Origin of the sequence: Pigmentiphaga humi (assembly GCF_900606115.1) — a bacterium.
GTDB lineage: Bacteria > Pseudomonadota > Gammaproteobacteria > Burkholderiales > Burkholderiaceae_B > Pigmentiphaga > Pigmentiphaga humi.
The window spans coordinates 1-57671 of sequence record NZ_UWPJ01000012.1; the positions used below are offsets into that span (position 1 = coordinate 1).

Here is a 57671-nt window from a genome sequence, read left to right on the forward strand (position 1 = left end):
GGTCAGCGAAGCCGGTCCCGGCGTTGCCGGGACTTCCCGCCGGAGCGGGGCCGGCCGGGGCGGGCGCAGAACTCGCGCGGGGACAGTCCCCCGGACTGTGTCGAATGCCGCGCTCGAACAGCTGCGCCCTTGCTTCCCCGGCCAACCCCGATCCGGCGGCGGCTCCGAATGCGCCCCCCGGCGGCCCGCCCGGCCACGGCCTGCAGTTGCTTATTGCGGATATTGAGCGAAGGCCCGTGGTGACAGCGTGGGCACGTGCGCCGCATGTGAAAAAGCATGCAGGTAAGGAACCTCGCGGTCTCAGCGCACGAGTTCCTGGTTCAAGCGGCTGCCGCTGGCGACGCCGGCCAGGAGGAATTCCATCTGGTCGGCCAGGATGCGGCGGTTGCGCAGGATCATGCCTTCCCAGCGATTGGGGCGGTACGGGAGATAGAGCAGCGGCATGCCGGCCTGTTCGGGGGTTCGGTTGCCTTTGCGCTGGTTGCAGGGGCGGCAGGCGGTGACGACGTTTTCCCAGGTGTTGGCGCCGCCGCGGGATTCGGGGCGGACGTGCTCGATGGTCAGTTCGGCGGCGGAGAAGCAGCCGCCGCAGTAGCCGCAGATGTGTTTGTCGCGCGCGAAGAGGCGTTCGCGGCTGATGCTGATGGAGGCGGAGCGGTCGCCGCGGAATTCGCGGCCGCGCACGGCGATGATGCTGGCGGTGCTGACCGAGGAGACCAGGCCGGTGATCCGGTTCACGCCGCCGCGGTAGGTGACCGTGGTTTCGCCCAGTTCCCATGCCACCCGGCCCGCCACGTGCAGGCAGATGGCTTTTTCTATGTCCACCCAGTGCACCGGCGTGCCGGCGACATCGAGCGCGAGAACCAGATGAGCCACGACTTTCTCCTGGAGGATGACCTGCTGCCGAGATTTTTCACTGTTTTTTTATACAGCTTACGCATGACCAAATCAAGGCAAACCAAGGGGCCCGGCTACTTGCTTGCGCGGATCATCCACTTGCCGTCGCGCCAGATGCGGGATTCGCCGTGGCGCATGACGAAGAACTCCCGTTCGTCCATGCCGGCCTGGCGGCGAGCCAGGGCGAGGTCGCGCGGGGGCTGGTCGAGGGCTTCGTCGGTGAGTTCGAAAGTGCCCCAGTGAATGCCGATGGAGGCGCCGGCGCGGACGTCGCGGTGCGCCTGGATGGCCTCGGCGGGGTTCATGTGGTGGCCGCGCATGAACCAGCGCGGCTCGTAGGCGCCTATGGGCAGGGCTGCCAGGTCGAAGGGGCCCATGCGCTCGCCGATGGCGGCGAGGTCGCTCGAGTAGCCGAAGTCGCCGCCGAACAGGAATTTGAAGGCGGGGTCCCGGGTTTCGACGGCCCAGGCGCCCCACAGCGATGCGCTCCGGTCGAAAGGCGTACGGGCGCTCCAGTGCTGGACGGGCAGCAGCGTCAGCAAGGCGCCGCCCACGGTGGTCCGGCCCCACCAGTCCAGCGGACGCAAATCGGTCGCTCCGGGAACATGCTCGCGGAACCAGGCGTCCACGCCCAGCGGCACCATGAATGCCGGCGGCCCGCCGGGCTGGGCGGCCAGCGCGCGGACCGAGGCGAGGTCGAGATGATCGTAGTGGTTGTGGGAGATGACCACCGCGTCGATGTGCGGCAGGTCGGCCAGGCCGATGCCTGGCGCCTGATGGCGCCTGGGACCGGCGAACGAGACCGGCGAGGCGCGCTCGGAGAACATCGGGTCGGTCAGCAGGTTGAAGCCGCCGATCTGCACCAGCAGCGTAGCGTGGCCGACCCAGCTCACCCTGACCTCGGACGAGGGCTGCCTGATCCAGTCCGTGTCCGCGGCGACGGGCGCCAGGGACTCGGTGGGGGGCGGCGGCAGCCCCTCGCTCCAACGCTCGAATTGCCAGCGCCAGAAATCCAGCGACCCCGATCCGGGCGTCGCGTACAGGTTGCGGAAACCGTGGGGCGTGTGGTGCGGCTGGGCGGGGTCGTAGTAGGGGTTGACCGGACTGCATCCGGCCATGGCCACGGCCAACAGCCCCGCCAGCCACCGCCGCATGGCTAGAGCACCGGCGACAGTACGGGCTGCTTGGGCTTCGCGTCCAGCAGCCGGCCCTTGCGCGCGCGCTTGCCCAGGTAGGCAGCCAGCGATGCGCCCGCAAAGATTTCTTCGTGCGGCTTGTTGCGGTAGATGCCCGCCACCCGCAGGCCGCCGGCGCCGACGGGCACGACTTGCGAGAGCGTGTCTTTGGCGTCGAGGTCCATCAGGGTGGTGCCGCGCCCGCCAGACGACAGCACTTTGGCCTCGTCGAGCACGAACACCAGGAAGCGCCCCTTGGCCGAGAGCAGCGCAAGGGACTGCGCGCCTTCGAACACGGGCACCGGGCGCAGCGGCGCGTCGCCGTCGTCCAGGGTCATGAACTGCTTGCCGCCGCGCTGGCGCGTGCTCATGTCGCCCAGGCGGGTGACGAAGCCCATGCCCTGCCGGGTCGCGAGCAGCCAGCGGCTTTCGGGCGCAGCGGCGATCATGTGCAGGATCTGCGTGCCGGCCTCGAGGTCGATCAGCGTGGTGACCGGCACGCCGTCGCCGCGCGCCGAGGGCAGCGCGCTGACGGCGACCGAGTAGACGCGGCCGTTGCTGCCCAGCGCGACCAGGGTGTCGGTGGTGCGGCATTCGAAGGCGCCGTACAGGGCGTCCCCGGCCTTGAAGGTGAACAGGCCGGCGTCGTGGCCGTGGCCCTGGCGGGCGCGCAGCCAGCCTTTTTCGGACACGATGACGGTGACGGGCTCGTCCAGCACCTTGGCCTCGATGGTGGCGCGCTCGGCGGCTTCGATCAGGGTGCGGCGGTCGTCGCCGTACTGCTTGGCGTCGGCTTCGATTTCCTTGACCATCAGGCGCTTGAGCGAGGACGGGTTGTCCAGCAGGTCCTGCAGCTTGACCTGCTCGTCCCGCAGGTTCTTGAGCTCTTGCTCGATCTTGAAGCCTTCCAGCCGCGCGAGCTGGCGCAGGCGCATTTCGAGGATGTCCTCGGCCTGGCGCTCGGTCAGCTTGAAGGCCTGCATCAGCGCGGGCCGGGGTTCGTCGGACTCGCGGATGACCTTGATGACGGCGTCCACGTTGAGGTAGACCACCATGCGCCCTTCGAGCACGTGGATGCGGTCCAGCACCTTGTCCAGGCGATGACGCGAACGCCGCGTCACGGTCTGGGTGCGGAACGCCAGCCACTCCTGCAGGATCTCGCGCATGGCCTTCTGGCGCGGCCGGCCGTCGTTGCCCACCGCCACCAGGTTGATCGGCGCGCTGCTTTCCATCGAGGTGTGGGCCAGCAGCGTGTTGACGAATTCGTCGCGGTCCACGCGCGAGGTCTTGGGCTCGAACACCAGGCGCACGGCGGCGTCCTTGCCGGATTCGTCGCGCACGGCATCGAGCAGGCCCAGCATGGCCGCCTTGGTCTGCTGCTGTTCGGGCGTCAGGCTCTTCTTGCCGGTCTTGACCTTGGGATTGGTCAGTTCCTCGATCTCTTCCAGCACCTTCTGGCCCGAGGTGGACGGCGGCAGTTCGGTCACGACCAGCTGCCACTGGCCGCGCGCCATTTCCTCGAAACGCCAGCGCGCGCGCACCTTGATGGAGCCGCGGCCGCTGCTCAGTATCTGCGCGATCTCGGCCTGCGGCGTGATGATCTGCCCGCCGCCGGGATAGTCCGGTCCGGGCACCAGGCCGTACAGTTCGTCGTCGGCGATCTTCGGGTTCTTCAGCAGCGCCACGGCGGCCTGCGCGACTTCGCGCAGATTGTGCGGCGGGATCTCGGTGGCCATGCCGACCGCGATGCCCGAGGCGCCGTTGAGCAGCGCCACCGGCAGGCGCGCCGGCAACTGCCTGGGCTCCTGGTAGGAACCGTCGTAGTTGGGAATGAAGTCGACCGTGCCTTCTTCCAGTTCGTCCAGCAGCAGCCGGGCGATGGGGGTGAGGCGGGCCTCGGTGTAGCGCATGGCCGCCGCGCCGTCGCCGTCGCGCGAGCCGAAGTTGCCCTGGCCGTCGATCAGCGGATAGCGCAGCGAGAACGATTGCGCCATGCGCACCAGCGCGTCGTAGGCGGCCTGGTCGCCGTGCGGATGGTACTTGCCCAGCACGTCGCCGACCACGCGCGCCGACTTGACCGGCTTGGCGTTCGCGCCCAGCCCCATGGCCTGCATGGCGTACAGGATGCGCCGCTGCACGGGCTTCTGCCCGTCGCTGACGTCGGGCAGCGCGCGCCCCTTGACCACCGATACCGCGTAATCCAGGTAAGCCTGTTCGGCATAGCGCGCCAGCGTGATCGCGGCGTCGCCGCCCGGCGTCTCGAACAGGCCGGGTTGAAGTTCGTCCGTCATCAGATATCCACCTCGGCGAGGTCGCCTTTCTCTTCCAGCCACGAGCGGCGCTGCGCCGCCTCGCCCTTGCCCATCAGCATGTCGAACATGCGCGTGGTCTCGTCCGCGCCCAGCTCGCCGTAGGCGACCGGCAGCAGGCGGCGGGTGTCGGGGTTCATCGTGGTTTCCCACAGCTGCTCGGGGCTCATTTCGCCCAGGCCCTTGAAGCGGCTGATGCTCCACGACCCTTCGCGCACGCCCTCCTTGCGCAGCTTGTCTTCCACGGCAACGAGTTCACCCTGGTCCAGGCAGTACAGCTTGCGCGGCGGACGCTTGCCCTGCGCCGGCACGTCCACGCGGAACAGCGGCGGCCGCGCCACGTAGACGTGGCCGGCCTCGACCAGCCTGGGGAAGTGGCGGTAGAACAGCGTCAGCAGCAGCACCTGGATGTGCGAGCCGTCCACGTCGGCGTCCGACAGGATGCAGATGCGGCCATAGCGCAGGCCCGAGAGGTCGGGTTCGTCGCGCGGGCCGTGCGGATCGACGCCGATGGCCACGGCGATGTCGTGGATCTCGTTGTTGGCGAACAGGCGGTCGCGCTCGACCTCCCAGGCATTGAGCACCTTGCCGCGCAGCGGCAGGATGGCCTGGAATTCCTTGTCGCGGCCCATCTTGGCCGAGCCGCCGGCCGAGTCGCCCTCGACCAGGAAGACCTCGGTGCGGGCGGTATCGCTGCTCTCGCAATCGGTCAGCTTGCCGGGCAGCACGGCCACGCCCGAGCTCTTGCGTTTCTCGACCTTTTGCGTCGCCTTCACGCGCGATTGGGCCTGGCGGATGACCAGTTCGGCGAGCTTCTTGCCGTACTCCACATGGGAGTTGAGCCACAGCTCCAGCGCCGACTTGGAGAAACCGCCTACCAGCCGTACCGCGTCGCGGCTGTTGAGCCGTTCCTTGATCTGGCCCTGGAACTGCGGGTCCAGCACCTTGGCCGACAGCACGAAGCTGGCGCGCGCGAATACGTCTTCGGGCAGCAGCTTGACGCCCTTGGGGCTCAGGCCGTGCAGTTCGACGAAGCTCTTGACCGCGTTGAACAGGCCGTCGCGCAGGCCGGCCTCGTGGGTGCCGCCGGCCGAGGTCGGGATCAGGTTGACGTAGGACTCGCGCACGACGTTGCCGTCCTCGCTCCAGGCCACGACCCACTGCGCCCCTTCGCCGTCGGCGAAGCTTTCGTTGTCCGCGGCGGCGTACTGCTCGCCCTCGAACAGCGGGATCAGCAGTTCGGCGCCGGCCAGGGCTTCGGTCAGGTAGCCGCGCAGGCCCTGCTCGTACAGCCAGCTTTGGGTTTCGCCGGTTTTCTCGACCTTGAGCGTGACGCGCACGCCGGGCAGCAGCACGGCCTTGCTGCGCAGCAGGCGCGCCAGTTCGCCCAGCGGGATCGCGCCGCTGTCGAAATACTTGGCGTCGGGCCAGCAGCGCACGCGCGTGCCGCTTTTCTTGCGGCCGTCGCTGGTCCTGGCGAGCGGTTCGACCACGTCGCCGTGCGCGAACACCAGGCGGTGCGCGGCGCCGTCGCGCCAGACCGTAACCTCCAGCCTGGACGACAGCGCATTGGTGACCGACACGCCGACGCCGTGCAGGCCGCCGGAAAAGGAATAGGCGCCGCCGCCCTGCTTGTCGAACTTGCCGCCCGCGTGCAGGCGGGTGAACACCAGTTCGACCACCGGGGCGTTTTCCTCGGGATGCAGGCCGACGGGGATGCCGCGGCCGTCGTCCTCGACGGTGACGCTGCCGTCGGCCTGCAGGGTTACCTGCAGGTGCTTGCCAAAGCCGGCCAGCGCCTCGTCGGCGGCGTTGTCGATGACTTCCTGCACGACGTGCAGGGGGTTTTCGGTTCGGGTGTACATGCCCGGGCGCTGTTTGACGGGCTCCAGCCCTTTGAGCACCCGGATGGATGATTCGTTATAGCGAGTGGCCAAGTTATCCCCAGCTACTGTGGAAAATGAAGGCAATTTTACGGACGGAGCCAGGATTCAAGCGGCCTGGACTGGCACGCCCAAGAAATGGGCAGGCCAGCCGGCCGGCGCGCCCGGTATCCCGGGGGTCCGTCGTCAAATGCCGCACAATGCCATGAGCGCCTCCCAGCCGACAACCAGCTGGGGACGCAAATAGCCGACGAAGGCAGCCGCAAGCACGGCGCCGAGCAATGCATAGGCCAGCAGCCGCCCGCCGATGCGCCGCCAGGGCGCGCGGCGAGGCGTGGCGCCGGACGCCGCGCGGGTGGACTGGCCGCTCATGCGGGCGCCAAGGCCCGCTCGCGCACGGGCAGGCACAGTGCCGCCGCGGCCAGGCCGAGCGCCACCGACATCCACCACACCACGTCGTAGCTGCCGGTGGCGACGTACAGCTTGCCGCCCAGCCAGACACCGACGAAGCTGCCGATCTGGTGGCCGAAGAATACGATACCGGTCAGCGTGGAGGCATAGCGCATGCCGTAGATGTGTCCCACCAGCCCGGTGGTCAGCGGCACGGTGCCCAGCCACACCAGCCCCATCAACGCGGAAAACGCATACAGCACGGCCGGCTGCAGCGGCAGGAACAGCAACAGCAGGATCGCCGCCGAGCGGGTTGCGTACAGCAGCGCCAGCAGGTGCTTCTTGCTGTGGTGGCCGCCCATTTTGCCGGCCCAGTACGAGCCGAACACGTTGAACAGGCCGATCAACGCGATCGCCATGGCCCCGTCCGAGGCCTTCAGCCCGCCATCGACCACGAAAGCCGGCAGATGCAAGGTAATGAAGGCGGTATGGAAGCCGCAGACGGCATAGCTCCAGAACAGAAAATGGTAGGTCGAATGGCCCACGGCCTGGCGCACCGCCGCGCCCAGCGACTGGGACCCGGCCACGTGCCGCGGCTTGCCGGTCAGGCGCGTGGCCAGCGGCAGGGCGAGCAGCATCAGCGCCGCCAAGACCCACAGGGCGCCGGTCCAGTCCAGGGTGTCGATCAGCCACTGCCCGGCCGGCACGACCACGAACTGCCCCATCGAGCCGCCGGCGCTGGCCACGCCCATCGCGACGCTGCGCCGCTCCACCGGCACCGCGCGCGCCACGACCGGCAGCAGCACCGCGAAGGTGGTCCCGGCCTGGCCCAGCCCGACCAGCACGCCGGCGCTCAGGTACAGCATCGCTTCCGAATCGGCATAGCGGGTGCCCAGCAGCCCCAGCACGAACAACAGCGCCGACGCGACCACCGTGCGGCCCGACCCCCATTTGTCTGCCACCGAGCCCATCAGGATCGCGGCGAGCCCCCAGACCAGATTCTGGATGGCGAAAGCCAGCGAGAACACGTCCCGTCCCCAGCCGTGCGCCAGCCCCATGGGCTGCATGAACAGGCCGAACGTGGCCCGCACGCCCATGACGCACAGCAGCACCACCGACGCGCAGGCGACGACCGTTGCAGGGCTGGCGGGAGAAATCGGGTGGGAAGCAGGCTGGGCAGACATGACGACGACGGGCGGTGGAATCCTGGGGCCGGCAAGGCGGGCTCCCCGGGCAGTCCGCAGGGATTATATGCCCCTCACGCGGCCGGGCCGTGGACCGGGCGCCTGCGCGCCTTGCTGCGCGTCCGGAAAGGCAGGCCGCCGCCGCGATCGGCGGATCGGCGGCCCCGCGGCGCTTGCTCAGGAAACGCGGGCCGCGCCGGAGGCCTGCTTGAGCAGGTCGTTCAGGCGCCGGCGGCTGCGGACGATGCCGCGGTCCACGGTCAGGAGCGCGGGAGGCGCCGCATCCGGCCCGTCCACGTCGATGTTCTTCTGCTGCGCTTCGACGATGGGCTTGTCCTCCTGGGAAAACACGCTCTCGAGCCCCCGCCGCTTGGCCGCGTCGAGCGCTTCGGACGGATTGCCCAGGCGGGTGTTGGCCCAGAAGTAATGCGTCGTCGTCAAGGTCTCCGGGGTCATGAGATGGCAGCTGTAATTGCTGCGCGTCTCCGCTTCACCGCCCATGGGCGCCACCGAGATCGTGATCTTCAGATTGGCCGGGGCCTGCCACCGCACCGACAGCAGGCGGCGCACGGGCAGGCCGACACAGCCGTATTCCCGGGACATGAACTCGGGAAGGATCTCGTTCTCGATCTCCCGCTCGACGATGATCGAATCGCCCTCCTCCCGCACCTGGGTCGGCGCCTTCCGCACCGCTTCGGTGCCCAGCGTGCCGCCATGCAGGAACTCTATGTGGCCCAGGTCGAGAATGTTGTCGGCCATGAGGGTGTAGCCGGCGCGCGTATGCATGTGGCCCCTGATGCGCCGGGCGTTCAGGGCATCGTCGTCCATGAACCCGAAGTCGGGTATCGCGCCGTCGTCGGCGAGCGCGGCGTCGCCCAGCCATATCCACACCATGCCATGGCGCTGGCGCGCGGCGAAGCTCTTCACCCTGGCCGCCGTCGGAATGGGGCCGTGGGGATTCGTGACGCACTGCCCCGCCGCGTCGAACCGCAGGCCGTGATAGGCGCATTCGAGCGTGTCGCCCTCGACCCTGCCGCAGCTCAGGGGCACCAGGCGATGGGCGCAGCGGTCCTCCAGGGCGGCATATTCGCCGTCCCCGCGGCGATAGAGCGCCACGCGCGTCCCGAGCAGCATGCGCGCCAGCGGCTTGTCCCCCACTTCATAGTCCCACGCTGCCGCATACCAGGCGTTCAGCAAGAACGGCGTATTCAAACTCATCGTCTGCTCCACAGAAAGAACAGCCCGGCCGGCGGACGGCGCGCCCACCGCCGCGCCGGGCCCGCCGAAGGCCGCAGGAAAACGCGCCGAGCGGTCAATCGAGCTTGATGTTCTCGGCGCGGATGATGGGCTCCCAGCGCGCGGCATCCTTCGCGGCGCGCTGGCGCAGTTCTTCCGGCGTGCTGGACATCGCGTTCATGCCCAGCTCCCAGATCCGTTGCTTCACATCCGGCGTGGCCAGCGCGGCGGCGATCTCGCCGTTGAGCCTGGAAACGATCGCCGGCGGAGTCGCGGCCGGGGCGTATATCGCAAACCACCCGGTCACCTCGAAATCCTTCCAGCCCTGTTCGATCATGGTCGGCACGTCGGGCAGGAAGTCGGAGCGGCTGGTCCCAGTCTGCCCCAGGGCGATCAGCTTTCCCTCCTTGATGTGGGGCGCGAAAGGCGTGATGTCGGCCACCGCCAGGTCGATGTCGCCCGCCAGCAGGGCCTGGGCGGTTGGCGCGCTGCCCTTGTAGGGAATGAAGGTCATGCGGGCGTGGGTGATCGATTTCATCAACTCGCCGGTCAACTGTCCCACGATCGCGCCGGACCCGTAATTCACCGTCCCGGGAGACGCCTTGGCCACGCGCTCGAGCTCTTGCATGGTCCGGAAGGGTTTCTTCGGATTCGTGACGAACCACATGGATTGCGTGGTGACCAGCGAGACCGGCGCGAAATCCTTGACGGGATCGTAGGGCAGCTTGCCGTAGGCGAACGGATTGACGGTAAAGACGGTATCCAGCGTGAACAGCAGCGTGTGTCCGTCCGGCGCCGCGCGGGCGACGTCGGCCGCGCCGATCACCATGTTGCCGCCCGGCTTGTTCTCCACCATCACCCGCTGGTCGAGCCGCTCCGACAGCGTGTGCGCCACCAGGCGGGCCACGGAATCCGCGCTGCCGGCAGGGGGGAACGGCACGACCAGACGGATGGGCTTGCTGGGCCACTTGGCCTGCGCCCATGCGGGTTGGGCGGCCAGCGACAAGGCCGCGGCGGCGATGGCCGGCGCGCAGGCCGCGAACGATGCGGCGGCTCGCAGGGGCCGGCGCTGCTTGGATGGGTTCTTCATTGTTGTCTCCTCTTCCATGTGCTGGATCGAATGTCCGTTTCAGGCGGGCTCGCCGTGCAGGCGCTTGGGATTGGTCACGAATACCGCCTCCATCTCGCGGGCGTCCGGCAGGCACCGGTGCATCAGCTCGACCAGTTCGGCGTCGTTCACGGGCGTCTTGGGGTACTCGGGATGAGGCCAGTCGGTGGCCCAGACGGAACGGTCGCGCGCCGCTTCGAAATAGGCCCGCGTGAAGGGAATGGCGTCGTCCCAGGGATGTTCCGTGGCCGAACTCCGGTCGCCGTGCGACAGCATCACCCACCAGTTCTCGCGCCGCAGCAGATCGAGAATGGCCCGGGCGCCCGGCTGCTGCAGCCCGTCGGCAAAGGGAAGATGTCCCATGTGGTCGATGACGAAGGTTCCCTTCGCGGCCGCGAAGACAGGCTGCAGCTCCAGCAGCTCCGGCTCGGTGACGTGGACCCGCGCGTGCCAGCCGAACTGGCTGATCCGCTCGATCGACCGGAGGAACTCGGGCACTGTCGGCGTGACGTTCAGGCGGCGCCAGAAATTGAATCGCGCCCCGCGCACGCCTGCTTCGTGAAGGCGCAGGAGCTCCTTGTCGGACACGTCGTCGTTGACGATCGCGATGCCTCGGTATGTCACGCCCTCGTACACGCCGCCGTCGCCTCTCGAGAGCGCGTCCAGCAACGCGCTGTGGTCGGCGCCGTAGACGCTGGCCTGCACGATCGAGACATAACCCATGCCCAGGGTCGACGCCATCCTGTGGACGTCTTCGAAGTAGGCCCGCGGAGGCGCGTAAGCGCTTTGCGCCCGGGGAGGAAACCGCGCGGGGTCGCCGTAGACGTGCACCTGGCAATCCCAGGAACCGGGCGGCGCCTTCGGCCGGGGCGGGCGTGTGTCGCGGACGAACGTCTCTTTCTCTGCCATGGGGATCTCCGGAAGTGGCATGGCTGCCTGTTTCGAATCGAAGCGGCGAAGGCTGTCGGCCGGCCGCCGGGCTGTTTCAGGAAATGCCTGCAACCGACAGGCCGAGGCGCTCGCGGGTCTGCCGGCAGTTGGATACGGCACCGCCCAGTTCCTCCACGATGCGCCGCGCCTTGCCGACCATTTCCGCGTTGCTCTGCGCCAGCACGCCCCGAGAGAGGTAGACCGCGTCCTCCATGCCCACGCGGACGTTGCCGCCGGCGAGATAGGCCAGGGCAACCATGGGGAATGCCTGGCGGCCGGTGGCGAATGCCGTCCAGGTCGCGCCGGCCGGCAGCAGCCCGCGCGCATAAATCAGGGTTTCGATCGAAGGCTGGAAGCCGTAGCGCACGCCCATCACGATCGAACAGAGCGGCGCGGGCTCCAGCGTTCCGTCCTCGATCAGGTCGGCTGCGAGATGCATGTCGCCGGAATCGAACAGTTCGAGTTCGGGCACGACGCCGGCCTGGCGGATCACCGCGGCCATGCGCCGGATGTTGTCCGGCGTATTGATGACGACTTCGCGGCCGAACGTCATGGTGTTGAGATCGAGGGTGGCGATGTCGGGGCGAATGATGCGGATATGCTCCACGCGCTTTTCCGGAACCAGGAAATTGGTCCTCGGCCCCGGCACGACGGGATCGTGGCTCGACGGCTGGAAGCGGCCGCCCGGACCCGTCGTCAGGTTGAGCACGAGTCCGGGCATGGACTCGCGTACCCGCCGCACCACGTCCGCGTAGAGCTCCACCTCCATCGACGGCGCGCCGGTGGCCGGATCCCGCACGTGTATGTGGACGATCGAAGCGCCCGCTTCCCCCGCTTCCAGGCAGGCGGCCGCGATCTCCCCGGGCGTGACCGGCAGCCGTTCGTTCTGCTCGCGCGTCGTGTGATTGCCGGTGATGGCGCAAGTGATGATTGTTGGTCTATCCAAGAGTCTTCTCCCACCATGTTTCGTTATCCGCCGCCGGCCTCGACCGGCGGCATCGCTTTCATGCCAGCGCGCCAGCGGAAGCGCGCAGGGGTCATTCCAGGCCGGCGACGAACCGGACCAGTTGGGCGAGATCGCGGCCGCCCCAACCCGCCTCGTCGGCGCGCGCCGCGCTCTCGGCCGCCGCCGACGAGGCGGGCAGCACCAGACCGGCCTCGGCCGCCGTGGCGCGCATCGCCGCCAAGTCCTTGCGCAGGCCCGCGAGGTCGAACTCGACGCGTTCGGCGCGCCCCATGATCGTGTCGAGTTTGGAAGAAAGCGCGCCGATGGCGGCCTTGCTGTCGGCGATCTGTCCCAGCATGGTGTCGACGTCGAGCCCGTATGCCCGCCCCATCGCCAAGGCTTCCCCCAGCGTTTGCCAGTAGGTGGCGAGCGGCAGGTTGAGCACCAGCTTCATGGCGATGCCCGAGCCGAGCGGGCCGACGTGCGTGATCTTGCGCGCCAGCTTCTCCAGGACGCGGCGGGCCCGGTCCAGATGCTCGGCGCTTCCGCCCGCCAAGACCAGCAGTTGGCCGGAACGGGCCGGCGCGACCGTGCCGGAGACGGGCGCATCCAGGAATGCGCCGCCCGCGCCGACGACGGCCTGCCCCGCCTGTTTCATCGCCGCTACCGTGGCGGTCGTCATGTCGACGATCACCCTGTCGCGCAGCGGTGCGCGCAGCAGGCCCTGGTCCGAAAAATAGACCGCCTGCATCGCCAGGTCGTCGCGCACGATGACGATTACCGTCCGGCAGCGCCTGGCCACTTCCAGTGGGGACGCGGCGACTCCGGCGCCGCGCCCGGCCAGCTCGGCGGTCTTGCCGGGCGAGCGGTTCCACACGACTACCTCACGCCCGGCGTCGAGCAGCCGGTTGGCGATCGCCTCGCCCATCCGGCCGATGCCGATGATCCCGACCGTTTCGTCCTGCCCGATGCTTTCCCGATTCATGACACGCTGCTCCCGGCCGCTACGGCGGCACTTTCCGACGGGCTGCCCTCCCCCCATCCCGCGATCGTCCGAATCACGGCGCCGGCATCGTCCGGCGCGCGGCTGCCCCGCCATGCGATGTGCTGGTCCGGCCGCACGATGGCCAATGCGCAGCCATACAGTTCGGCAGCCTGGGGAGAATCGACCTCGACCGTCGCCAGCGGCAGTCCCGCCTGCTCCGCCGCGGCCTGGAGCGCCTGTGCGCCGTGGCGGGAACCGCCGCCCAGGACCAGCAGGGTGTAGCCCTGGCCGAGGCGGTCATAGAGCGAAGAGCCGTCGTCCAGCCAGAGATGGGGCGCCAGGGCTCCCGGCCTGGCGCTGGGCACGTACACCAGGGGATCCAGGGGCTCCTGAGGCGTGCCGTCGGGCACGATCAGCGGCGAGGGCGCATAGGTGTATCCCAGCACGGTTCCGATCGCCTTGAACTCGCGCTGCTTGGCCTGCATGATTTTTTCGCCGAGCAGCGCGCGCGATTGCCGGCCTTCCTCGTCGTCGCGCTCCAGCGTCGGGTTGACCATATGATGGGTGACGTAGGCGTAGTTTTCCGTCGCCTCCTGGACGAACATCCGGTGCACCGGCTTGCGCTCCTGCTCATAGGACGCCAGCAGCGCGGGCCCGCCCCATCCCTGCAGCACCGCCGCGATTTTCCAGCCCAGGTCGACCGCGTCGCCTATCCCCTGGTTCATGCCGTAGCCGCCCATGGGCGGATGCAGGTGGCATGCGTCCCCGGCCAGGAAGATGCGTCCTTTGGAATACGTGGACGCGATCAGCCTGTGCGCCTGCCAGGTATCCGTTTCGAGGATCTCGAACTCGACGTCCTGCCCGATGGCCTCCCGGATCTTGCGCGCGCCCGTCTCCAGGTCGTAGGGGGCCTGGCCCTTGGGCAATTGGGTCGAGAAGAACCACGTGTCCCCCCGGTCCATCGGGCCGGTGACGGCCGGGCTGTCCGCATTGACCAGCCAGTACGACACGGCCTTGGCCTGCGGATGCGAATCGAGCAGGCCCGGCGCACGGTAGATGGCGAGGTAGTTGGCCATGTAGGCGTAGTCGCCCTCCAGCTGGATGCCGAGCAGCGTGCGCGTGGTGCTGCGCCCGCCATCGGCCCCGACCACGTAGGCGGCATCCACCGCGAACTCATTGCCGGCCGCGGTATCGGCGACCGTGGCCCGAACGCGATCGCCCTCTTCCCGCAACGCATTCAAGGCCGCGTTGAATCGGATTTCCACGTTGGACAGTTCGGCCAGGCGCTCCCTGATCACCGCTTCCACCGTGTACTGCGGGATCCATTGCCCCTTCTCCGGAAAGAAGGGATTGCGCTCCCGTTTTCCGAAGAAGACATTCTCGAAGTGCGCGATAGGATGCCCGAACAACCGGGTGGCGAAGACGATGTCCGCCGGATAATCCACCGGCAGCGGGCTGGCTTCGCGGATTCTCTGCGCGATGCCCCATCTGCGCATGTGCGCCATGGAGCGGATATTGGTCGTCTTCGCCCGCGGCTGTTTGCCGCCCCGGTCGTTCTGTTCGACGACCAGCACCCGCACGCCGCGCAAGCCCAACTCCAGCGCGCAGCTGAGCCCCACCGGTCCGGCGCCGGCGATCAGCACATCCACCACAATCTCATCCCGCATTTTGAGCAGCCCCGTGTCAAAAAAATATATGATTCAGCAATGAAAACGACTTCTCCGACCGACGCCGCGACGGAAACCACCGCTACGCGGGCCTATGAACTGCTGCGGCGGGACATCCTCTTCGGAACCTTCCGCCCGGGCTCCCGGCTGTCCATCGATGGATTGCGCGAGCGCTACAAGATCGGCCCCATCCCGCTGCGCGAGGCGCTCAACCGCCTGGCGGCCGAACTGCTGATCAAGCAATCCGATCAGCGGGGCTTTTTCGTGCGCGACGTGAGCGTCACCGAGATCCGGCAGTTGGGGGACACCCGCTGCTGGGTCAACGAAATCATGGTGAGAGAGTCGTTCAAGAATGAATCGCCCGAATGGGAAAAAGAGCTGATCGTGGCGGCGCACCACCTGTTCCGCACGCCCCGCACCCCCTCCGACTCGACCACCATCAATCCCGACTGGGAAGCTCGCCATCGCCATTTCCATATGGTCCTGGTGGCCGACTGTCCCTCCGAATGGCTGCAGAAGTTCAATGCCGACCTCTTCGACTACACGGACTTCTACCGAAACCAATACCTCTCCGCCAAGCCCGCCATCGCGCGCGACATCCATGCCGAGCACCAGGCCCTGTTCGAGGCCGCGCTCAGCCGGGACACGGCCGCGCTTACCGAGGCGCTGAACGCTCACGTCAGGCAGACCGTGCAGACGCTCATTTCCGTGCTCGCGGCCTCAAGCGGCTGAAAGCGCCAGGACGCGGCGGGCCTGCGACAAATGCAGCCGTTCGACCATGCGCCCGTCGATGCCGATCGCTCCCAGCGACTCGGCTCCGGGCGCCTCGAATGCCCGGATCACCGCGCGGGCGTGCGCGATCTCCTCGCGGCTCGGGGCAAATGCCGCGTTGGCGACCGCGACCTGCGCCGGATGGATCAACGACTTGCCGTCGAAGCCGAGATGGCGCGCCTGCTCGCATTCGGCTCGCAGGCCCCGCTCGTCTCCGTAGTCATTGAAAACGCCATCGACGATCGGCAGCCCATACGCCCGCGCCACCAGGACCGTGCCCGACAGCCACGGCAGCATCGGCACGCGGCCCGGCAGCTGGCTGGCGCAGGTCGCGCTCGATAAATCGTTCAGTCCCAGCACCAGGCAGGACAGGCGCATACCGCGATCCGCCGCATGCCTGGCGATGTCTTCGGCATGCAGCACGCCCAAAGGGGTTTCGAGCATTGCCCAGAGCGGGACGGCGCCGGCGGCATCGCCGAGGCCTGTCCGCACCCGCTCGAGCGCTTCGGCCGACTCCACCTTCGGCACCAGGACGGCTTCCGGCCGGCATTGCCGCACCATCTCCAGGTCGTCCCTGCCCCAAGGCGTATCCAGGCCGTTGATGCGCACGATGGCGCGCCGCCCGGCGAACCCTCCGCCTTGCAGCATGCCGGCGACACCGCGGCGGGCCTCGGTCTTGGCGGCCGGCGCGACGGCGTCCTCGAGATCCAGCACCAGCGCGTCGGCCCCTGCCTGGCTAGCTCGCGCCAGCGCTCGGGGCTTGGCTCCGGGCACATAGAGAATGCTACGAAACAGTTCCATGCGACGAATAATATATGATTAATTTGTTATAAACAAATTATCTATATTTTTTCGGACGGACGAACGAAAGCGGCGGCGCACACAGGCGCCGCCGGGCACGGCAGATTCGGGGTTCAGATCAAGACCGACTCGAGCATTTCGTCCGCCATGCGAACGTCGCAAAAATTGACGAACGCACTGGACAATCCCATTCGATGGTCTTCTTCATAACGCGCGGCGGTCGCGTCATAAATCATTGCGACACGGTAGTCCAGCATCATGGCGTCCCGAGCCGACGTTTCGCAGCAGAAATTGGTGACCACGCCGGCGATCACGACGTTCTCCACGCCCCTTGCGGCGAGAAGATCGGGAAGGTCCGATTTTCCAGGCAAGAAAGCGCTGAAACGGCTTTTGTTGGCAAGAAGGTCCACGGTAGAGACATCGAGCTCCGCATGAAGCCGATGTCCGTATGCTCCCTCCGTCAGGCCATCCCTATGCCGGGCCCCGTTTTCCGCCTGGAAGAATGAATCATGGTAGAGCGGCCACAGGCTTTGTCCTCCACGCCCCGCGGTACTCTGCACCCATGCGACCAGAGCCCCCTTGCTGCGGAAACCCGCGGCGAGCCGGTTGACCGTGGGAATGATGATTTGCGCCGACGGAACATCATCCAGGTAGTAGTACTGCATGTCGATCACGACCAGCGCGGTCTTGGCCGGCTCCATGCGCTCGAACACATGGAGCCGGCCTCGCTTTTGCATGATCCGATCTATCAGATACGGCGCAAGGCCATAAGGTGTCGCGGTTTCCATTTTGAAGCGTTCTCCGGTCATTCGAGGGATCGCACGCGTGACACCGGCATCAGTTCGCCGTCACGCCCGCCTTCTTCACTACCTCGGTCCAGCGCACCTCTTCTTCCCGCATGAAAGCGGAGAATTGCTCAGGCGTGCTGGCGACTACGTCCACTCCCTGCTCCTGCAGCTTGCTGCGCACCGACGACTGGGTCATGACTTTCCGGATATCCGCGCCGATCTGCCGCACCAACGCATCCGGCGTGCCGGCGGGGGCAAGCACGCCCACCCACAATCCGGCGGCGAACCCCGGCAGCACGGTCTCGGATACGGTGGGAATCTCCGGAAGCAATGCCGAACGCTTCGACGACGTAACGGCGAGGGCCTTGAGCTTCCCCGACTGAACGTAGGCAAGCGACTGCGCCGGACTTCCCAATGTCATATCCACGACGCCGCCGATTGCGTCCATCATGGCCGGCGCTCCCCCTTTATAAGGAATGTGCATCATCTGCACTCCGGTCTGCGAATTCAGGAGTGCTTGCGACAGATGGTGCATGGACGCCGCGCCCGGTGTGGCGTAGGTCAATGCGTTGGGCTTGCGCTTGGCAAGCGCGACGAGATCCTGAATGGTCTCGACCCCCACTTTCGGATTGACCATGACCAGCAAAGGCGCGATGCCGAGCTGCGATACCGGCGCGAAATCGGCGTTCGGCGAGCCCGCAGGCTTGGGCTGGACGGCCCGCAAAATGACGTGGTCGGGCATGATGGCGAGCAGCGTATACCCGTCCGCGGGCGAACGCGCCACGAAATCTGCGGCGATGGCCCCCGAGGCACCGGCACGGTTATCCACGATGACAGGCTGTTTCCATAGCGCAGCCAACTGTTCGGCGACCGTGCGCGACGCGATGTCCGCCAATCCCCCCGGCGGCCAGCCGACGACGATGCGAACGGGCTTGGCAGGAAAACCTGGCGCCGCCGCATAAGAAGCGCCCGGCAACGACATCGCCAAGACAGCCACTGCCACCACATGGGACAAACGAGAGCACTGAGACATGATCAGATCCTTGGATGCGAGCCTGGGGTGGCTCTAGGTGTGCGATGCGGTGCGGCGCCGCGGTTCAGGCGCGCTGCGCCCGCGCCTCGATGCGCCGCTGGCGTTCCAGCAGCTTGCGGGCGCGCTCGATGACGGGGATGTCTATCATCCTGCCGTCCAGCTGGAACGACGCGCGCCCTTCGGCCTGCGCCCGGTCCGCGGCGTCGATGACGCGGCGGGCGTAGTCCACGTCGCCCGGCCGCGGGCCGTACTCTTCGTTGACGATGGCCACCTGGCCGGGATGCACGCAGCTGGCGCCGTCGAACCCGAACTGGCGCGAGCGCCGCACCATGGCGCGAAAGCGCTCCCAGTCGGAGAAATCCGCCACCGTGCCGATAAAACCCAGCGGCATCACGCCGGCGGCGCGGGCGGCCAGGATCATGCGCTGCTTGGGCATCAGCAGCACTTCCTCGACCGGCTCGAAGCCGCCGCTGAGCGAGAAATCCTCGGCGCCGAGGTTGAGCCCGGCCACGCGCGGCGAGGCCCGCGCGATATCCGACATCTGCTCGAAAGCCTCGGGCGTCTCGATCGTCAGCACGAAACGGATGCGTCCCGCCGGCAGGCCCGCATCCTCTTCGAGTCCGGTCACCAGTTCGTCGAGCAGCCGCACGTGCGAGGGCCCGTCGACCTTGGGAACGACGAAGCCGTCGATCGGCCCCGCCATGCCCGCCTCGATGTCGCGCACGCACAGCGACAGCGGCCGGTTGACCCGCACCAGCACGTCCGCGCCGCCTTGGCGCACCTGCGCTGCGGCCTGCGGAACCTGCTCGCGCGCGGCGGCTTTCTGGTCCGCCGGCACGCTGTCCTCGAGATCGAGGATGATCGCGTCGGCGCCCCGGGTATGGGCCTTCTCGACAAAGCGCGGTACGTTGGCCGGCACGTACAGCAGCGAGCGCCACACGGGCAATTCGCGCTGCAGCGCCCGTTCAGCCAGGCTGGTCATGATGTCTGCTCCTCCTTTTTGCTATGCTGCGGCCGCGACGGGCCGGTGCTGGACCATGGCGCCGCTGCGCGCCATGGCATCGATCTCCTGCTGCGACAAGCCGACGCCGCGCAGCACGTCCTCGCTGTCCTGGCCGATGTGCGGCGCCGTCTGTTTCAGCGCCGGCTCGTACGACGAGAATTTCACCGGATTGCGCAGGTTGGTGATGGTACCTTCGGTCGGATGCTCGACCTTCTGGAACAGGCCGGTTTCGGCCAGGTGCGGATCGTCCAGCACGGAGTCCAGCGTATGCAGCGGCATGGCGGGCACGTCCGCCGCCTCCAGCAGCGCCACCCATTCCGCCGTGGTCCGCATCAGGAAAGCCTCGTTGCGCAGGCGGAACATCTCGCCGATGTGCTCGAAGCGGGCGCGCTTTTCGGCGAAGCGCGGATCGGCGCACAGCTCGGGCCGGCCCATGGCTCGGAACATCGCGAACACCTGCTCGTCGGTGTTGGCCGTCACGCAGATGAAGCCGTCGGCGGTCCGCACCGGACGCGAATTCGGGTCGAGCAGGCGGCTGTCGCCGGCCCCGCCCAGCGGCGGATCGAAGGTCCGCAGGAACATGTGCTCGGCCAGCACGAAGGCCGTCATGCTCTCGAACATCGGCACCTCGACCACTTGCGGCCCGCCGTGGCGCAGCCGCTGCACGACGGCCATGGTGATGCATTGCGCCACCAGGATGCCCACGGTGCGGTCGGCGATCACCATGGGCACGAAGCGCGGCAGGCCGTCGCCGAAATTGTTGATCGCCGCCAGCCCCGAGGCGCCCTGGATGATGGAGTCGTAGGCAGGCTTGTCGCGATAGCGCCCTTCCTGGCCGAAACCCACCACGCTGCAGTAGATCAGGTCTGGCTTGATCTTGATCAGGTCCCCGGGCGACAGGCCCAGGCGCGCGGCTGCGGGCGGCCGCATGTTGTGGACCACGACGTCGGCGGTGGCGATCAGTTTCTTGAGCGCATCGAGCGCGCCGGGCTTTTTCAGGTCCAGCGCCACGCTTTTCTTGTTGCGGTTCAGGTGCAGGTACTTGGCCGCCATGCCCGGCGTGGGCGAACGGCCCCCTATCCAGCGCGCCAGGTCGCCCGAGGGATGTTCGATCTTGATCACCTCGGCGCCGAAATCGGCCAGGAATTGCGTCGCGTACGGGCCGACCACCACTTGCGTGAGATCGACCACGCGCAGGCCCTCGAGCGGCCCTTTGTCCGCGCTCATGCGGCCTCCAACTGCGCCGACCCTTGCAGGGTCGTCCTGCCGGCCTCGGTGACCACGCGGAACTCGACGGCGCCGGGTTCGGCGCCGGCGCGGCTCTCGATGCGGAAGGGCATGCCTTCGAACAGCGGCGCGACGTTGCGGGTGGCGATGCGCGCCAGACGCCGGCCGTCCCAGGCCTGGTGCAGGTGCTCGGCAGCGCACAGCGCGGACAGCCCGCCGTTGACCAGCAGCCCCGGATATCCCTCGACCCCGGTGGCATAGGGCAGGTCGTAGTGGATGCGATGGCCGTTGAAGCACAGCGCGCTGTAGCGGAAGATCATGACCGGATCGGCCACGATGGTCTCGGAACGGCGCTCGGCCTCGAACGGCGCGGGCGCCGGCTTGGCCGCGCCGCCCTCCTTGCCCAGCACGCTGTCGCGATAGACCACGTCCTGCTCTTCCACCACCAGCGCGCCGGAAGCGCCGCGTATGGTGTGGCGCACCGTGACGAACACCAGTTGCCCCGAACTGCCCTGCTTGGGCGTCACCGCGGCGATTTCAGAGACGCGCTCGAGCTCGTCGCCGATCCGCACAGGCGCAAGGAACTGGATGCGCTTGCCGGCGAACATGCGTTTGGGCAGCGGCACGGGCGGCAGGAAGTCGCCCAGGGCGGGATGGCCGTCGCGTCCCAGTTGCGAGCGCGGCACCACGCGCGGGAACAGCACGCTGTACCACATCTGCGGCAATTCCTGGCCCCGTTCGAAATCGAGCCCGCGGGGCGATTCGATCGTTGCCGACAGCCGCTGCGCCAGTTGCGGCGTCGCGGCGTCCGTGGCCGATTCGCTGCGGCCTATCCAGGCCTGCAGCCCATCCAGCGAGTGCGAAGAAGATTGCACGAGCGGCTCCTCTGATCCGTGTTCCAGGTAATGACGGCATGGTAGGCCGCCCGAGGTTTTCCAGGAAATGATAAATTGCGTAGGTCTATTCCATTTTGGAATTATCCAAGCGACCAGAACGCCGGCCGGCACCGATGAAACTCCAGCAACTGCGCGCCTTCCACACCGTCGTCGACCAGGATATGAACGTCTCCCGCGCCGCTCAGGTACTGTGCACGACCCAATCGGCCGTCAGCAAGCAGATCCGGCTGCTGGAAGACAGCCTGGGCGTCACCCTGCTGATCCGCTCCAAGAGCCGCATCCTGGGGCTCACCGACGTAGGCCGCGACGTGCTGCGCTGCGTGCGCGGCATGCTCGCGGCAACCGAAGACATCGCCCAGATCGTGCGCGACCACCAGCGCGGCTCGGGAGGGCGGCTGGCCATCGCCACCACCCACACCCATGCCCGCTATGCCCTGCAGGACATCGTGCCCGCCTTCGCCCAGCGCCACCCCGGCGTCGGCCTGCACCTGGTCCAGGCCACGCCGTCCGAGATCGCCGACCTGGTCGCGACCGGCGAAGTGGACCTGGGCCTGTCCACCATGCCGCGCATCGTGCCGCCCACGCTTGCCGCCATTCCCTGCTATGAGCTCAAGCACGTGCTGATCGGCCAGCGCGGCCATCCGATCTTCTCGGCCCAGCCGCTGACCCTGGCGGCCATCGCCGGCTGCCCGCTCATCACCTACAGCGAGCAGCACGCCATAGGCTGGCGCATCAACGCCGCCTTCGAAGCGGCGGGACTCGTGCCGACGATCGCGATGCGCGGCACCGACGTCGAAATCATGAAAAGCTATGCCGCCACCGGCGTCGGCCTGGCCGTCATCCCGCTGATCGCCTACCAGCGCTCGCGCGACCGCAAGCTGGACGCGCGGCCCGTGGACCACCTGTTTCCGACCAGCACCGTCTACGCGCTGGCCCGCCGCGGCGCCTACTGGCCGCGCCACCTGTACGAATTCGTCGGCAAGCTGGCCCCGGCGCTCACGCGCGAGGCGATCGAACAAGCACTGTTGCGCGCCGCCGCGCCCGAGTGACCCGGCCCATGCCGGGGCGCCGGCGACGATGCTAGAATGCTGGGCTTCCCGGGCGGCCATGGCCGCCCGCGTCTTGCTCGCCATAGTTCAATGGATAGAACAGGGTCCTCCTAAGACTCAGATGCAGGTTCGATTCCTGCTGGCGAGGCCACCATCGCGCATGCTGCCGCGTGCGGGCACCGGACGGCATTGCCCAACGCCACATCGAGCGGGGTGACCATGGACCTGTTCCGCGTCAAAAGCATAGACAGCATGCTGGCGCAGCGCCGGATGGCGGGCCTGCGCAAAAGCCTTTCCACCTTCGATCTCGTCATGCTGGGCGTGGGCGCGGTCGTCGGCTCGGGCATCTTCATTCTTACCGGCACCGGCAGCCTGATCGCCGGCCCCGCCCTGTCTCTGTCCTTCGTCCTGGCGGCCGTCGCCTGCTTCTTCTCGGCGCTGTCCTATGCCGAATTCTCGTCCTCGCTGCCGGTATCGGGTTCGGTCTACACCTATGTCTACGCCACGCTGGGCGAGCTCCCGGCCTGGCTGATCGGCTGGATCCTGATCCTGGAGTTCGGCCTGGCGGCCTCGGCCGTCGCGGCGGGCTGGTCCGGCTACCTGCAGTCGCTGGTCGCGGGCCTCGGACTGCACCTGCCCGAGGCGCTGCGCGCCGCGCCCGGGGCGGCGGCCGGCAGCGGCTCGCTGTTCAACCTGCCCGCCTTCCTGGTCCTGGCCGCCGTCACCGCCCTGCTCTCGCTCGGCATCCGCCAGTCCAAGCGGGTGAACAACGCGATGGTCGTGATCAAGATCCTGGTGGTGGTGCTCTTCATCGCCGCCGGCGCCAGCCACGTGCGAACCGAGAACTGGACGCCCTTCATGCCGTACGGCATGGGCGGCGTGTATGCCGGCGCGGCCCTGATGTTCTATGCCTTCATCGGCTTCGACGCGGTCGCCTCGTCGGCCGAGGAAGTCAGAAACCCGCAGCGCTCCCTGCCGCTCGGCATCCTCGGTTCGCTGCTGATCTGCACCGTGCTGTACGTGCTCGTCACGCTGGTCATGACCGGCATCGTGCCCTACCGGGATTTCGCTTCCAACGCCGACCACCCGGTGTCGCTGGCGCTGCAGCGCACCGGGCAGCTCGGCCTGGCGGGCGTGGTGGACCTGGGCGCGATCCTGGGCATGACGACGGTCATCCTGGTCATGAGCTACGGCCTGACGCGCATCCTCTACGCCATGGCCCGCGACGGCCTGCTGCCGCGTCGGCTGGCCAGCCTGCACCCCCGCTATGCGACCCCTTTCGCGCTGACGTGGTCCGTCGGGCTCGTTTTCGCGCTGGTCGCCGGGCTCGTCCCCCTGGCGGTGCTGGCCGAGCTCATCAACATCGGCACGCTGGCCGCGTTCTCGCTGATCTCGCTGGCCGTCATCGTCCTGCGCAAGACCCATCCGGGACTACAGCGGGGTTTTCGCTGCCCCGGCGTACCCTACGTCCCGCTCGCGGCCGTCGCCTGCTGCGTATTCCTCATCGCGCACCTGGACCGGATCACCTGGCTGGCCTTCTGCCTGTGGGTGGCCGCCGGACTGATCGTGTATTTCCTCTACTCGCGCCGCAAATCCGTTCTCGCCGAGCGCTAGACCGCGAAGGCCGGCAGGTCGAAGGCCTCCACCGCCGGGGCCTCGCCCTGCCACTTCTCCACCTCCACCAGCGCCGACAGCGCGCTGGGCGCCTGCGTAAGCCTGGACGTTCCCACGTCGACCGTCAGCACGTTGGGGTTGCCGTGCCGTTCCAGGGCGTCGTCGGCCGGATCGAACCACGCGCCGGTGGACATGACGGCCACGCCGGGCATCACCGCCTCGCCCACGACGGCGGCCGCCATGCAGGCGCCGCGCTCGTTGTAGACCCTGACCAGGTCGCCGCTCTCGACCCCCCGGCGGGCCGCGTCGGCGCGCGACAGCCGGATGCGCTCGCGGCCCTTGATCTTGGCCGCTACCGATACCGCTCCGGCATCCAGTTGCGAATGCAGCTTGTCCGCGGGCTGCGAGGTCACCAGGTGCAGCGGGAAGCGCTTGGCCTGCGCGGTGCCCAGCCATTCGACCGGCTCGAGCCAGGCCGGATGCGGCGCGCAGTCGTCGTAGCCGAAGCCGGCGATGCGCTCGGAGTAGACCTCGATGCGGCCCGACGGGGTGGACAGCGGATGGGCAGCCGGATCGCGGCGGAAATCTTCGAACAGAACAAAGGATTTCGCCGGTTCCGGCAGCTCCAGGAATCCCTGCTGCCAGAAGGCCTCGAATTCGGGAACGTCGAAACCTCCTTCGCGCCAGTTGGCCGCCAGATTGCCGTAGATATGGCGCAGCCAGCCCATCTCGTCGCGGCCCTCGGTGTAGGCCTGCTCGTGGCCGGCCAGGGCGGACAGTTCGCGGTAGATGTCGAAGTCGTTGCGGCTCTGGCCCTGGGGCGCGAGCGCCTGGTGCATGGCGAGCACGAATCGGTCGCGCGAGGAGCCGCCGATATCGTTGCGCTCGAGCGTGGTGGTGGCCGGCAGGACGATGTCGGCGCGGCGCGCGGTAGGCGTCCACCAGCTTTCGTGGACGATGACGGTCTCGGGCCGGCTCCAGGCGCGCACCAGCCGGTTCAGGTCCTGATGGTGGTGGAAGGGGTTGCCGCCGGCCCAATAGACCAGCCGGATATCGGGATAGACGTCCTCGCGGCCGTTGAAGGCATAAGGTTCGCCCGGATGCAGCAGCATGTCGGCGATGCGCGCCACCGGGATGGACTTGCCGGTCGGGTTGCGGCCCGCCCCCATTTCAGGCGCGGCCACGCCGGGGCGCGGATTGGCCACGCCGTTCATGGAGGCATGGCCGAACGCGAAGCCGCCGCCCGGCAGGCCGATCTGTCCCAGCGCCGAGGCCAGCGCGATCGAGCACCAGTACGGCTGTTCGCCGCGATGCGCGCGCTGCAGCGACCAGGCGCAGGTCAGCATGGTGCGCGTCGTCGCCGCCTGGCGCGCCAGGGCGCGGATGTCCGCGGCCGGCACGCCGCATATGTCCTGCGCCCATTCGGCGCTCTTGGCCGTGCCGTCGGTCTTGCCCAGCACGTACTGCTCGAAGCGGTCGAAACCGGCGCAGTGGGTTTGCACGAATGCCCGGTCCGCCAGGTTCTCGACCAGCAAGGTGTGCACCATGCCCAGCATCATGGCGGTGTCGGTATTGGGCCGGATCGGGATCCAGCGCGCCTGCACGCCTTCGGGCACGTCGTCCCGGGTCGGGCTCACGACCGCGAGCTCCATGCCCGCCTCCAGCGCGCGCGCCAGCCAGCGCGGCGTCGAGTGCTCGCCGGCGCCGCCGGAGGTGATCTGGCTATTGCGCAGCGGCAGGCCGCCGAAAGCCACGAACAGGCGGGTATGGGCGGCCATGCTGTTCCAGTCGGTGACGCGCCCCGTCACCGGCGCATACGTGCCGATCACGTGCGGCAGCAGGAACTGCGCCGCGCCCCAGCTGTAATTGCCGGCCTGGTTGACGCAGCCGCCGCCCGCGTTCAGGAAGCGGTGGGTGAGCGTGCGCGCATGGTGCAGCCGCCCCGCCGACGACCAGCCATAGGAGCCGCCGAAGATGGCTTCGCTGCCATGTTCGGCGCGCACCCGCGCCAGTTCGTCGGCCACCAGCCGCAGCGCGACGTCCCAGTCGACCTCGACGAAGGACTCGCGGCCGCGCGCACCGCGGTCGGAGGCGCCGCGGCGCTTCAGCCAACCTTCGCGCACCGCCGGCCGGGCGATGCGCAGGGGCGAATGCACCATGCCCGGCATGGACTGCAGGATGGAAGATGGCGCCGGATCGCGCGCGAACGGCTCGCAGGCCTGCAGGCGGCCATCGGCCACCACCGCGGTAAAAGCGCCCCAATGCGACAGGGACGGAAAGCGCTTGATGTCACCAGCCATGCTACTGCTCCAGAATCCAACGCCTGCCACTACGCGGCGATACCAATAATCTGCACGAATCCCGGCCCCAGAGCACAGCGGGTAGGGGTGGGCTTCACGCGTAATCCAGCGGCAGGGCCGTCGTATATTTCAATTCTTCCATCGCGAAACTGGAACTCACGTCGAACAGTTCCACGACCTGTATCAGTTTCTTGTACACCAGGTCGAAGCCCTGGATGTCCGGCACCACTACTTTCAGCAGGTAATCGATGTCGCCGCTCATGCGGTAGAACTCGACCACCTCGGGCATGTCGCGCACGCCGGCGGCGAATTTCTGCAGCCATTGCAGGTCGTGGTGATTGGTCTTGACCGCCACGAACACCGTCACCCCCACGCCCAGCTTGCGGTCGTCGAGCAGGCACACCTGCTTGCGGATCACACCCTCCTGCGTCAGCCGCTGGACGCGCTTCCAGCACGCCGTGGGCGAAAGGCTCACGCGCTCGGCAATCTCGTTGACCGACAGCGTGGCGTCCTCCTGCAGGATCGAAAGAATGTTTCTGTCTTTTTTATCCACAGGGAATTTCCTATCATTGTATTTTTCTCAAAGAGAATTATTTTTCATTTTTCCGGCGAAAGCCAGTCGATAAGGAAAAAAATTTAATCGCTCCTGCTTCTACACTTTCCTCAATGGTCAGCGTGGCGGAAGGCCCTCCGGCCCCATCGCGCACAGCAAGAGGAAACAGCGTAGCCATGAAAGAGAAAACCAGGCTGGTGAACGCCGGCCGCCATCCCGAACGATTCGCCGGACTCGTCAACACGCCGATCTTCCGCGGCTCGACCATCCTGCACGCCACGATGGCCGAATGGGAAGACAAGAAGCGCCGCCGCGCCGCCGACGAACACGGCGCGAGCACCTACGGCCGCTTCGGCACGCCCACGCACCATGCGCTGGAAGAAGCCGTGGCCGAGCTGGAAGGCGGCTGCCGCTCCCAGCTCTTTCCCTCGGGCCTGGCCGCCTGCACGACCGTGCTGACCGCACTGCTGGCCGCCGGCGATCACGTGCTGCTGACCGACAGCGCCTATTCGCCCACCCGCGGCTTCCTGACCCGGGTACTGAGCCGCTTCGGCGTCGAGACCACGGTCTACGATCCCACTTGCGGCGCCGGCATCGAGGCCTTCATCCGCCCCAATACGCGGGTGGTCTATGTGGAATCGCCGGGTTCGGAAACCTTCGAGGTGCAGGACATCCCGGCCATCGCAGAGGCCGCGCACCGGCACGGCGCCAAGGTGGTCATGGACAACACCTGGGGCACCCCGCTATTCTTCAAGCCCTTCGAGCATGGCGTGGACGTCTCGATCCAGGCCGCCACCAAGTACATCGTCGGCCATTCGGACGCCATGCTGGGCATCGCCACCTGCACCGAAGAAACCTGGCCGCTGGTCAAGCGCGCGGCGCAGGACCTGGGCCAGACGGCCGGCCCCGACGACGCCTACCTGGCGCTGCGCGGCCTGCGCACGATGAACGTGCGCCTGCAGCAGCACTGGAAAAGCGGCGTGGAAGTGGCTTCCTGGCTCGAAACCCGTCCGGAGGTCGAGCGCGTGCTGCATCCTGCGCTGCCCAGCCACCCCGGCCATGCGCTGTGGAAGCGCGACTTCCTCGGCGCGTGCGGCCTCTTCGCCGTGGTGCTCAAGCCGGCGTCTCCGGCGGCGGTGGAAGCCTTCATCGACACCCTGCAGCTGTTCGGCATCGGCGTCTCGTGGGGCGGCTACGAAAGCCTGGTGATCCCGTTCAACCCCGCCGGCGACCGCACCACCACGCAGTGGCCGCACAAGGGACAGGCGCTGCGCCTGCACATCGGCCTGGAAGATCCCGCCGACCTGATCGCCGACCTGGAAAACGGCTTCGCCGCCCTGGCCCAGGTGGAATCCGCGCCCGTGCCGCTGCGCGCCTGAACGCGCAGAAAGCGCGGAGTATCATTTCAACTTGGCATTACCCCCGAACCCGTAACCTGCCTTTCCCCACCCAGGGCGCCGCGGATCCGGCTCGCCGGTCCGCCAGCGCCGCCTTCCAGAGGGGCGCCCGGCAGGGCGCGGGGGAATGAACTCATACTAGTGGAACTACCATGGCAAAGATGAAAATCGAAGGGTCGTTCGTCGCCCTGATCACCCCGTTCAACCAGGATGGCACCGTGGACTTCGAGGGCTTTCGCACCCTGCTGAAGTTCCAGGAGGACAACGGCACGGCCGCCGTGCTCATCATGGGCTCGACCGGCGAGGTCTCGATGCTGTCGCAGAAGGAACGCGAACAGATCATTGCCGAGACGGCCAAGATGAAGACCGGGAAGATGAAGTTCTTCTACGGCTGCACGGGCAACAACACCGCCACCACCATAGACTACCTGCGCTTTGCCCGCGACAACGGCGCCGACGGCGCGATCCTGGCCGCGCCCGCCTACATCTGCGGCCCCGAAGCCGACCTCGAAGACTACTTCCTGGAAGTGGCCGACGCGACCGACCTGCCGCTGGGCATCTACAACAACCCGCCGCGCGTGAAGACCGACCTGCACTGGGACAACCTGCTGCGCATCTTCAAGCACCCCAACTACGTGGTGCACAAGGAATCGACCACGCGCGTCGGCCAGGTCGCCCAGGTGCTGCGCGCCCGCCCCGACGTGTCCGTGATGTGCTGCGATTCGCCCAACCTGGGCCTGGTCGTGCCGACCATGAGCCTGGGCGGCCACGGCACCGCCAACATGACCGGCAACATCTCGCCGGCCGAGATCGCCGTCATCTCCAAGCCCTGGAAGACGCCGGAAGTGTCCGAGAGCTTCCGCGACATGTACCTGCACCTGCTGCCCATGCTGCATTTCTCGTACTCGGCCATCAACCCCGTCGCCATCAAGTCGCTGATGAAGGCGGTGGGCCTGCCGGCCGGCGAGCTGCGCAAGCCGCTCAAGGCCCTGGCGCCGGAAGCCCTGCAGAAGGGCCTGCGCGTGGTGCGCGAACTGGAACTGGACAAGAAGTACGGCTGGAGCTCTCCAGAACTCAAATCCGTATAACTCCCTTGCAGGATAGACGACAGGAAGACGCATGGATCTCGGCATACAAGGTAGACACGCGCTGGTGTTCGGCGGCAGCCGCGGCATGGGGCGCGCGTGCGCCCAGCAGCTGTCGCAGGAAGGCGCGCAGGTGGTGATCGCCGCGCGCACCCAGTCCACGCTCGAACTGGCCGCGGCCGAGATCGGCCAGGCCACCGGCACGCCGGTGCGCTACGTCGTCGCGGACATCACCAGCGAGGCGGGCCGCGATGCCGCGCTGGCGGCCTGCCCCGCGCCCGACATCCTGGTCAACAACGCCGACGGTCCTGCGCCCGGAGACTTCCGCAAGTGGAGCCTGGACGACTGGCACCAGGCGCTGGACGCCATGATGCTGGGGCCCATCGAGATGATGCGCCGTACCGTGGACGGCATGATGGACCGCAAGTTCGGCCGCATCGTCAACATCGTGTCGCGCAGCGTGAAAACGCCGCAGATCGAACTGGGGATGTCCAACGGCGCGCGCTCCGGCCTGGTGGGCTTCGCTGCCGGCCTGGCCCGCCAGACCGTCCGCCACAACGTCACCGTCAACAACCTGCTGCCCGGCGTGTTCTCCACCGACGCGCAGCGGCGGCACATCGAGGGCATGCTGGAAGAAACCGGCAAATCCTTCGATCAGCTGTGGGAAGAACGCGGCAGCAACAATCCCGCCGGCCGCATGGGCCGCGCCGAGGAACTGGGCGCGCTGTGCGCGTTCATCTGCTCGGCCCACACGGGCTACATCACCGGCCAGAGCATCCTGATCGACGGCGGGGGGTATCCGGGGACGTATTAGGCCCCCCCCTACGCGCTTCGCGCGCCCCCCGGGGGGCGGCGCTGGCGGACCGGCGGAGCCGGATCCGCGGCGCCCGTCTTTTGGGCGGCATCGGCTTGGAGAGAATGGTTGTTGGAAAAGAAGTCAGTGGTAGCTGGATTTGCCGGGCCCTGGAGGGAGCGCATAGCGCATGGGGGCATTTCTATATTTCAGAAAAATATATAGAAAACAGAGACAATACTGGTTTCAATATATGGGGAAAATCATGAAACACACCACCCGCCGCACTTTCATCAGCACTACTCTTGCCGCGCTGGGCGCTGCCGGAGTAGCTTTCTCGGGGGCTGCCTCGGCCCAGGGCGAGTATCCCACCCGTCCCATTACCATCGTGGTGCCGCACGCGCCAGGCGGCGCGGTCGATAGCACGGCGCGCCTGTTCGCCGACAAGCTCAGGGACGAACTCAAGCAATCGGTGGTGGTGGAGAACCGCGCAGGCGCGTCGGGCATGATCGGCGCGGCCCACGTCGCCCGGGCCGACGCGGACGGCTATACGCTGTATTTCAACGCGTCCATCCACTCCATCAATTCCCTGCTGTACAAGAAGACCATCAAGTTCGATGCCGTCAAGGACTTCACGCCCATCAGCATGCTCGCGCAAGGCGCGCTGATTTTCAGCGTCCATCCGCAAGTCCCGGCCTCCAACGTGAAGGACTTCGTGTCGCTGCTCAAGAACGAGCCCAAGAAATACACCTTCGTGACCAGCGGCTTCGGTTCGGCCGGCCACCTGGCCGCGGCGCAGTTCCTGTACGAGACCAGCCTCAGCTCGCAGATCCCCATCGTGCTGTACAAGGGCGCGGCCCCGGCGCTGCAGGATCTGGTGGGCGGGCAGGTTTCCGCGATGATGGATCCGATGCTGTCCTCGCTGCCGCACGTCAAGGCGGGCAAGCTGCGCGCGCTGGCCGTCACCGGCCGCGAGCGCAGCCCGCTGCTGCCGGACGTGCCGACCATGCGCGAGTCGGGCTTCAAGGACTTCGAGTTCTATTCCTGGTACGGCCTGTGGTCGCCCGCCAAGGTGCCCACCGAGATCGTCAAGAAACTCGATGCCGCGTCGGCCAAGATCATGGCTTCCGCCGAGGTCAAGGAACGCCTGGCGAGCCTGGGCTTCGAGGCCGCCTACAAGAACTCGGCGGATTTCGCCAAGTACATCGACTCCGAAATGGCGCGCTACCAGAAGGTCATCGACGCCGCCCACATCACGGTCGAGTGACCGCAGCGCCATGAAGGTTCTCGTGCTCGGCGCCGGCGTGGTCGGCGTGGCGACCGCCTACTACTTGTGGAAGGACGGTCACGAAGTGACCGTCGTCGACCGCCAGCCGGGGCCGGGCCGGGAAACCAGCTATGGCAATGCCGGCGGGCTGTGCCCGAGCTTCGCGGGGCCCTGGGCCGCGCCTGGCATGATCGCCAAAGTGCTCAAGATGTCGGTGCAGCGCGACTCCCCCATCCGCTTCTCGCCGCTGCCCGAGCCGCGCAAGGTGGCCTGGGTGCTGGAGTGGATGCGCAACTGCAATGCCGAGCGCTTCCGCGTCAACAAGCTGCGCATGCAGCGCGTGGCCCACTACAGCCTGCAGTGCCTGCGCGAGATCGCCGGCGGCGAAGCGCTGCCCGGCTTCGATTTCCACGAAGGCGGCGTATTGCAGATCTTCCGCACGCCCGCCGAACTGGAACTGGGCCGGCTGTCGGCGCGCACGCTGGAAGAGTACGGCGTGCCCTGGCGCATCCTGGAAGCGGCGCAGATCCCTTCCATCGAACCGGCCATGGCGCACAGCCAGGCCGGATTCTCCGGCGCCCTGCACCTGCCGGCCGACGCCTCCGGCGACAGCTACAAATTTTCGCAGGGGCTGGCGGCCTACCTGGAGGCGCGCGGCGTGGCGTTCCGCTACGGCGTATCGATCCAGGCGCTGGAGCGCGCCGGCGATGCGATCGCATCGGTGCGCACCTCGCAGGGACCGCTCCAGGCCGACGCCTACGTGCTCGCGCTGGGCAGCCATGCGCCTTTCCTGGTGCGGCCGCTCGGCCTGAAGCTGCCGGTCTATCCGCTCAAAGGCTATTCCATCACCGTGCCGGTCTCGGACCCGGACGCCGCGCCGCGCATGGCGGTGATGGACGAACACAACAAGATCATGATCTCCCGCCTTGGCGACCGCATCCGCGCCGCCGGCATGGCCGAACTGACCGGCTATGGCCTGGACCTGGATCCGGCCCGCAAGCGCCTGCTGGTCGAGGTGGTGCGGGAATTGGTGCCGCGCGGCCTGGAGTGGGACAAGGTCGAGTTCTGGGCCGGCCTGCGGCCCATGACGCCGGACGGCCCGCCCATCCTGGGCCGCTCGCCCTGGCGCAACCTGTTTCTGAACAGCGGACACGGTTCCAACGGCTGGACGCAGTCCTGCGGCACGTCCAAGGTGGTGGCCGACATTGTTTCGGGCCGCACGCCGGCCATCGATCTGGACGGCCTGACCGTCGACAGGTTTTAGCCCGGCCGCTTACGTTTTCTCACTGACGTACGCAGACGGGCTGGTCCGGCTATTGCATGCTATGGACCCCCTCTCCCGCGGACACGACGTCATGGCAAACGGACAGTACAGGCTCTCCGAAGGCAGTCCCTATCCCCTGGGTGCGACCTGGGATGGGCGCGGCACCAATTTCGCGCTTTTTTCTGCCCACGCCACCAAGGTGGAATTGTGTCTGTTCGACGGCGATCGCGAAATCGAGCGGATAGAACTTCCGGAGTACACCGACGAAATCTGGCATGGCTACCTGCACGGCCTGGCGCCGGGCACGCTGTACGGATACCGCGTACACGGTCCCTACGCGCCGCAGGAAGGCCACCGCTTCAACCCCAACAAACTGCTGCTCGACCCTTATGCGAAAGAACACTCGGGCCAGTTGCGCTGGGGTCCCGAAGTATTCGGCTACCGTGTCGGCGATCCGGCTGGCGATCTTTCCTTCGACGAGCGCGACAGCGCCGGCCTGGTACCCAAATGTGTCGTCGTCGACAGCGGCAGCGCCGCGAACCGCCCGGACCGCGTGCGGGTTCCCTGGGACGGTACGGTGCTGTACGAACTGCACGCGGCGGGCTTTACCAGGCGCCACCCCGCCGTCCCGCCCGAACTGCGCGGAACGGTGGCGGGCCTGCAGAGCGACGAAGTGATCGCCTATCTGAGCAGCCTGGGCATCACGTCGGTGGAGCTGCTGCCGGTCCACACCTTCGTCAATGACAATCACCTGCTGGAACGCGGGCTGACCAATTACTGGGGCTACAACACCCTGGGCTTCTTCGCCGCCGATCCGCGCTATTTCGCCGGGGCCGACGTGCCGGAGTTCAAGAGCATGGTGGACCGCTTCCACGACGCCGGCCTGGAAGTGATCCTGGACGTGGTCTACAACCATACGGCCGAGGGCAACGAAATGGGCCCCACGCTGTCGTTCAAGGGCATAGACAACGCCTCCTACTACCGGCTGCTGCCGGACGAACCGCGCTACTACATCAACGACACCGGCACCGGCAACACCCTCAACATGAGCCATCCGCGCACCTTGCAGATGGTGACCGACAGCCTGCGCTACTGGGCCACGGAAATGAAGGTGGACGGTTTCCGCTTCGACCTCGCCACCATCCTGGGCCGCGAGGACCACGGCTTCGACGAAGGCGGGGGCTTTCTCGACAGCTGCCGGCAGGACCCGGTGCTCTCCAGCGTCAAGCTGATCGCCGAACCCTGGGATTGCGGTCCGGGCGGCTATCAGGTCGGGGGCTTTCCGCCCGGCTGGGCCGAATGGAACGACCGCTTCCGCGATACCGTGCGCGGGTTCTGGAAAGGCGACGCCGGCACGGCCGCCGACTTCGCCACGCGCATCACGGCCTCGGGAGACAAATTCAACCGCCGCGGCCGCAAGCCATGGGCCAGCGTCAACTTCATCACCGCGCACGACGGCTTTACGCTGAACGACCTCGTCTCTTATAACGACAAGCACAACGAGGCCAACGGCGAAGACAACCGCGACGGCCATTCGGACAACCGCTCCTGGAACTGCGGCGCCGAAGGCCCCACCGACGATGCCGGCATCAACGCGCTGCGCGAACGCCAGAAGCGCAACATGCTGGCCACCCTGCTGCTTGCGCAGGGCACGCCCATGCTGCTGGCCGGCGACGAATTCGGACGCACACAGCAAGGCAACAACAATGCCTACTGCCAGGACAACGAGATCAGCTGGGTGGATTGGGAAGGCATCGGCGAGCCCGGCCGGGCGCTGCTGGAGTTCGTGCGCAAGCTGATCTATCTGCGCCAGCGCCTGCCGGTCCTGCGCCGCAACCGTTTTCTCACCGGCGAATACAACGACGCGCTGGAAGTGACCGACGTCAAATGGCTCTCGCCCGCGGCAGCCGAACTGGCCGCCGAACAGTGGTCCGACCCGGCCATGCGCTGCTTCGGCATGCTCATCGACGGGCGCGCGCAAGCCTCCGGCATCAAGCGCCTCGCCGCCGACACCACGCTGCTGCTGGTGTTCAACGCCCACCACGACGCGGTCAACTTCACCTTGCCCGACGTCCCCGGCCCCGACGCCTGGACCTGCCTGCTCGACACCAACATGCCGGTGCGCGACGATCTGCCTGTTTTCAATGCGCACGACGTCTATCAGGTCACCGGCTATTCGCTGCTGCTGTTCGCGCTGGAAGCGCGCGGCGCTTCCGCAAGAGTCCTGGCCAATATCGAGACGCGCATGACCGATCAGGCAGCTTGATCCACCGGCGCGGCTGGGCGCGATGTGCCGCCCTTCCGCGAATTTGCGTAAATCAAGTGTTGTATTTGCGAGAAACGCAAACTATCGCATTAATTACTACATATCGCTCCATATGAAATATTTGATTCGAAACGACCCGATTTTAGAGACAGATCGGTGAATGATAGGAGCATCGCGCATATCGAATCGAGATATATCTCTTTTTGAGTAAACTAAATGTTACTAGTAATCAGCAGTTTTTAATTGCTTATTTTTGAAATCTTTTCTTAACAGTCACGTGTCGGCTAGATTTGCAAAAAATGTGCGCCGTTCAGCGTATATCCATATATGCCGCGTCCGGCTGACCATTGGGGTTGCTGGGGTTGCGGGTTATATGCCGGAACCGCCCCGCTGACAGTCTTCGGTAGTGGGGGTTTCCATTTCACCTAGCCAACGAAGATGACCCCACTACTCACCATTCGGAAAACCATCACGGCATCGGCCATTGCCGCAGCAATTCTGCATGCAGCGGCCGCAGGTGCGCAGCAGGCACCGGACACACTGGCCTCCGTAGTCGAACAGGCCATCCTGAATCATCCAGAGGTACAAGCCAGATATCACGATTTCCAATCGGCGCTGGAAGGCCAGGAAATCGCCCGCGGAGCCTACCGGCCCGAAGTCAACGTGCAAGGATGGGTGGGCCGCGAATATCGCAGCGGCGGCACCGGCCCGTCCGACTGGAACCGCACGGGATATTCGCTGGAATTGCGGCAGCTGCTGTTCAATGGTTTCCGCACCCGCAACAACGTCGAGCAATACGGCTTCGAAAAGCTGGCCAAGTATTTCGATCTGCAATCCACGGTCGACAGCACCGCCACCGAAGCGGTACTGGCCTACCTCGACGTCCAGCGCTACCGCGAACTCGGCCGCCTGGCGCAAGAAAACTACGCCATGCACAATGGCATCTTCGACCTGATCAACGAACGCTCGCAGTCCGGCGTGGGCCGTCGAGTCGATGCCGACCAGGCTTCCGGGCGCCTCGCCTTGGCGCAGTCGAACTGGATGGTGGAAGCGGGCAACCTGCTGGACGTCGAGGAGCGCTATCGCCGCATTACCGGCCAGCCGCCCGCGGCGGAGCTCGCGCCGGCGCCGGACGTGTCGTCCAGGCTGCCCGACTCCGCCACCGATTTCAGCGATCCGGTGCGCAGCAACCCCGGCTTCCTGTCCAAACAGGCCCTGGTGCGGGCCGCCTACGCCGGCAACGAATCCGCCAAGGGCAATTTCTCGCCCACGCTCGAACTGCGCGCCTCCACCGGCGCCGACCGCGATTACGTCGACCGCCAGCACCACATCCAGAGTTCGCGCATCCAGCTCCTGCTGAACTACAACCTCTACCGCGGCAACGCGGACCAGGCGCGCCTGCGCCAGACCGCCGCCCAGATGTACGCGGCGCGCGACGTGCGCAATTACACCTGCCGCAACATCCAGCAGGAACTCGCCATCGCCTGGAACAACATCGTTCGCCTGCGCGAACAGATCAACTTCCTGCGCACGCACCGCGACGCCACCGCCAAGGTGCGCGACGGCTATCGACAACAGTTCCGCATCGGCCAGCGCTCGCTGATGGACCTGCTCAACACCGAAGGCGAGCTGTTCGACGCGCAGCGCTCGCTGGTGGCGGGCCAGTACGACCTGGCGGCGGCGCAGTACAAATGGCTGTCGCTGGCCCACCGCATCCTGCCTGCGCTGCAACTGGCCGATCCGCAGCGGGAGAACCAGCCCGACGAGCTCGATGACCTGATCACCGAGGACGTCCCGCTCGAACTGTGCTCGACCCAGACCGCGGATGCGCGCCGGCTGGCGCCGGAGAACGTCCGTCTTTCGACGGCTTCCGGCACTCCCTCGACGGCCCGGCCCGAAATCCGCTGATTTCACACCACGAATAACGGACGAGGTGTGATGAACGCTGGTACCACGCCGCTGCGCCCGAACGCGCACGCGATCTCCGCCGCCGCGGACGATGCCGGGCTGTCCGGCGACGCCGCCGCGCGGCATGCCGAATTGCTCGACCCCTTGCTGGACTGCCTGGCGCAGGTCGCGCGCCTGCACGGCAGGCCCTGGAGCGCCCAGGCGCTGGGAGCGGGCCTGCCGTTCCAGCCGGGCCGCTTCCCTCCTGCCTTGCTGACCCGGGCGGCCGCCCGGGCCGGGCTGTCGGCCCGGCTCGTGCGGCGTCCGCTCGAGCAGTTCGCGCCCGGCCTGTTGCCCGCCATCCTGCTATTGCAGGACAACCGGGCCTGCGTCCTGCATGAATCGGACGCTCGATCCTGCCGCGTCTCGTATCCCGAGGCGCCCGGCAGCATCGTGACCGTAGGCCTGGACGAACTGCAAGCCGTCTATGCCGGCATCGCATGTTTTGCCCATCCCTTGCATCGGGTGGACGGGCGCGCCCCCCGGCCTCGGCCGGTACGGCACCGCCACTGGTTCTGGAATGCGGTCATCCAGAACCGGCGCCTGTACCGCGACGCCCTGGCGGCCGCGCTGCTGGTCAACCTGTTCGCCATGGCGATGCCGCTGTTCACGATGAACGTGTACGACCGCGTGGTCCCCAACCATGCCGTCGAGACGCTGTGGGTACTGGCCGTCGGCATCTCGCTGGTCGTGGTCTTCAATCTGGTGCTGAGCACCTTGCGGGCGCATGTCGTCGACACTGCCAGCAAGCGCATCGACGTCCAGCTGTCTGCCCAGATCATGGAACGCGTGCTGGACCTGCGCATGGAAGGCCGGCCCGCTTCGGTGGGCGCATTCGCCGCCAACCTGCGCTCGTTCGAGTCGGTCCGGGACTTCATCGCATCGGCCACGCTCACTACCCTGGTCGACCTGCCCTTCACGCTGCTATTCCTGCTGGTTCTGCTGTGGATCTCGCCGCTGCTGGTGGTCCCTGCGCTGATCGGCATCCTCCTCATCCTGCTGGTCTCGCTGACCGCCCAGATGCGCATGGAAGAGCTGACCGCCCAATCGTTCCAGGCCTCGGCACAGCGCAACGCCACGCTGGTGGAAGCGCTGGCCAGCCTGGAAGCGGTCAAGACGCTCAATGCCCAGCACGTGATCCAGCGCAACTGGGAGCGCGCCTCGGCGTTCATCGCGCACGTGGGCTCCCGGCTGAAGCTGCTGTCCTCCGGCACCGTCAATTTCGTGCAGGCGGTACTGCAGCTGGCCTCGATAGGCACGGTCATCATCGGCGTCTACCTGATCCAGGAAGCGGCGCTGTCGATGGGCGCGCTGATCGCCGCCACCATGATCACCGGCCGCTGCCTCGCCCCGCTCAGCCAGGTGGCCGGGCTGATCATGCAGTACCAGAATGCGCGCACCTCGCTCGCCTCGATCGACAACTACATGAAGCTGCCGGCGGAGCGCGCCCGCGAGGGGGATTTTCTGCACCGTCCGGGCGTGCAGGGCGCGCTCGAATTCCGCGACGTGACCTTCTGCTATCCCGGCGCCGCCGAGCCCGCCCTCAAAGGCGTGTCGTTCAAGATCGCGCCGGGGGAAAGGGTCGGCATCATCGGCCGCATCGGGTCGGGCAAGAGCACGCTGGAAAAGCTGATGCTGGGCCTCTATCAGCCCAGCGAGGGCGCGGTCCTGATCGACGGCGTGGACGTGCGCCAGCTCGATCCCATCGACCTGCGGCGAGCCATCGGCTACGTGCCTCAAGACCCCACGCTGTTCTACGGCACGCTCAGGCAGAACATCGCGATGGGCGCGCCCGGCGCAGACGATGCCGCCATCCTGGAAGCCGCCCGGCTGGCGGGACTCGGCGATTTCGTCAACCGCCACCCGCAAGGCTTCGACATGCCCATCGGCGAGCGCGGCGATTCCCTCTCCGGCGGCCAGCGCCAGGCCGTCGCCATTGCGCGCGCGCTGGTCAACGACCCTGTCCTGCTGATGCTGGACGAGCCGACCAGCAATATGGATCCCTCGTCCGAAAAAACCTTCAAGGACAGGCTGGCCAATGCGGCGCGCGGCAAGACCATGCTGCTGGTCACGCACCGCACCGCGCTGCTCGACTGCGTCGACCGCATCCTGGTCATGGACGGCGGCCGCCTCATTCGGGACGGACAGCGCGACCAGGTATTGGCCTCGCTGCGCCCGGCCGTGGTCCCCGTCGGAGCGCGGGCATGAGCGCCCCACGGCCGATGGGGCGCCTCTTCGGTCTGCTGCGGCGCACCGGCAGCGGCGGACTGCACGACGACGGCGACCATCGCGCCGATGCCGAGTGGGCCATCCAGCAGCAGCGCGCCCAGGGCGCCCGCGTCCTGGTCTGGGCGTCGCTGGCGGCCCTCGCCGCGCTGCTGGGCTGGGCCTGCCTGGGCAAGATCGACGAATCCGTGCGCGGCGACGCCAAGGTCGTGCCGTCACGCCAGGTCCAGGTCGTCCAGAGCCTGGACGGCGGCATCGTCCAGGAACTGCTGGTGCGCGAAGGGCAGCAGGTCGAGAGCGGACAGATCCTGCTGCGCATCGACCCGACGCGCTACACCTCTTCGCTGGGCGAGAACCGCGCCGAATCCCTGGCGCTCAAGGCCAAGGCCGCCCGCCTGGCGGCGCTGGCCAGCGGCCAGCCCTTCGCCGCGCCGGCCGACGTCATGGCGCAAGCCCCGGACCTGGTGACCATGGAACGGCACATCTGGGAGACGCGCACGGCGGAACTGCACGCCACCATTGCCATCGCCCAGGAGCAATTGCGCCAGCGCGAACAGGAGCTGCGCGCCACCGACGCTACCCGGGCGCAGGCCGCCACCAGTTGCACCCTGACCTCGCGCGAACTCGACGTCACGCGGCCCCTGCTCAAGAGCGGCGCGATCTCCGAGGTCGAGCTGCTGCGCCTGGAGCGGGAAGTCGCCCGCAGCTGCGGCGAGCAGCAGAACGCCGAGGCCCAGATCAGCCGTTTGCGCGCCGCCATCCAGGAAGCCCGCACCAAGGTGTCCGAGGCCGAGCTGAACATCCGCAATACCGCCCGCAGCGAGCTGTCGGACGCGCGCGCCAAGCTCTCGGCGCTGATGGAGACGCAGGTCGCGCTGGCCGACCGCGTCAAGCTCGCGGAGATCCGCTCGCCCGTGCGCGGAACGGTCAAGACCCTGTACGCCAACACCGTGGGCGGCGTGGTCCAGCCCGCCAAGGAAATCGTCGAAATCGTTCCCGCCGACGACACCCTGCTGCTGGAGGCGCGGGTCCAGCCGCGCGACATCGGCTTCCTGCGGCCCGGGCAGAAAGCCGAGGTGAAGTTCACCGCCTACGACTACGCCATATACGGCGGCCTGCAGGGACACATCGAGCATATCGGCGCCGACACCATCACCGACGAGCGCAAGAACTCCTACTACCTGGTCCGCGTACGCACCGAGCGCAGCGCCCTGGGCACGACCAGCCAGCAGTTGCCGATCATCCCCGGCATGCAGGCCGACGTCCACATCCAGACCGGCCGGCGCACGCTGATGCAGTACTTGCTCAAACCCTTGCTGCGCGCGAAGTCCAATGCGCTCACCGAGAGATGATATGAAAATCGAAGCACCCGCCGCCGATCCGCTCCGTCCCGTCCTGCTTCTCACGCAGGACGACGAATTGTGGCGCCGCTGGCAGAAACTGAACCAGCACCGCTGGCTGGCCGCCCGCGGCAAGGAGCTGGCCGACCTGTCGCGCTGGCAACGGCAGGGCCGGCGCCTGGCCATCCTGGACGGCAGCCTGCCCCGGCTGCCCGCCTGGGACTCCGCGGCATGGCCCGCCATGCTGGCCGACACGCACCTGATCGTCACCAGCAGCCAGCCCGCCGAAGACGAGGCCGCGCGCGCCTTGATGGGCGGCGCCAGCGGCTATTGCCACACCTATGCGCCGGTCGAGACGCTGGCCAGCGCGCTCGAGGCCGTTTCCACCGGCGGCGTATGGCTGGGCCAGGCCCTGATGTCGAGCCTGCTGCGGCAGATCGATGCCCGTTCTGCGCCCTCCGGCGACTGGTCCGAAAGCCTGACGCAACGCGAATCCCGCGTGGCGCGCCTGGCCGCCGGCGGACACACCAACCCCCGGATCGCCACCGCGCTCGGCATCACCGAACGCACCGTCCGCGCCCACCTGTCCTCGATCTTCGAGAAGCTGGGCGTCGGCGACCGCCTGCAACTGGCCCTGCGCGTACATGGCGTGACCGTACCCGCGGACGCCTGAGCCGCCGCATTCTCCTGCGCCACCTGGCGCTGCAGCCAATAGGCGCAGACAGAGGCGCTGCCTAACATCCGCATCACTCCCGCATTGTTTTCCCAGGATAGATCCCCATGGCCGCACAAAACGCTATCGTCACCCGTGTCACCGGCAAAGCCTGGCTCAGGGCCGAAGACGGTTCGCTGACCGAACTCGCCGCCGGCGCCAAAGTCCCCGCCGGGGCCCAGATCGTGACGGCCACGGGCTCTACCGTCGAACTGGCCATTCCGGGGCAGCCGCCGCTGCTGATCGGCGCCGACCGCACGCTGACGCTCACCGGCGAGGTGTTCGAGCCCGCCGATCCGGGCGATGCCCGCGTCGCCCGCCCCACCGGCCCCGACTCCGAACGCCTGCTCGGCAAGCTGGCCGCCCCTTCCGGCCGGACCGACGACGGCGAACGCATGGAATACGGCTCGCAAGGCGGCGATGGCGGCAGCGGCTTCGTCCGCCTGCTGCGCATCGTCGAGCCCACCGTGCCGCTCGCGCTCGACTATCCGCGGCCGGCCGACGGCCGGCCGGAACTGCCGCACTATCCCGGCGGCTATCCGGTCGCCTCGGGCGCCAATACGCCGCCCTCCGCCGTCACGCCGCCCCAGGGGCCGCTGGGCAGCCAGACGCACGACGACGGCCAGACCATCGCGCCCATAGACGTCAGGCCCTACTTCACCGACCTGGACGGAGACCGGCTCACCTACACCGCGCTGGGACTGCCGCCCGGCCTGAGCATGGATCCGTCCACCGGCATCATCAGCGGCACCATCGACGCTTCGGGCAGCACCGGCGGACAGGCCAGGGACGGCCACTACGTGGTCGCCATCCTGGTCCGCGATCCCAGCGGCGGCACGGCCTACATCACCATCGACTGGACCGTCGACAACCCGCCGCCGGTCGCGGCCGACGACCTGGCCGCCACCACCGCCGACCAGAACGCCACGGGCAACGTGCTCACCGGCCCCGGCCAGGACATCGATCCGGACAACGATCCGCTGACCGTCACGCACATCGGCAACGGCATCGACACCGTCACCGCCGGCCAGACCATTGCCGGCTCGAACGGCGGCACTTTCGTCATTCATCCCGACGGCAGCTATACCTTCGTCCCGGGCAATGATTTCGATGCGCTGCGGGCGGGCGATCCGCCGGTCGACACCCACGTCACCTACACCATCTCCGACGGCGAAGGCGGCACCTCCACCGCGACCCTGACGGTCACCGTTGGCGGCCTCGACGACGCGCCGGTCTTCTCCGGCCAGGACACCGGCGCCGTAACCGAGGATGCCTCCACCCCGACGCTGACCGACACCGGCCGCCTCATCGTCGCCGATCCCGACAACGGCCAGTCCGCCATCGATACGGCGATTGCGCCGGTGCCGGGCGCCGGGACGATCGGCAACCTGACCATAGGCGCCGATGGCAGCTGGGTCTACACGGTGCCCAATGCCGATGTGCAGTATCTCAAGGACGGCGAGACCAGGACGGAAACCTTCACGGTCACCTCGGTCGACGGCACGACCCACGACATCGTCATCACCATCACCGGCACCAACGACGTGCCGATGGTCACCGACGATGCCGGTTTCGTGACCGAAGACCTCGACGTCGCGGGCATGCTGGCCACGGCCGGCGCCGTCACCATCACGGATCCCGATGCCGGCGAAGCCGAATTCGACCCGGCCACGACCGCCTTCACCGGTTCCACCGTGGCCGGTGGCGCGCAGCTCGGCACCCTGGTTGTCAATGCCGACGGCACCTACACCTACACCGTCGGCAACGCCTTGCCCGAAGTCCAGGCTCTGGCCGTGGGCGAGTCCATCGTCGAGACCTATACCGTCGCCTCCGCCGATGGCACGGCCACCAGCACCATCACGATCACCATCCAGGGCACCAACGACGTTCCCGTCATCTCGGGCGTCTCGACCGGCGCGCTGACCGAGGACGATCCCGTCACGACCTCCACCGGCCAGCTCACCGTGGCGGACGTCGATGCGTCCGACACCCATACGTGGACCTTCAAGTCCAATGGCACCGACTCGGATACCGGCGCCTATGGCAACATCGCCGTCGATGCAACCGGCCAGTGGACCTACACCCTCGATCCAGCCAAGGCCCAGGCGCTCAAGGCCGGCGAAACCTATCAGGAGCGATTCATCGTCCTGGTCGACGACGGCCATGGCGGCACCGACGAGCAGGAGATCGTCATTACACTTGCCGGCGCCGAAGATGCGCCGGTATTCACTGGCCAGGACAGTGGCGCCGTCACCGAAGATGCCTCCAACCCGACCTTGACCGATAGCAGCCAATTGATCGTCACCGACGCCGATGCCGGCCAGTCCGCTATCGACACCGGCATTGCGCCCGTCGCCAGTGCCGGGGCGCTGGGCACGATCACCATCGACGCCGATGGCAACTGGACCTATTCCGTCCCGAATGCCGACGTCCAGTACCTGGCCCAGGGCGAGACCAAGGTCGAGACCTTCACCGTCACCTCGATCGACGGAACGACGCACGACATCGTCATCACCATCACCGGCACCAACGACGTGCCGGTGGTGACCAACGACGCCCGCACCATCGTCGAAGACGTGGCCGTCTCCGGCGGGTTGCTCTCGACCTCCGGCGCCGTCGCCATCACCGATACCGACGCCGGACAGTCCAGCTTCGACCCGGCCACCACCGCTTTCACCGGCTCCACCGTGGCCGGCGGCAGCCAGTTGGGCAGCCTGGCCGTCAATCCCGACGGCACCTACACCTATACCGTGGGCAACACCCTGCCCGAGGTGCAGGCCCTGGCCGTGGGCGAATCGATCGTCGAGACCTATACCGTCGCCTCCGCCGATGGCACGGCCACCAGCACCATCACCATTACGATCCTGGGCACCAACGACATTCCCGTCATCTCGGGCATCGCCACCGGCGCCCTGACCGAAGACGACCTCGTCGACACGGCCACCGGCCAGCTCACCGTCGCGGATCTCGATACCTCCGACACCCATACCTGGACCTTCAAGACATCCGGCAGCGGTGCCGAAGCGGGCGCCTACGGCGACATCGTCATCGATGCCACCGGACAGTGGACCTATACCCTGGATGCCGCCAAGGCCCAAGCGCTCAAAGCCGGCGAGACCTACCAAGAACGCTTCACCGTCCTGGTCGACGATGGCCACGGCGGCACCGACGAGCGCGAAGTCGTCGTTACCCTCACCGGCAAGGAAGATGCGCCGGTATTTTCCGGCGACGACGCGGGCAGCGTGGTCGAAGATGCCGCCAACCCGATGCTGGCCGACAGCGGCCGGTTGATCGTCACCGATGCCGATGCCGGCCAATCGGCCATCGACACCGCTATTGCGCCCGTGCCCAGCGCCGGGGCGCTGGGTTCGATCACCATCGATGCCGATGGCAACTGGACTTATTCGGTGCCCAATGCCGCCGTGCAGTACCTGACGCAGGGCGAGACCAAGATCGAGACTTTCACCGTCACCTCGATCGACGGAACGACTCACGACATCGTCATCACCATCACCGGCACCAACGATGTCCCGGTGGTGACCAACGACGCCCGCACCATCGTCGAGGACGTCGCCGTCTCCGGCGGACTGCTCTCGACCTCCGGCGCCGTCACCATTACCGACACCGATGCCGGACAATCCAGCTTCGACCCGGCCACCACCGCTTTTACCAGTTCCACCGTGGCCGGTGGCAGCCAATTGGGCACCCTCGTCGTCAATCCCAACGGCACGTATACCTACACCGTCGGCAATGCCTTGCCCGAAGTGCAGGCCCTGGCCGTGGGCGAATCCATCGTCGAGACCTATACCGTCGCCTCCGCCGATGGCAGTGCCACCAGCACGATCACCATTACCATCCTCGGTACCAATGACGCGCCTGCCATCTCGGGCGTCTCGACCGGCGCGCTGACCGAAGACGATCCCATCACGACCGCCACCGGCCAGCTCGCCGTGGCCGACGTCGATACCTCCGACACCCATACCTGGACCTTCAAGTCCAATGGCACCGATACGGATACCGGCAGCTACGGATCCGTCGTCATCGACGCCACCGGCCAGTGGACCTACACGCTGGACAACACCAAGACCCAGGGACTCAAGGCCGGCGAAACCCGCGAAGAACGCTTCACCGTCCTGGTCGACGACGGCCATGGCGGCACCGACGAGCAGGAAATCGTCATCACCCTCACCGGCACGGAAGATGCGCCGGTCTTCACCGGCCAGGACGCTGGCGCCGTGGTCGAAGACGCCGCCAATCCGACGCTCACCGACACCGGACGCCTGATCGTCACCGACGCCGATGCCGGTCAATCGGCCATTGACACTACCATTGCGCCCATCGCCAGCGCAGGCGCCCTGGGATCCCTGGCCATAGGCACCGATGGCAACTGGACCTATTCGGTCCCGAATGCCGATGTCCAATATCTGAAAGCCGGCGAGACCAAGACCGAGACCTTCACCGTTACCTCGATCGACGGGTCCACCCACGACATCGTCATCACGATCACTGGCACGGAAGATGCGCCGGTCTTCACCGGTCAAGATGCGGGCGCCGTGACGGAAGACGCCGCCGATCCGACGCTGACCGACAGCGGCCAGCTAATCGTCACCGATGCCGACGCCGGCCAGTCGGCCATCGATACCGCCATTGCGCCGGTGCCCAGCGCCGGCGCGCTGGGCACGATCACCATCGACGCCAACGGCAACTGGAGCTATTCCGTCCCGAATGCCGATGTTCAGTACCTGAAGGCCGGCGAGACCAAGACCGAGACCTTCACCGTCGCCTCGATCGACGGCACCACCCACGACATCGTCATCACGATCACCGGCACGGAAGATGTGCCGGTCTTCACCGGCCAGGATGCCGGCGCCGTCGTCGAAGACGCCGCCAATCCGACGCTGACCGACAGCGGCCAGTTGATCGTCACCGACGCCGATGCCGGCCAATCGGCCATCGACACCGCCGTCGCGCCCATCGCCAGCGCAGGCGCCCTGGGATCCCTGGCCATAGACTCGGATGGCAACTGGACTTATTCCGTCCCCAACGCCGATGTCCAGTACCTGAAGGCCGGCGAGACCAAGACCGAGACCTTCACCGTTACCTCGATCGACGGAACGACCCACGACATCGTCATCACCATCACCGGCACGGAGGATGTCCCGGTCTTTACCGGGCAGGACGCCGGCGCCGTGATCGAAGACGCCGCCGATCCGACGCTCACCGACAGCGGCCAGTTGATCGTTACCGATGCCGACGCCGGCCATTCGGCCATCGATACCGCCATTGCGCCCGTGCCCAGCGCCGGCGCGCTGGGTTCGATCACCATCGACGCCGACGGCAACTGGACCTACTCCGTCCCCAATGCCGACGTCCAATACCTGAAGGCCGGCGAGACCAAGACCGAGACCTTCACCGTCACCTCGATCGACGGCACCGCCCACGATATCGTCATCACCATCACGGGGACCGAAGACGCACCGGTCTTTACCGGGCAGGATACGGGAGCCGTCGTCGAAGACGCCGCCAACCCGACGCTCACCGACAGCGGCCAATTGATCGTCACCGACGCCGATGCCGGACAATCGGCCATCGACACCGCCATTGCGCCCGTCGCCAGCGCCGGCGCGCTGGGCGCGATCACCATCGACGCCGACGGCAACTGGACCTATTCCGTCCCCAACGCCGACGTCCAGTACCTGAAGGCGGGCGAGACCAAGGTCGAAACCTTCACGGTCACCTCGGTCGATGGGTCGACCCACGATATCGTCGTCACCATTACCGGGACCGAAGATGCCCCGGTCTTTACCGGCCGGGATACGGGTGCCGTGGTCGAGGATGCCGCCAACCCGACGCTGACCGACAGCGGCCAGCTGATCGTCACCGACGCCGATGCCGGCCAATCGGCCATCGATACCGGCATTGTTCCTGTCGCCAGCCCGGGCGCGCTGGGTGCGATCACCATCGATGCCAACGGCAACTGGACTTATTCGGTGCCCAACGCTGCCGTCCAGTACCTGGCGCAGGGCGAAACCAAGATCGAGACCTTCACCGTCACCTCGATCGACGGAACGACCCACGACATCGTCATCACCATCACCGGCACCAACGACGTGCCTGCGGTGACCAACGATGCCCGCACCATCGTCGAAGACGTCGCCGTCTCCGGCGGACTGCTCTCGACTTCCGGCGCCGTCACGATCACGGATCTCGACGCTGGCGAAGCCGAGTTCGATCCGGCCACCATGGTCTTCACCGGTTCCACCGTGGCTGGTGGTACGCAGCTCGGCACCCTCGTCGTCAACCCCAACGGCACCTACACCTATACCGTCGGCAATGCCTTGCCCGAAGTCCAGGCCCTGGCCGTGGGCGAATCCATCGTCGAGACCTATACGGTCGCCTCCGCCGATGGCACGGTCACCAGCACCATCACGATCACCATCCTGGGCACCAACGACGTTCCCGTCATCTCGGGCGTCTCGACCGGCGCGCTGATCGAAGACGATCCCATCACGACGGCCACCGGCCAGCTCACCGTGGCCGATGTCGATGCGTCCGACACCCACACCTGGACCTTCAAGTCCAACGGCACCGATGCGGACACCGGCGCCTACGGCGACATCGTCATCGATGCCACCGGACAGTGGACCTACAACCTGGACACTGCCAAGGCCCAGGAACTCAAGGCCGGCGAAACCCGCGAGGAACGCTTCACCGTCCTGGTCGATGACGGCCATGGCGGCACCGACGAGCAGGAAATCGTCGTCACCCTCACCGGCACCGAAGATGCCCCGGCCTTCACTGGTCAGGACGCCGGCGCGGTCATCGAAGATGCCGCCAACCCGACTTTGATCGATACCGGACGCCTGATCGTCACCGATGCCGACGCCGGCCAGTCGGCCATCGACACCACCATCGCGCCGGCCCCCAGCGCCGGCGCCCTGGGCACGCTCTCGATTGCCACCGATGGCACGTGGATCTACACGGTGCCGAATGCCGACGTTCAGTATCTGAAGGCGGGCGAGACCAAGATCGAAACCTTCACGGTTACCTCGATCGACGGCACGACCCACGACATCGTCATCACAGTCACCGGGACCGAAGATGCCCCGGTATTCACCGGTCAAGATGCGGGCGCTGTGACGGAAGACGCCGCCGATCCGACACTGACCGACAGCGGCCAGCTGATCGTCACCGATGCCGATGCCGGCCAGTCGGCCATCGACACCGCCATCGCGCCTGTCCCCAGCGCCGGCGCCCTGGGTTCGATCACCATCGACGCCAACGGCAACTGGAGCTATTCCGTCCCGAATGCCGACGTCCAGTACCTGAAGGCCGGCGAGACCAAGATCGAGACCTTCACCGTCACCTCGATCGACGGAACGACCCACGATATCGTCATCACCATCACCGGCACCGAAGATGCCCCGGTATTCACCGGCCAGGACGCCGGCGCCGTCGTCGAAGACGCCGCCGACCCGACGCTGACCGACAGCGGCCGGTTGATCGTCACCGATGCCGACGCCGGACAATCGGCCATCGACACCGCCGTCGCGCCCGTGCCCAGCGCAGGCGCGCTAGGCACGATCACTATCGACGCCAGCGGCAACTGGACCTACTCCGTTCCCAATGCCGATGTCCAGTACCTGAAGGCCGGTGAGACCAAGGTCGAAACCTTCACGGTCACCTCGGTCGACGGCACCACTCACGACATCGTCGTCACCATTACCGGCACGGAAGATGCCCCGGTATTTACCGGTCAAGATGCGGGCGCCGTGACGGAAGACGCCGCCGATCCGACGCTGACCGACAGCGGCCAGTTGATCGTTACCGATGCCGATGCCGGCCAGTCCGCCATCGACACCGCTATTGCGCCGGTACCCAGCGCCGGCGCGCTGGGTTCGATCACCATCGATGCCAACGGCAACTGGACCTACTCCGTCCCCAACGCCGACGTTCAGTACCTGAAGGCCGGCGAGACCAAGACCGAGACCTTCACCGTTACCTCGATCGACGGCACCGCCCACGACATCGTCATCACGATCACCGGCACGGAAGATGTGCCGGTCTTCACCGGCCAGGATGCCGGCGCCGTCGTCGAAGACGCCGCCAATCCGACGCTGACCGACAGCGGCCAGTTGATCGTCACCGACGCCGATGCCGGACAGTCGGCCATCGACACTGCCATTGCGCCCATCGCCAGCGCCGGCGCGCTGGGTTCGATCATCATCGACGCCAACGGCAACTGGACCTATTCGGTGCCCAACGCCGACGTCCAATACCTGAAGACCGGCGAGACCAAGGTCGAGACCTTCACCGTTACCTCGATCGACGGCGCCACCCACGACATCGTCATCACCATTACCGGCACGGAAGATGCGCCGGTATTTTCCGGCGACGACACGGGCAGCGTGGTCGAAGATGCCGCCAACCCGATGCTGGCCGACAGCGGCCGGTTGATCGTCACCGACGCCGATGCCGGACAGTCGGCCATCGACACCGCCGTCGCGCCCGTCGCCAGCCCGGGCGCCCTGGGTTCGATCACCATCGATGCCAATGGCAACTGGACTTATTCGGTGCCCAATGCCGCCGTGCAGTACCTGACGCAGGGCGAGACCAAGACCGAGACTTTCACCGTTACCTCGATCGACGGAACGACGCACGACATCGTCATCACCATCACCGGCACCAATGACGTGCCGGTAGTGAGCAATGACGCCCGCACCATTGTCGAGGACGTCGCCGTCTCCGGCGGACTACTTTCGACCTCCGGCGCCGTCACCATTACCGACACCGATGCCGGACAGTCCAGCTTCGACCCGGCCACGACCGCTTTCACCAACTCCACCGTGGCCGGCGGCGGCCAGCTCGGCACCCTGGTCGTCAATGCCAACGGCACCTATACCTACACCGTCGGCAACGCCCTGCCCGAGGTGCAGGCACTGGCCGTAGGCGAGTCCATCGTCGAAACCTATACCGTCGCCTCCGCCGATGGCACGGCCACCAGCACGATCACCATCACGATTCTGGGCACCAATGACATTCCCGTCATCTCGGGCGTATCGACCGGCGCCCTGACCGAGGACGACCTCGTCGATACGGCCACCGGCCAGCTCACCGTGGCCGACGCCGATACGTCCGACACCCATACCTGGACCTTCAAGTCCAATGGCACCGATACGGATGCCGGTACCTACGGCGACATCACCATCGACGCCACCGGCCAGTGGACCTATACCCTGGACAACACCAAGACCCAGGGACTCAAGGCCGGCGAAACCCGTGAGGAACGTTTCACCGTCCTGGTCGATGACGGCCATGGCGGCACCGACGAGCAGGAAATCGTCGTTACCATCACCGGCACCAACGACCTGCCCGTCGTCACCGACGATGCCGGGTCCGTAACCGAAGACGTGGGTGTCTCCGCCACCGGCATGCTGGCCACGGCCGGCGCCGTCACCATCACGGATCTCGACGCCGGCGAAGCTCGATTCGACCCGGCCACGACCGCCTTCACCGGCTCCACCGTGGCCGGGGGTGCGCAACTCGGTACCCTGGTGGTCAATGCCGACGGCACGTACACCTACACCGTCGGCAATGCCCTGTCCGAGGTGCAGGCCCTGGCCGTGGGCGAGTCCATCGTCGAGACTTATACCGTCGCCTCCGCCGATGGCACGGCCACCAGCACCATCACCATTACGATCCTGGGCACCAACGACATTCCCGTCATTTCTGGCGTTTCGACCGGCGCGCTGACCGAAGACGACCTCGTCGACACGGCCGCCGGCCAGCTCACCGTCGCGGATCTCGATACCTCCGACACCCATACCTGGACCTTCAAGACGTCCGGCAATGGTGCCGAAGCGGGCGCCTACGGCGACATCGTCATCGATGCCACCGGCCAGTGGGCCTATACCCTGGACCCCGCCAAGGCCCAAGCGCTCAAGGCTGGCGAGACCTACCAGGAACGCTTCACCGTCCTGGTCGACGACGGCCATGGCGGCACCGACGAGCAGGAAGTCGTCGTCACTCTGACCGGCACGGAAGACGCGCCGGTATTCTCCGGCGACGATGCGGGCAGCGTGGTCGAGGATGCCGCCAGCCCGACACTGACCGACAGCGGCCGGTTGATCGTCACCGATGACGATGCCGGCCAATCGGCTGTCGACATCAGCATCGCACCCGTCGCCAGCACCGGCGCGCTGGGTTCGATCACCATCGATGCCGACGGCAACTGGACCTACTCCGTTTCCAACGCCGCCGTGCAGTACCTGACGCAGGGCGAGACCAAAATCGAGACTTTCACCGTCACCTCGATCGACGGCACGACCCACGACATCGTCATCACCATTACCGGCACCAATGACGTGCCGGTAGTGAGCAACGACGCCCGCACTATCGTGGAGGACATCGCCGTCTCCGGCGGATTGCTCTCGACTTCCGGCGCCGTCACAATCACGGATCCCGATGCCGGCGAAGCCGAGTTCGACCCGGCCACGACCGCCTTCACCAGCTCCACCGTGGCCGGTGGCAGCCAATTGGGCACCCTCGTCGTCAATCCCGACGGCACGTATACCTACACCATCGGCAATGCCCTGTCCGAGGTCCAGGCCCTGGCCGTGGGCGAATCCATCGTCGAGACCTATACCGTCAGCTCGGCAGACGGCGCGGCCATCAGCACGATCACCATCACCATCCTCGGCACCAATGACATCCCCGTCATCTCGGGCGTTTCGACCGGCGCGCTGACCGAAGACGACCTCGTCAACACGGCCACCGGCCAGCTCACCGTGGCGGACGTCGATGCGTCCGATACCCACACCTGGACCTTCAAGACGTCCGGCAACGGCGCCGAAGCAGGCGCTTACGGCGACATCCTGATCGATGCCACGGGCCAGTGGACCTATACCCTGGACAACGCCAAGACCCAGGGGCTCAAAGCCGGCGAAACCCGCGAGGAGCGCTTCACCGTCCTGGTCGATGACGGCCATGGCGGCACCGACGAGCAGGAAATCGTCGTTACCATTACCGGAACCGAAGATGCACCGGCATTCACCGGCCAGGACACTGGCGCCGTCGTCGAAGACGCCGCCAACCCAACGCTCACGGACACCGGACGCCTGATCGTCACCGACGCCGATGCCGGCCAGTCGGCCATCGACACCACCATTGCGCCCATTGCCAGCGCCGGCGCGCTGGGCGCGATCACCATCGGCACCGACGGCAACTGGACCTACTCGGTGCCCAATGCCGACGTCCAGTATCTGAAAGACGGCGAGACCAAGGTCGAGACCTTCACCGTCACCTCGATCGACGGAACGACCCACGACATCGTCATCACCATCACCGGCACGGAGGATGTGCCGGTCTTCACCGGCCAGGATGCCGGCGCCGTGGTCGAAGACGCCGCCAATCCCACGCTGACCGACAGCGGCCAGCTGATCGTTACCGATGCCGACGCCGGCCAGTCGGCCATCGATACCGGCATTGTTCCTGTCGCCAGCCCGGGCGCGCTGGGCACGATCACCATCGACGCCGACGGCAACTGGACCTACTCCGTCCCCAATGCCGACGTCCAGTATCTGAAAGACGGCGAGACCAAGGTCGAAACCTTCACCGTCACCTCGATCGACGGCTCGACCCATGATGTCGTCATCACCATTATCGGGACCGAAGATGCGCCGGTCTTCACCGGCCAGGACACTGGCGCCGTCGTCGAAGACGCTGCCAACCCGACGCTCACGGACACCGGACGCCTGATCGTCACCGACGCCGATGCCGGCCAGTCGGCCATCGACACTGGCATTGTGCCCGTCGCCAGCGCCGGCGCGCTGGGCGCGATCACCATCGACGCCGATGGCAACTGGACCTATTCCGTCCCCAACGCCGACGTCCAGTACCTGAAGGCCGGCGAGACCAAGGTCGAAACCTTCACGGTCACCTCGGTCGATGGGTCGACCCACGATATCGTCGTCACCATCACCGGGACCGAAGATGCCCCGGTCTTTACCGGCCGGGATACGGGTGCCGTGGTCGAGGATGCCGCCAATCCGACGCTGACCGACAACGGCCAGTTGATCGTCACCGATGCCGATGCCGGCCAGTCCGCCATCGACACCGCCATTGTTCCTGTCGCCAGCGCCGGCGCGCTAGGCGCGATCACCATCGACGCCGATGGCAACTGGACCTATTCCGTCCCCAACGCCGACGTCCAGTACCTGAAGGCCGGCGAGACCAAGGTCGAGACCTTCACCGTCACCTCGATCGACGGCACCACCCACGACATCGTCATCACCATCACCGGGACCGAAGACGCACCGGTATTCAACGGCCAGGATACCGGCGCCGTCGTCGAAGACGCCGCCAATCCCACGCTGACCGACAGCGGCCAGTTGATCGTCACCGATGCCGACGCCGGCCAGTCCGCCATCGATACCGCCATTGCGCCCGTCCCCAGCGCCGGCTCCCTGGGCGCGATCACCATCGACGCGGATGGAAACTGGACCTATTCCGTCCCCAATGCCGACGTCCAGTACCTGAAAGACGGCGAAACCAAGGTCGAGACCTTCACGGTCACCTCGATCGACGGCACCACCCACGACATCGTCATCACCATCACCGGCACCGAAGATGCCCCGGTATTTTCCGGCGACGACGCGGGCAGCGTGGTCGAGGATGCCGCCAACCCGTTGCTGGTCGACAGCGGCCGCCTTATCGTCACCGACGCCGATGCCGGACAATCGGCTATCGACATCGGCGTCGTACCCGTCGCCAGCGCCGGCGCGCTGGGTTCGATCACCATCGATGCCAATGGCAACTGGACCTACTCGGTACCCAACGCCGCCGTCCAGTACCTGACCCAGGACGAGACCAAGATCGAAACCTTCACCGTCACCTCGATCGACGGCACCGCCCACGACATCGTCATCACCATTACCGGCACCAACGACGTCCCGGTGGTAACGAACGACGCCCGCACCATTGTCGAGGACGTGGCCGTCTCCGGTGGACTGCTCTCAACCTCCGGCGCCGTCACGATCACCGATACCGATGCGGGTCAGTCCAGCTTCGACCCGGCCACGACCACCTTCACCGGCTCCACCGTGACCGGCGGCAGCCAATTGGGCACCCTGATCGTCAATACCAACGGCACGTATACCTACACCGTCGGCAATGCCCTGCCCGAGGTCCAGGCCCTGGCCGTGGGCGAATCCATCATCGAGACCTATACGGTCGCCTCTGCCGATGGCTCCGCCACCAGCACGATCACGATCACGATCCTCGGCACCAACGACATTCCCGTCATCTCGGGCGTCTCCACCGGCGCCCTGACCGAAGACGACCTCGTCAACACGGCCACCGGCCAGCTCACCGTGGCGGACGTCGATACCTCCGACACCCACACCTGGACTTTCAGGACGTCCGGCAACGGCGCCGAGACCGGCGCCTACGGCGATATCGTGATCGACGCCGCGGGCCAGTGGACCTACACCCTGGACAACACCAAGACCCAGGCACTCAAGGCCGGCGAGACCCGCGAAGAACGCTTCACCGTCCTGGTCGATGACGGCCATGGCGGCACCGATGAGCAGGAAATCGTCGTTACCATCACCGGCGCCAACGACCTGTCCGTCGTCACCGACGATGCCGGGTCCGTAACCGAGGACGTCGGTGTCTCCGCCACCGGCATGCTGGCCACGGCCGGCGCCGTCACCATCACGGATCTCGACGCCGGCGAGGCCGGGTTCGATCCGGCCACCACCGCCTTCACGAGTTCCACCGTGGCCGGCGGCAGCCAGCTCGGCACCCTCATCGTCAATCCCAATGGTACGTACACCTACACCGTCAACAATGCCCTGCCCGAGGTGCAGGCGCTGGCCGTGGGCGAGTCCATCGTCGAGACCTATACCGTCGCTTCCACCGATGGCAGTGCCACCAGCACGATCATTATTACCATCCTCGGCACCAATGACCTTCCCGTCATCTCGGGCATCGCCACCGGCGCCCTGACCGAGGACGACGCTGTCGATACGGCCATCGGCCAGCTCACCGTCGCCGACGTTGATGCGTCCGACACCCATACCTGGACCTTCAAGTCCAACGGTACCGACTCGGAAGCGGGCACCTACGGAGACATCGTCATCGATGCCACCGGGCAGTGGACCTACACCCTGGATGCCTCCAAAGCCCAAGCGCTCAAAGCTGGCGAGACCTACCAGGAACGCTTCACCGTCCTGGTCGACGACGGCCACGGCGGCACCGACGAGCAGGAAGTCGTCGTCACCCTGACCGGCACCGAAGATGCGCCGGTATTCACTGGCCAGGACACAGGCGCTGTCACCGAAGACGCCACAAATCCGACGCTGACCGACAGCGGTCGCCTGATCGTCACCGACGACGATGCCGGACAATCGGCTATCGACATCGGCGTCGCCCCCGTCGCCAGCGCCGGCACGCTAGGGTCGATCACTATCGACACCAACGGCAACTGGACTTATTCGGTGTCCAACGCCGCCGTCCAGTACCTGGCCCAGGACGAGACCAAGATCGAAACCTTCACGGTCACGTCGATCGACGGAACGACCCACGATATCGTCATCACCATTACCGGCACCAACGATGTCCCGGTAGTGAGCAACGACGCCCGCACCATCGTCGAAGACGTCGCCGTCTCCGGCGGACTGCTCTCGACTTCCGGCGCCGTCACCATTACCGACACCGATGCCGGACAGTCCAGCTTCGACCCGGCCACCACCGCTTTCACCAGTTCCACCGTGGCTGGCGGCAGCCAGTTGGGCAGCCTGGTCGTCAATGCCAACGGCACCTACACCTACACCGTCGGCAACGCTCTGCCTGAAGTCCAGGCGCTGGCCGTGGGCGAGTCCATCGTCGAGACCTATACGGTCGCCTCCGCCGATGGCTCCGCCACCAGCACGATCACCATTACCATCCTCGGCACCAATGACGCGCCAGCCATCTCGGGCATCTCGACCGGCGCGCTGACCGAAGACGATCCCGTCACGACCGCCACCGGCCAGCTCGCCGTGACCGACGTCGATACCTCCGACACCCATACCTGGACGTTCAAGTCCAATGGCACCGACTCGGATACCGGCGCCTACGGATCCATCGCCATCGACGCCACCGGCCAGTGGACCTACACGCTGGACAACGCCAAGACCCAAGCGCTCAAGGCCGGCGAAACCCGCGAGGAACGCTTCACCGTCCTGGTCGATGACGGCCATGGCGGCACCGACGAGCAGGAAATCGTCGTTACCATCACCGGCACCAACGACCTGCCGGCATTCTCCGGCGACGACGCAGGCAGCGTGATCGAAGACGCCGCCAACCCGACGCTCACTGACACCGGACGCCTCATCGTCACCGATGACGATACCGGCCAATCGGCCATCGATACCGCTATCGCGCCCGTCCCCAGCGCCGGCGCCCTGGGCGCGATCACCATCGACGCCAACGGCAACTGGACCTATTCGGTGCCCAACGCCGACGTCCAGTACCTGAAGGCGGGCGAAACCAAGGCCGAGATCTTCACCGTCACGTCGATCGACGGCACCACCCACGACATCGTCATCACCATTACCGGCACCGAAGATGCGCCGGTATTCTCCGGCGACGACGCAGGCAGCGTGGTCGAAGATGCCGCCAACCCGACACTGACCGACAGCGGCCGGTTGATCGTCACCGATGCCGACGCCGGACAGTCCGCCATCGACACTGCCGTTGCGCCCATCCCCAGCGGCGGCGCGCTGGGCGCGATCACCATCGACGCCGACGGCAACTGGACCTACTCCGTCCCCAATGCCGACGTCCAGTACCTGAAAGCCGGCGAAACCAAGACCGAGACCTTCACGGTTACCTCCATCGACGGCTCGACCCACGACATCGTCATCACCATTACCGGCACCAACGACGTGCCGGCCGTGACCGACGGCACCGGGGCCGTCACCGAGGATGCGGGCGTCACGCCCGCGGGGTTGCTGTCGACCTCCGGTTCGGTGACCGTCAACGATCCGGATGCCGGCCAGTCCGCTTTCGACCCGGCCACCCTCGCCTTCACCGGCACCACGCTGGGCGGCGGCGGCCAATTGGGCATCCTGACGGTCAATGCCAACGGAACGTACACTTACAATGTCCGGAACGATCTCCCGCCGGTCCAGCACCTGGCGGTGAACGAAACCATCGTCGAGACCTACACGGTCACGTCGGCCGACGGCACCGCTACCAGCACCATTACCATCACCATTCACGGCACGAACGACGATCCCGTCCTGAGCGGCGACTCGAGCGGGACCTTGCTGGAGGACGGTCCGACCGACCAGGTCAGCGGCAACCTGCAGATCGCGGACGCCGATACCAGCGACACGCATACCCTGAGCATCCCGACCGATCAGCAGGCGCAGTACGGAACCGCCACCGTCACGCCGGCGGGCACCTGGACCTACGTGCTGAACAACGCCGATCCGGCAGTCCAGGCGCTGGCGCTGGGCGAGACCATGACGGACACGTTCACCGTGCTGGTCGACGACAACCATGGCGGCACCGACACCCAGCTCGTCACCATCACCCTATACGGCACCAACGACACGCCGGTCGCAATCGCCGACGCCGGCA

The 57671-nt window shown here is 66.7% G+C and carries 35 protein-coding genes and 1 tRNA gene (1 of these 36 running past the window's edge); 15 read left to right on the forward strand and 21 right to left on the reverse strand.

Annotated features, from left to right (window positions below):
• Positions 1–300 precede the first annotated feature (300 nt).
• The 12 genes from PIGHUM_RS06475 to PIGHUM_RS06530 all read right to left on the reverse strand — a co-directional run bounded on the left by PIGHUM_RS06475 (position 301) and on the right by PIGHUM_RS06530 (position 14692).
• Entirely contained in the window at positions 301–876 is a 576-nt protein-coding gene (locus PIGHUM_RS06475; RefSeq protein ID WP_425466683.1) for an HNH endonuclease, read from the reverse strand.
• Positions 877–971: 95 nt separating this feature from the next.
• Entirely contained in the window at positions 972–2051 is a 1080-nt protein-coding gene (locus PIGHUM_RS06480) for an MBL fold metallo-hydrolase (protein ID WP_124078579.1), read from the reverse strand.
• 2 nt (positions 2052–2053) lie between these two features.
• The gene (gene parC, locus PIGHUM_RS06485; RefSeq protein ID WP_124078580.1) at positions 2054–4363 is read right to left on the reverse strand and encodes a DNA topoisomerase IV subunit A; all 2310 of its coding nucleotides are present in this window, start codon (positions 4361–4363) and stop codon (positions 2054–2056) included.
• On the reverse strand, positions 4363–6318 hold the full coding sequence (locus tag PIGHUM_RS06490; RefSeq protein WP_124078581.1) for a DNA topoisomerase IV subunit B: 1956 nt from the start codon (positions 6316–6318) through the stop codon (positions 4363–4365). Before PIGHUM_RS06490 ends, parC begins: the two co-directional genes overlap by 1 nt.
• Positions 6319–6450: 132 nt before the next feature.
• A complete protein-coding gene (locus tag PIGHUM_RS06495; protein WP_124078582.1) occupies positions 6451–6636 on the reverse strand; it encodes a hypothetical protein in 186 nt (61 codons plus the stop codon).
• Positions 6633–7838: an MFS transporter gene (locus tag PIGHUM_RS06500; RefSeq protein WP_124078583.1), complete on the reverse strand. Its 1206-nt coding sequence runs from the start codon at positions 7836–7838 to the stop codon at positions 6633–6635. The genes PIGHUM_RS06495 and PIGHUM_RS06500 overlap by 4 nt, the downstream gene beginning before the upstream one ends.
• Positions 7839–8015: 177 nt before the next feature.
• Entirely contained in the window at positions 8016–9056 is a 1041-nt protein-coding gene (locus PIGHUM_RS06505; protein WP_160142184.1) for an aromatic ring-hydroxylating dioxygenase subunit alpha, read from the reverse strand.
• A 94-nt stretch (positions 9057–9150) separates the two neighbouring features.
• A complete protein-coding gene (locus PIGHUM_RS06510; protein ID WP_160142185.1) occupies positions 9151–10164 on the reverse strand; it encodes a Bug family tripartite tricarboxylate transporter substrate binding protein in 1014 nt (337 codons plus the stop codon).
• 39 nt (positions 10165–10203) lie between these two features.
• Positions 10204–11091, reverse strand: coding sequence for an amidohydrolase family protein (locus tag PIGHUM_RS06515; protein ID WP_160142186.1), 888 nt, complete (start codon positions 11089–11091; stop codon positions 10204–10206).
• A 76-nt stretch (positions 11092–11167) separates the two neighbouring features.
• On the reverse strand, positions 11168–12058 hold the full coding sequence (locus PIGHUM_RS06520) for a beta-keto acid cleavage family enzyme (protein WP_124078587.1): 891 nt from the start codon (positions 12056–12058) through the stop codon (positions 11168–11170).
• Positions 12059–12149: 91 nt separating this feature from the next.
• Positions 12150–13043 carry an NAD(P)-dependent oxidoreductase gene (locus tag PIGHUM_RS06525; protein WP_160142187.1) on the reverse strand — a complete coding sequence of 298 codons (894 nt, stop codon included), beginning with the start codon at positions 13041–13043 and terminating at the stop codon, positions 12150–12152.
• On the reverse strand, positions 13040–14692 hold the full coding sequence (locus PIGHUM_RS06530; RefSeq protein WP_246012976.1) for an FAD-dependent oxidoreductase: 1653 nt from the start codon (positions 14690–14692) through the stop codon (positions 13040–13042). Before PIGHUM_RS06530 ends, PIGHUM_RS06525 begins: the two co-directional genes overlap by 4 nt.
• A 57-nt stretch (positions 14693–14749) precedes the next feature.
• On the opposite strand from PIGHUM_RS06530, the gene PIGHUM_RS06535 reads away from it, so the two are divergent.
• On the forward strand, positions 14750–15442 hold the full coding sequence (locus PIGHUM_RS06535; RefSeq protein WP_124078590.1) for a GntR family transcriptional regulator: 693 nt from the start codon (positions 14750–14752) through the stop codon (positions 15440–15442).
• Here PIGHUM_RS06535 and PIGHUM_RS06540 read toward each other — a convergent pair.
• From PIGHUM_RS06540 to PIGHUM_RS06565, 6 genes are all read right to left on the reverse strand, one after another.
• Positions 15431–16282 carry an HpcH/HpaI aldolase/citrate lyase family protein gene (locus PIGHUM_RS06540; protein ID WP_222929228.1) on the reverse strand — a complete coding sequence of 284 codons (852 nt, stop codon included), beginning with the start codon at positions 16280–16282 and terminating at the stop codon, positions 15431–15433. The genes PIGHUM_RS06535 and PIGHUM_RS06540 overlap by 12 nt on opposite strands.
• Before the next feature lie 113 nt (positions 16283–16395).
• Entirely contained in the window at positions 16396–17091 is a 696-nt protein-coding gene (locus PIGHUM_RS06545) for a cysteine hydrolase family protein (protein WP_246012977.1), read from the reverse strand.
• A gap of 28 nt (positions 17092–17119) precedes the next feature.
• On the reverse strand, positions 17120–18103 hold the full coding sequence (locus PIGHUM_RS06550; RefSeq protein ID WP_124078592.1) for a Bug family tripartite tricarboxylate transporter substrate binding protein: 984 nt from the start codon (positions 18101–18103) through the stop codon (positions 17120–17122).
• 64 nt (positions 18104–18167) lie between these two features.
• Positions 18168–19085, reverse strand: coding sequence for an HpcH/HpaI aldolase/citrate lyase family protein (locus PIGHUM_RS06555; RefSeq protein WP_124078593.1), 918 nt, complete (start codon positions 19083–19085; stop codon positions 18168–18170).
• A gap of 21 nt (positions 19086–19106) precedes the next feature.
• Positions 19107–20333: a CaiB/BaiF CoA transferase family protein gene (locus PIGHUM_RS06560; RefSeq protein ID WP_124078594.1), complete on the reverse strand. Its 1227-nt coding sequence runs from the start codon at positions 20331–20333 to the stop codon at positions 19107–19109.
• Positions 20330–21208 carry an HTD2 family dehydratase gene (locus PIGHUM_RS06565; protein WP_124078595.1) on the reverse strand — a complete coding sequence of 293 codons (879 nt, stop codon included), beginning with the start codon at positions 21206–21208 and terminating at the stop codon, positions 20330–20332. The genes PIGHUM_RS06560 and PIGHUM_RS06565 overlap by 4 nt, the downstream gene beginning before the upstream one ends.
• Before the next feature lie 134 nt (positions 21209–21342).
• Here PIGHUM_RS06565 and PIGHUM_RS06570 point away from each other — a divergent pair, with 134 nt between their 5' ends.
• The 3 genes from PIGHUM_RS06570 to PIGHUM_RS06580 all read left to right on the forward strand — a co-directional run bounded on the left by PIGHUM_RS06570 (position 21343) and on the right by PIGHUM_RS06580 (position 23892).
• A complete protein-coding gene (locus PIGHUM_RS06570; RefSeq protein WP_124078596.1) occupies positions 21343–22278 on the forward strand; it encodes a LysR substrate-binding domain-containing protein in 936 nt (311 codons plus the stop codon).
• A 76-nt stretch (positions 22279–22354) separates the two neighbouring features.
• A tRNA-Arg gene (locus PIGHUM_RS06575) sits at positions 22355–22429 on the forward strand.
• A gap of 68 nt (positions 22430–22497) precedes the next feature.
• The gene (locus tag PIGHUM_RS06580; RefSeq protein ID WP_124078597.1) at positions 22498–23892 is read left to right on the forward strand and encodes an amino acid permease; all 1395 of its coding nucleotides are present in this window, start codon (positions 22498–22500) and stop codon (positions 23890–23892) included.
• On the opposite strand, the gene PIGHUM_RS06585 is transcribed toward PIGHUM_RS06580, so the two are convergent.
• The 3 genes from PIGHUM_RS06585 to PIGHUM_RS23875 form a co-directional block, all read right to left on the reverse strand.
• Positions 23889–26192: a molybdopterin-dependent oxidoreductase gene (locus PIGHUM_RS06585; protein ID WP_124078598.1), complete on the reverse strand. Its 2304-nt coding sequence runs from the start codon at positions 26190–26192 to the stop codon at positions 23889–23891. The genes PIGHUM_RS06580 and PIGHUM_RS06585 overlap by 4 nt on opposite strands.
• Positions 26193–26286: 94 nt before the next feature.
• A complete protein-coding gene (locus tag PIGHUM_RS06590; RefSeq protein WP_124078599.1) occupies positions 26287–26745 on the reverse strand; it encodes an Lrp/AsnC family transcriptional regulator in 459 nt (152 codons plus the stop codon).
• A gap of 37 nt (positions 26746–26782) precedes the next feature.
• Positions 26783–26923 (reverse strand): hypothetical protein, encoded by a 141-nt coding sequence (locus PIGHUM_RS23875; protein WP_160142188.1) that lies wholly within the window; start codon positions 26921–26923, stop codon positions 26783–26785.
• Between PIGHUM_RS23875 and metC the strand changes: the two genes are divergently transcribed.
• The 11 genes from metC to PIGHUM_RS06645 all read left to right on the forward strand — a co-directional run.
• Positions 26922–28124, forward strand: coding sequence for a cystathionine beta-lyase (metC, locus tag PIGHUM_RS06595; RefSeq protein WP_124078600.1), 1203 nt, complete (start codon positions 26922–26924; stop codon positions 28122–28124). The genes PIGHUM_RS23875 and metC overlap by 2 nt on opposite strands.
• A 170-nt stretch (positions 28125–28294) precedes the next feature.
• Positions 28295–29230, forward strand: a complete 936-nt coding sequence (locus PIGHUM_RS06600; protein ID WP_124078601.1) for a 4-hydroxy-tetrahydrodipicolinate synthase family protein — start codon at positions 28295–28297, stop codon at positions 29228–29230.
• Between the two features lie 31 nt (positions 29231–29261).
• Positions 29262–30041, forward strand: coding sequence for an SDR family oxidoreductase (locus tag PIGHUM_RS06605; protein ID WP_124078602.1), 780 nt, complete (start codon positions 29262–29264; stop codon positions 30039–30041).
• 244 nt (positions 30042–30285) lie between these two features.
• On the forward strand, positions 30286–31287 hold the full coding sequence (locus PIGHUM_RS06610; protein ID WP_124078603.1) for a Bug family tripartite tricarboxylate transporter substrate binding protein: 1002 nt from the start codon (positions 30286–30288) through the stop codon (positions 31285–31287).
• A 10-nt stretch (positions 31288–31297) separates the two neighbouring features.
• Positions 31298–32551: a D-amino acid dehydrogenase gene (locus PIGHUM_RS06615; protein ID WP_124078604.1), complete on the forward strand. Its 1254-nt coding sequence runs from the start codon at positions 31298–31300 to the stop codon at positions 32549–32551.
• Positions 32552–32642: 91 nt separating this feature from the next.
• On the forward strand, positions 32643–34817 hold the full coding sequence (gene glgX / locus PIGHUM_RS06620; protein ID WP_124078605.1) for a glycogen debranching protein GlgX: 2175 nt from the start codon (positions 32643–32645) through the stop codon (positions 34815–34817).
• A gap of 438 nt (positions 34818–35255) precedes the next feature.
• Positions 35256–36725, forward strand: a complete 1470-nt coding sequence (locus tag PIGHUM_RS06625; RefSeq protein WP_124078606.1) for a TolC family outer membrane protein — start codon at positions 35256–35258, stop codon at positions 36723–36725.
• 30 nt (positions 36726–36755) lie between these two features.
• The gene (locus PIGHUM_RS06630) at positions 36756–38972 is read left to right on the forward strand and encodes a type I secretion system permease/ATPase (protein WP_124078607.1); all 2217 of its coding nucleotides are present in this window, start codon (positions 36756–36758) and stop codon (positions 38970–38972) included.
• A 14-nt stretch (positions 38973–38986) separates the two neighbouring features.
• Positions 38987–40342: an HlyD family type I secretion periplasmic adaptor subunit gene (locus tag PIGHUM_RS06635; protein WP_246012997.1), complete on the forward strand. Its 1356-nt coding sequence runs from the start codon at positions 38987–38989 to the stop codon at positions 40340–40342.
• A gap of 1 nt (position 40343) precedes the next feature.
• Positions 40344–41003, forward strand: coding sequence for a response regulator transcription factor (locus PIGHUM_RS06640; RefSeq protein ID WP_124078609.1), 660 nt, complete (start codon positions 40344–40346; stop codon positions 41001–41003).
• 107 nt (positions 41004–41110) lie between these two features.
• On the forward strand, positions 41111–57671 hold the 5' portion of the coding sequence (locus PIGHUM_RS06645; protein ID WP_124078610.1) for a VCBS domain-containing protein. 6746 nt of this gene lie beyond the right edge of the window; only the first 16561 of its 23307 coding nucleotides appear in the window; it begins with the start codon at positions 41111–41113; its stop codon lies beyond the right edge, outside the window.

What these genes read in the sequence shown, in the direction of transcription:
- PIGHUM_RS06480 (WP_124078579.1), bottom strand. Translation starts at nt 2,051, where the DNA reads ATGCGGCGGTGGCTGGCGGGGCTGTTGGCCGTGGCCATGGCCGGATGC.
- parC (WP_124078580.1), bottom strand. Translation starts at nt 4,363, where the DNA reads ATGACGGACGAACTTCAACCCGGCCTGTTCGAGACGCCGGGCGGCGAC.
- PIGHUM_RS06495 (WP_124078582.1), bottom strand. Translation starts at nt 6,636, where the DNA reads ATGAGCGGCCAGTCCACCCGCGCGGCGTCCGGCGCCACGCCTCGCCGC.
- PIGHUM_RS06500 (WP_124078583.1), bottom strand. Translation starts at nt 7,838, where the DNA reads ATGTCTGCCCAGCCTGCTTCCCACCCGATTTCTCCCGCCAGCCCTGCA.
- PIGHUM_RS06505 (WP_160142184.1), bottom strand. Translation starts at nt 9,056, where the DNA reads ATGAGTTTGAATACGCCGTTCTTGCTGAACGCCTGGTATGCGGCAGCG.
- PIGHUM_RS06510 (WP_160142185.1), bottom strand. Translation starts at nt 10,164, where the DNA reads ATGAAGAACCCATCCAAGCAGCGCCGGCCCCTGCGAGCCGCCGCATCG.
- PIGHUM_RS06515 (WP_160142186.1), bottom strand. Translation starts at nt 11,091, where the DNA reads ATGGCAGAGAAAGAGACGTTCGTCCGCGACACACGCCCGCCCCGGCCG.
- PIGHUM_RS06525 (WP_160142187.1), bottom strand. Translation starts at nt 13,043, where the DNA reads ATGAATCGGGAAAGCATCGGGCAGGACGAAACGGTCGGGATCATCGGC.
- PIGHUM_RS06535 (WP_124078590.1), top strand. Translation starts at nt 14,750, where the DNA reads ATGAAAACGACTTCTCCGACCGACGCCGCGACGGAAACCACCGCTACG.
- PIGHUM_RS06540 (WP_222929228.1), bottom strand. Translation starts at nt 16,282, where the DNA reads ATGGAACTGTTTCGTAGCATTCTCTATGTGCCCGGAGCCAAGCCCCGA.
- PIGHUM_RS06545 (WP_246012977.1), bottom strand. Translation starts at nt 17,091, where the DNA reads ATGACCGGAGAACGCTTCAAAATGGAAACCGCGACACCTTATGGCCTT.
- PIGHUM_RS06550 (WP_124078592.1), bottom strand. Translation starts at nt 18,103, where the DNA reads ATGTCTCAGTGCTCTCGTTTGTCCCATGTGGTGGCAGTGGCTGTCTTG.
- PIGHUM_RS06555 (WP_124078593.1), bottom strand. Translation starts at nt 19,085, where the DNA reads ATGACCAGCCTGGCTGAACGGGCGCTGCAGCGCGAATTGCCCGTGTGG.
- PIGHUM_RS06560 (WP_124078594.1), bottom strand. Translation starts at nt 20,333, where the DNA reads ATGAGCGCGGACAAAGGGCCGCTCGAGGGCCTGCGCGTGGTCGATCTC.
- PIGHUM_RS06570 (WP_124078596.1), top strand. Translation starts at nt 21,343, where the DNA reads ATGAAACTCCAGCAACTGCGCGCCTTCCACACCGTCGTCGACCAGGAT.
- PIGHUM_RS06580 (WP_124078597.1), top strand. Translation starts at nt 22,498, where the DNA reads ATGGACCTGTTCCGCGTCAAAAGCATAGACAGCATGCTGGCGCAGCGC.
- PIGHUM_RS06585 (WP_124078598.1), bottom strand. Translation starts at nt 26,192, where the DNA reads ATGGCTGGTGACATCAAGCGCTTTCCGTCCCTGTCGCATTGGGGCGCT.
- metC (WP_124078600.1), top strand. Translation starts at nt 26,922, where the DNA reads ATGAAAGAGAAAACCAGGCTGGTGAACGCCGGCCGCCATCCCGAACGA.
- PIGHUM_RS23875 (WP_160142188.1), bottom strand. Translation starts at nt 26,923, where the DNA reads ATGGCTACGCTGTTTCCTCTTGCTGTGCGCGATGGGGCCGGAGGGCCT.
- PIGHUM_RS06600 (WP_124078601.1), top strand. Translation starts at nt 28,295, where the DNA reads ATGGCAAAGATGAAAATCGAAGGGTCGTTCGTCGCCCTGATCACCCCG.
- PIGHUM_RS06605 (WP_124078602.1), top strand. Translation starts at nt 29,262, where the DNA reads ATGGATCTCGGCATACAAGGTAGACACGCGCTGGTGTTCGGCGGCAGC.
- PIGHUM_RS06610 (WP_124078603.1), top strand. Translation starts at nt 30,286, where the DNA reads ATGAAACACACCACCCGCCGCACTTTCATCAGCACTACTCTTGCCGCG.
- PIGHUM_RS06615 (WP_124078604.1), top strand. Translation starts at nt 31,298, where the DNA reads ATGAAGGTTCTCGTGCTCGGCGCCGGCGTGGTCGGCGTGGCGACCGCC.
- glgX (WP_124078605.1), top strand. Translation starts at nt 32,643, where the DNA reads ATGGCAAACGGACAGTACAGGCTCTCCGAAGGCAGTCCCTATCCCCTG.
- PIGHUM_RS06625 (WP_124078606.1), top strand. Translation starts at nt 35,256, where the DNA reads ATGACCCCACTACTCACCATTCGGAAAACCATCACGGCATCGGCCATT.
- PIGHUM_RS06630 (WP_124078607.1), top strand. Translation starts at nt 36,756, where the DNA reads ATGAACGCTGGTACCACGCCGCTGCGCCCGAACGCGCACGCGATCTCC.
- PIGHUM_RS06635 (WP_246012997.1), top strand. Translation starts at nt 38,987, where the DNA reads ATGGGGCGCCTCTTCGGTCTGCTGCGGCGCACCGGCAGCGGCGGACTG.
- PIGHUM_RS06640 (WP_124078609.1), top strand. Translation starts at nt 40,344, where the DNA reads ATGAAAATCGAAGCACCCGCCGCCGATCCGCTCCGTCCCGTCCTGCTT.